The 57,671-nt window shown below is 38.3% G+C and carries 45 protein-coding genes (1 of these 45 running past the window's edge); 19 read left to right on the forward strand and 26 right to left on the reverse strand.

Annotated elements, in window-relative coordinates; translation table 11 throughout:
• Nucleotides 1-153: 153 nt before the first annotated feature.
• The 3 genes from ACOXY8_RS12315 to ACOXY8_RS12325 all read right to left on the reverse strand — a co-directional run bounded on the left by ACOXY8_RS12315 (nt 154) and on the right by ACOXY8_RS12325 (nt 3,875).
• Complete coding sequence (locus ACOXY8_RS12315; protein ID WP_458331900.1) at nt 154-894, reverse strand: copper homeostasis protein CutC; 741 nt, start codon at nt 892-894, stop codon at nt 154-156.
• A 141-nt stretch (nt 895-1,035) separates the two neighbouring features.
• Nucleotides 1,036-3,249 carry a Tex family protein gene (locus ACOXY8_RS12320; protein ID WP_458331901.1) on the reverse strand — a complete coding sequence of 738 codons (2,214 nt, stop codon included), beginning with the start codon at nt 3,247-3,249 and terminating at the stop codon, nt 1,036-1,038.
• A 95-nt stretch (nt 3,250-3,344) separates the two neighbouring features.
• Entirely contained in the window at nt 3,345-3,875 is a 531-nt protein-coding gene (locus tag ACOXY8_RS12325) for a hypothetical protein (RefSeq protein ID WP_458331902.1), read from the reverse strand.
• A 69-nt stretch (nt 3,876-3,944) separates the two neighbouring features.
• On the opposite strand from ACOXY8_RS12325, the gene ACOXY8_RS12330 reads away from it, so the two are divergent.
• Nucleotides 3,945-4,523 (forward strand): TlpA family protein disulfide reductase, encoded by a 579-nt coding sequence (locus tag ACOXY8_RS12330; RefSeq protein ID WP_458331903.1) that lies wholly within the window; start codon nt 3,945-3,947, stop codon nt 4,521-4,523.
• On the opposite strand, the gene ACOXY8_RS12335 is transcribed toward ACOXY8_RS12330, so the two are convergent.
• Genes ACOXY8_RS12335 through ACOXY8_RS12345 form a run of 3 tightly spaced genes read right to left on the reverse strand, consistent with a single transcriptional unit; the run spans nt 4,507 to nt 7,215 of the window.
• Nucleotides 4,507-5,637 carry a glycerate kinase gene (locus ACOXY8_RS12335; RefSeq protein WP_458331904.1) on the reverse strand — a complete coding sequence of 377 codons (1,131 nt, stop codon included), beginning with the start codon at nt 5,635-5,637 and terminating at the stop codon, nt 4,507-4,509. The two genes, ACOXY8_RS12330 and ACOXY8_RS12335, sit on opposite strands and share 17 nt — an antisense overlap.
• Before the next feature lie 7 nt (nt 5,638-5,644).
• Nucleotides 5,645-6,703, reverse strand: coding sequence for an agmatinase family protein (locus ACOXY8_RS12340; RefSeq protein ID WP_458331905.1), 1,059 nt, complete (start codon nt 6,701-6,703; stop codon nt 5,645-5,647).
• Nucleotides 6,704-6,717: 14 nt separating this feature from the next.
• Nucleotides 6,718-7,215, reverse strand: a complete 498-nt coding sequence (locus ACOXY8_RS12345; RefSeq protein ID WP_458331906.1) for a SixA phosphatase family protein — start codon at nt 7,213-7,215, stop codon at nt 6,718-6,720.
• A 131-nt stretch (nt 7,216-7,346) separates the two neighbouring features.
• Between ACOXY8_RS12345 and topA the strand changes: the two genes are divergently transcribed.
• The 7 genes from topA to ACOXY8_RS12380 all read left to right on the forward strand — a co-directional run bounded on the left by topA (nt 7,347) and on the right by ACOXY8_RS12380 (nt 15,667).
• Nucleotides 7,347-9,668: a type I DNA topoisomerase gene (gene topA, locus ACOXY8_RS12350; RefSeq protein ID WP_458331907.1), complete on the forward strand. Its 2,322-nt coding sequence runs from the start codon at nt 7,347-7,349 to the stop codon at nt 9,666-9,668.
• Nucleotides 9,669-9,770: 102 nt separating this feature from the next.
• Nucleotides 9,771-10,511 carry a toxin-antitoxin system YwqK family antitoxin gene (locus tag ACOXY8_RS12355; RefSeq protein WP_458331908.1) on the forward strand — a complete coding sequence of 247 codons (741 nt, stop codon included), beginning with the start codon at nt 9,771-9,773 and terminating at the stop codon, nt 10,509-10,511.
• A gap of 80 nt (nt 10,512-10,591) precedes the next feature.
• Nucleotides 10,592-11,533, forward strand: coding sequence for a phosphoribosylaminoimidazolesuccinocarboxamide synthase (locus ACOXY8_RS12360; protein ID WP_458331909.1), 942 nt, complete (start codon nt 10,592-10,594; stop codon nt 11,531-11,533).
• 9 nt (nt 11,534-11,542) lie between these two features.
• Nucleotides 11,543-11,923 (forward strand): STAS domain-containing protein, encoded by a 381-nt coding sequence (locus tag ACOXY8_RS12365; protein WP_458331910.1) that lies wholly within the window; start codon nt 11,543-11,545, stop codon nt 11,921-11,923.
• Nucleotides 11,924-11,927: 4 nt separating this feature from the next.
• Nucleotides 11,928-12,845, forward strand: coding sequence for a ribonuclease Z (locus ACOXY8_RS12370; RefSeq protein WP_458331911.1), 918 nt, complete (start codon nt 11,928-11,930; stop codon nt 12,843-12,845).
• 12 nt (nt 12,846-12,857) lie between these two features.
• On the forward strand, nt 12,858-13,646 hold the full coding sequence (locus ACOXY8_RS12375) for a queuosine precursor transporter (RefSeq protein ID WP_458331912.1): 789 nt from the start codon (nt 12,858-12,860) through the stop codon (nt 13,644-13,646).
• 119 nt (nt 13,647-13,765) lie between these two features.
• A complete protein-coding gene (locus ACOXY8_RS12380; protein ID WP_458331913.1) occupies nt 13,766-15,667 on the forward strand; it encodes a CocE/NonD family hydrolase in 1,902 nt (633 codons plus the stop codon).
• A gap of 76 nt (nt 15,668-15,743) precedes the next feature.
• Here ACOXY8_RS12380 and ACOXY8_RS12385 read toward each other — a convergent pair whose 3' ends face one another.
• The 3 genes from ACOXY8_RS12385 to ACOXY8_RS12395 all read right to left on the reverse strand — a co-directional run bounded on the left by ACOXY8_RS12385 (nt 15,744) and on the right by ACOXY8_RS12395 (nt 18,788).
• On the reverse strand, nt 15,744-16,055 hold the full coding sequence (locus ACOXY8_RS12385; protein WP_458331914.1) for a hypothetical protein: 312 nt from the start codon (nt 16,053-16,055) through the stop codon (nt 15,744-15,746).
• Between the two features lie 129 nt (nt 16,056-16,184).
• Nucleotides 16,185-16,493 (reverse strand): hypothetical protein, encoded by a 309-nt coding sequence (locus ACOXY8_RS12390; protein WP_458331915.1) that lies wholly within the window; start codon nt 16,491-16,493, stop codon nt 16,185-16,187.
• 180 nt (nt 16,494-16,673) lie between these two features.
• The gene (locus ACOXY8_RS12395; protein WP_458331916.1) at nt 16,674-18,788 is read right to left on the reverse strand and encodes an alpha-ketoacid dehydrogenase subunit alpha/beta; all 2,115 of its coding nucleotides are present in this window, start codon (nt 18,786-18,788) and stop codon (nt 16,674-16,676) included.
• Nucleotides 18,789-18,932: 144 nt separating this feature from the next.
• Here ACOXY8_RS12395 and hemF point away from each other — a divergent pair, with 144 nt between their 5' ends.
• The 3 genes from hemF (at nt 18,933) to ACOXY8_RS12410 (ending at nt 22,050) form a co-directional block, all read left to right on the forward strand.
• On the forward strand, nt 18,933-19,832 hold the full coding sequence (hemF, locus tag ACOXY8_RS12400) for an oxygen-dependent coproporphyrinogen oxidase (RefSeq protein WP_458331917.1): 900 nt from the start codon (nt 18,933-18,935) through the stop codon (nt 19,830-19,832).
• On the forward strand, nt 19,820-20,401 hold the full coding sequence (locus tag ACOXY8_RS12405) for a phosphatase PAP2 family protein (protein ID WP_458331918.1): 582 nt from the start codon (nt 19,820-19,822) through the stop codon (nt 20,399-20,401). Before hemF ends, ACOXY8_RS12405 begins: the two co-directional genes overlap by 13 nt.
• A 152-nt stretch (nt 20,402-20,553) precedes the next feature.
• Nucleotides 20,554-22,050, forward strand: a complete 1,497-nt coding sequence (locus ACOXY8_RS12410) for a M28 family peptidase (RefSeq protein WP_458331919.1) — start codon at nt 20,554-20,556, stop codon at nt 22,048-22,050.
• A gap of 324 nt (nt 22,051-22,374) precedes the next feature.
• Here ACOXY8_RS12410 and ACOXY8_RS12415 read toward each other — a convergent pair whose 3' ends face one another.
• The 3 genes from ACOXY8_RS12415 to ACOXY8_RS12425 all read right to left on the reverse strand — a co-directional run bounded on the left by ACOXY8_RS12415 (nt 22,375) and on the right by ACOXY8_RS12425 (nt 26,104).
• Nucleotides 22,375-23,673: an ABC1 kinase family protein gene (locus ACOXY8_RS12415; RefSeq protein WP_458331920.1), complete on the reverse strand. Its 1,299-nt coding sequence runs from the start codon at nt 23,671-23,673 to the stop codon at nt 22,375-22,377.
• Nucleotides 23,674-23,706: 33 nt separating this feature from the next.
• Nucleotides 23,707-24,378, reverse strand: coding sequence for a TetR family transcriptional regulator C-terminal domain-containing protein (locus tag ACOXY8_RS12420; protein WP_458331921.1), 672 nt, complete (start codon nt 24,376-24,378; stop codon nt 23,707-23,709).
• A gap of 175 nt (nt 24,379-24,553) precedes the next feature.
• Nucleotides 24,554-26,104, reverse strand: coding sequence for a peptide MFS transporter (locus tag ACOXY8_RS12425; RefSeq protein WP_458331922.1), 1,551 nt, complete (start codon nt 26,102-26,104; stop codon nt 24,554-24,556).
• A gap of 177 nt (nt 26,105-26,281) precedes the next feature.
• On the opposite strand from ACOXY8_RS12425, the gene pckA reads away from it, so the two are divergent.
• Complete coding sequence (gene pckA, locus ACOXY8_RS12430; RefSeq protein ID WP_458331923.1) at nt 26,282-27,883, forward strand: phosphoenolpyruvate carboxykinase (ATP); 1,602 nt, start codon at nt 26,282-26,284, stop codon at nt 27,881-27,883.
• A 52-nt stretch (nt 27,884-27,935) separates the two neighbouring features.
• A complete protein-coding gene (locus ACOXY8_RS12435; protein ID WP_458331924.1) occupies nt 27,936-28,631 on the forward strand; it encodes a peptidoglycan DD-metalloendopeptidase family protein in 696 nt (231 codons plus the stop codon).
• 7 nt (nt 28,632-28,638) lie between these two features.
• Here the strand turns inward: ACOXY8_RS12435 and ACOXY8_RS12440 are convergent, their stop codons facing one another.
• On the reverse strand, nt 28,639-31,167 hold the full coding sequence (locus tag ACOXY8_RS12440) for a LysM peptidoglycan-binding domain-containing protein (protein WP_458331925.1): 2,529 nt from the start codon (nt 31,165-31,167) through the stop codon (nt 28,639-28,641).
• A gap of 298 nt (nt 31,168-31,465) precedes the next feature.
• Here ACOXY8_RS12440 and ACOXY8_RS12445 point away from each other — a divergent pair, with 298 nt between their 5' ends.
• Both ACOXY8_RS12445 and ACOXY8_RS12450 read left to right on the forward strand, forming a co-directional pair.
• The gene (locus tag ACOXY8_RS12445; protein ID WP_458331926.1) at nt 31,466-33,007 is read left to right on the forward strand and encodes a SulP family inorganic anion transporter; all 1,542 of its coding nucleotides are present in this window, start codon (nt 31,466-31,468) and stop codon (nt 33,005-33,007) included.
• Between the two features lie 77 nt (nt 33,008-33,084).
• On the forward strand, nt 33,085-34,266 hold the full coding sequence (locus ACOXY8_RS12450; RefSeq protein ID WP_458331927.1) for a hypothetical protein: 1,182 nt from the start codon (nt 33,085-33,087) through the stop codon (nt 34,264-34,266).
• Between the two features lie 654 nt (nt 34,267-34,920).
• Here the strand turns inward: ACOXY8_RS12450 and ACOXY8_RS12455 are convergent.
• The 4 genes from ACOXY8_RS12455 to ACOXY8_RS12470 all read right to left on the reverse strand — a co-directional run bounded on the left by ACOXY8_RS12455 (nt 34,921) and on the right by ACOXY8_RS12470 (nt 38,703).
• Nucleotides 34,921-36,213, reverse strand: coding sequence for a NupC/NupG family nucleoside CNT transporter (locus tag ACOXY8_RS12455; RefSeq protein WP_458331928.1), 1,293 nt, complete (start codon nt 36,211-36,213; stop codon nt 34,921-34,923).
• 156 nt (nt 36,214-36,369) lie between these two features.
• Nucleotides 36,370-36,972 carry a bifunctional nuclease domain-containing protein gene (locus ACOXY8_RS12460; protein ID WP_458331929.1) on the reverse strand — a complete coding sequence of 201 codons (603 nt, stop codon included), beginning with the start codon at nt 36,970-36,972 and terminating at the stop codon, nt 36,370-36,372.
• Between the two features lies 1 nt (nt 36,973).
• Nucleotides 36,974-37,942 carry an electron transfer flavoprotein subunit alpha/FixB family protein gene (locus tag ACOXY8_RS12465; RefSeq protein WP_458331930.1) on the reverse strand — a complete coding sequence of 323 codons (969 nt, stop codon included), beginning with the start codon at nt 37,940-37,942 and terminating at the stop codon, nt 36,974-36,976.
• A gap of 23 nt (nt 37,943-37,965) precedes the next feature.
• Nucleotides 37,966-38,703, reverse strand: a complete 738-nt coding sequence (locus ACOXY8_RS12470) for an electron transfer flavoprotein subunit beta/FixA family protein (protein WP_458331931.1) — start codon at nt 38,701-38,703, stop codon at nt 37,966-37,968.
• Between the two features lie 108 nt (nt 38,704-38,811).
• Here ACOXY8_RS12470 and ACOXY8_RS12475 point away from each other — a divergent pair, with 108 nt between their 5' ends.
• Nucleotides 38,812-39,120: a tetratricopeptide repeat protein gene (locus ACOXY8_RS12475; RefSeq protein ID WP_458331932.1), complete on the forward strand. Its 309-nt coding sequence runs from the start codon at nt 38,812-38,814 to the stop codon at nt 39,118-39,120.
• A gap of 179 nt (nt 39,121-39,299) precedes the next feature.
• Here ACOXY8_RS12475 and ACOXY8_RS12480 read toward each other — a convergent pair whose 3' ends face one another.
• The 3 genes from ACOXY8_RS12480 to ACOXY8_RS12490 form a co-directional block, all read right to left on the reverse strand.
• A complete protein-coding gene (locus ACOXY8_RS12480; protein ID WP_458331933.1) occupies nt 39,300-39,575 on the reverse strand; it encodes a hypothetical protein in 276 nt (91 codons plus the stop codon).
• Between the two features lie 5 nt (nt 39,576-39,580).
• Nucleotides 39,581-41,731, reverse strand: coding sequence for a hypothetical protein (locus ACOXY8_RS12485; RefSeq protein WP_458331934.1), 2,151 nt, complete (start codon nt 41,729-41,731; stop codon nt 39,581-39,583).
• A 78-nt stretch (nt 41,732-41,809) separates the two neighbouring features.
• Nucleotides 41,810-42,031, reverse strand: coding sequence for a DUF433 domain-containing protein (locus tag ACOXY8_RS12490; protein WP_458331935.1), 222 nt, complete (start codon nt 42,029-42,031; stop codon nt 41,810-41,812).
• 186 nt (nt 42,032-42,217) lie between these two features.
• Between ACOXY8_RS12490 and ACOXY8_RS12495 the strand changes: the two genes are divergently transcribed.
• On the forward strand, nt 42,218-43,987 hold the full coding sequence (locus ACOXY8_RS12495; RefSeq protein ID WP_458331936.1) for an SLC13 family permease: 1,770 nt from the start codon (nt 42,218-42,220) through the stop codon (nt 43,985-43,987).
• A 62-nt stretch (nt 43,988-44,049) separates the two neighbouring features.
• Here ACOXY8_RS12495 and ACOXY8_RS12500 read toward each other — a convergent pair whose 3' ends face one another.
• The 5 genes from ACOXY8_RS12500 to ACOXY8_RS12520 form a co-directional block, all read right to left on the reverse strand.
• Nucleotides 44,050-47,166, reverse strand: coding sequence for a S41 family peptidase (locus ACOXY8_RS12500; RefSeq protein WP_458331937.1), 3,117 nt, complete (start codon nt 47,164-47,166; stop codon nt 44,050-44,052).
• Between the two features lie 65 nt (nt 47,167-47,231).
• Nucleotides 47,232-47,429 carry a hypothetical protein gene (locus tag ACOXY8_RS12505; RefSeq protein ID WP_458331938.1) on the reverse strand — a complete coding sequence of 66 codons (198 nt, stop codon included), beginning with the start codon at nt 47,427-47,429 and terminating at the stop codon, nt 47,232-47,234.
• Between the two features lie 128 nt (nt 47,430-47,557).
• On the reverse strand, nt 47,558-48,715 hold the full coding sequence (alr, locus tag ACOXY8_RS12510; protein WP_458331939.1) for an alanine racemase: 1,158 nt from the start codon (nt 48,713-48,715) through the stop codon (nt 47,558-47,560).
• Complete coding sequence (locus ACOXY8_RS12515; protein WP_458331940.1) at nt 48,709-50,703, reverse strand: hypothetical protein; 1,995 nt, start codon at nt 50,701-50,703, stop codon at nt 48,709-48,711. Before ACOXY8_RS12515 ends, alr begins: the two co-directional genes overlap by 7 nt.
• A 112-nt stretch (nt 50,704-50,815) precedes the next feature.
• On the reverse strand, nt 50,816-52,036 hold the full coding sequence (locus tag ACOXY8_RS12520) for an ATP-grasp domain-containing protein (protein ID WP_458331941.1): 1,221 nt from the start codon (nt 52,034-52,036) through the stop codon (nt 50,816-50,818).
• A gap of 338 nt (nt 52,037-52,374) precedes the next feature.
• Here ACOXY8_RS12520 and ACOXY8_RS12525 point away from each other — a divergent pair, with 338 nt between their 5' ends.
• Nucleotides 52,375-53,124 carry a hypothetical protein gene (locus ACOXY8_RS12525; protein WP_458331942.1) on the forward strand — a complete coding sequence of 250 codons (750 nt, stop codon included), beginning with the start codon at nt 52,375-52,377 and terminating at the stop codon, nt 53,122-53,124.
• 32 nt (nt 53,125-53,156) lie between these two features.
• Here the strand turns inward: ACOXY8_RS12525 and ACOXY8_RS12530 are convergent, their stop codons facing one another.
• The gene (locus tag ACOXY8_RS12530) at nt 53,157-55,970 is read right to left on the reverse strand and encodes a prolyl oligopeptidase family serine peptidase (RefSeq protein ID WP_458331943.1); all 2,814 of its coding nucleotides are present in this window, start codon (nt 55,968-55,970) and stop codon (nt 53,157-53,159) included.
• 164 nt (nt 55,971-56,134) lie between these two features.
• On the opposite strand from ACOXY8_RS12530, the gene ACOXY8_RS12535 reads away from it, so the two are divergent.
• Nucleotides 56,135-57,671 carry the 5' portion of a zinc-dependent metalloprotease gene (locus tag ACOXY8_RS12535; RefSeq protein WP_458331944.1) on the forward strand. 947 nt of this gene lie beyond the right edge of the window, so 1,537 of the gene's 2,484 nt are visible here — the first part of the coding sequence; it begins with the start codon at nt 56,135-56,137; its stop codon lies off the right edge, out of view.

A 57,671-nucleotide genomic window follows, 5' to 3' on the forward strand; every position in this document is an offset into this window, starting at 1 on the left:
TTTCCTCTTCAGGGCAGCGCCGGATATTACGGAATATTAAGATAAAAGTCACCAACTATTTTTCAGTACATTACCTTAAAAAAATTAGTCTAGAAACGAAAAGCCTGATAGATTTAATTTTATCAGGCTTTTTGCTTTATTTTAGATAGCTAATTAATCCTCCGTTGGGAGCAAATCAACAATATCTCTAATCACTTTCACATCCGTTTCTTCAATCACATAATCCGTGTGTCCAGGAATATCAGTAAGTCGTAGATATGGCTTCTTGAATTCCATTGGGCTTTCGATCTTTCTTCTGCCAGAAAGGTGAATTTCTTGCGCTCCTGTCTGTAGAATACGAGATAAATTCTTGTCATTGATTCCACCACCTGGCATTATGATTATTCTATCAGCAGCTTCTCTAATGAGATTAGTTACATGATCGATTCCATCCATTACTTGCGGACGGTTACCGGAAGTAAGTATGCGAGTGCAGCCTGTGGATATTACGTCTTCCAAAGCTTTCATCGTGTCTTTAGTCAAATCAAAAGCTCTATGAAATGACACTTGCATAGGACTAGCTAACTCGACCAATTGTTGCGTTCGTTCTATATCAACCGTTCCATCTGGTTTCAGAATGCCCAACACCACTCCATCACATCCTGATTCTTTGCAGAACAAAATATCTTGCGCCATTTGCTCAAACTCAATATCTGAATAGCAAAAATCCCCCTCGCGAGGCCTAATCATTACAAATACATCAATTGTTAATATGGCTTTGGACATGAGAATTGAAGATGGACTTGGGGTAAGCCCTCCTAAAATTAAACTAGAACAAAGCTCTACTCTCTTAGCTCCTCCTTCTTGAGCATTTAACGCTGACTGTAAACTATTGGCACAAACTTCAACTATCATTTTTATGATTTTCCTCTATGTATTTACTAAACTGAATATACAAATTTGTAATAAAAAGATATAATTACAATAACGGTGAATTAATAAATGAATTATAAAAATCTTGCCAGACAACAAAATCCTCTGAATTAGCTATAAGTTCTATGAAAATCTTCTTTTCAAACTCTCTAAGTCAATCCTTTTATCCTCCCGCTTTTCTTCTCGCTTTTTGGGTACTTGGCTTTTTCCATAAGGATCGGATTTCATTGAAAGTGCGATTCGCTTTCTTTTCAAGTCTACTTCCATTACAGTCACTTTCACTTTCTGATTTACTTTTACAATCTCCATCGGGTCTTTCACAAATCTATCTGAAAGCTGACTGATATGAACCAAGCCATCCTGATGTACCCCAACATCCACAAACACTCCGAAATTGGTGATATTGGTGATAATGCCTGGCAATACCATCCCAATTCGTAAGTCCTCAGGGCTATTAATTGCATCATCAAATTGGAAAGCTTCGAAATTTTGTCTCGGATCGCGACCTGGTTTTTCCAGCTCGGCTATTATATCTTTTAGGGTAGGCAAACCAACATCCTCTGTAATGTAGTTTTCAAGCTTGATTCGTTTTCTAAGGTTTCCATCAGTGATCAAATCTTTCACAGAAACGCCTAAATCAGCCGCCATTCTTTCTACCAATTCGTAACGTTCCGGATGGACTGCACTAGCATCTAATGGATTTTTAGCTCCTGTAATTCTTAAGAATCCCGCCGATTGCTCAAATGCTTTATCACCTAATCGAGGCACTTTTTTCAGTGCTTTTCTATCTTTAAACGGGCCGTTTTCTTCTCTGTAGCTAATGATATTTTTTGCCAATTGTGGGCCTAAACCTGAAACATAAGAGAGCAATGGCCCGGAAGCAGTATTCAAATCGACACCCACTGCATTCACACAACTAACCACAGTATCATCCAAGCTCAGCTTCAATTGATTTTGATCCACATCATGTTGGTATTGACCCACACCAATAGATTTCGGATCAATTTTCACCAATTCGGCCAAGGGATCCATCAGTCTGCGGCCAATTGATACCGCACCTCTTACAGTAAGATCATAATCTGGAAATTCCTCCCGCGCCACATCCGAAGCCGAATAGATAGAAGCTCCACTTTCGTTAACCTGCACGATGGCCACTTTTGATGGCAAGCCCAGTGCTTTAAAGTAACGCTCCGTTTCTCTTCCTGCTGTTCCATTTCCAATGGCTACAGCTTCAAATTCATATTTTTCATACAATGCCTTAATAATCCTGTCGGCATTACGCGTATCGTTTTGGGGTGGATTAGGGTAAATGGTCGTATTCTCAATCAGCTTTCCTTGCTTATTCAAATACACTACTTTGCAGCCCGTTCTGAATCCTGGATCTACCGCCAATATTTTCTTTTCGCCAAGCGGGGATGACAGTAAGAGTTCTCGTAGGTTGTTGGCAAAAACGCGAATAGCTTCTTCATCTGCAAGGATTTTAGATTGCATCCTCGCTTCAGTTTCCAAGCTTGGCTTGAGCAATCTTTTATAAGAATCGCGAGCAGCTTTTTCTACCTCTTCCGAAGCTGGACAGCTACCATTTACAAATAGATTATTGAGCGCAAATAAAGCTGTTCCTTCTTCTGGAGAAATATCTACTGATAAGATCATTTCCTTTTCACCGCGACGCAATGCCAGTAGTCTGTGAGATGGAATGTTTTTGAAACTTTCCTGCCAGTCGAAGTAATCTTTATACTTGTGGCCCTCCTCCTCTTTTCCTGAAATCAGTTTGGAAGAAATAATGGCTTCATCCATAAATAGCTTGCGAAGAGCTGCGCGAGCATCAGCATTTTCATTGATCCACTCTGCCATAATATCTCTTGCACCTTGTAAGGCTTGCTCTATGGTTTCTACGCCTTTTTCCACATCGATGAAAGCAGCAGCTTCAGCTTGTGGATCAACTTCTGGCGATTGATCAAAAATGAGTTCTGCAAGAGGCTCCAAACCTGCTTCACGAGCAATGGTGGCTTTGGTTCTACGGCGTGGCTTATATGGCAAATATATATCTTCCAATTCCGACATGGTTTCTGCCAAATCGATTCGAGACTTAAGTTCATCAGTCATTTTACCCTGATCCTCAATGCTCTTAAGGATTGCCTCCCGCCTTTTGTCAAGCTCACGAAGTTGAGTAATTCTATCTCTGACATTCATGATCTGGACTTCATCCAAATCTCCAGTTCTTTCTTTTCTATACCTGGAAATAAAAGGGACTGTTGCGTCCTCATCTAACAAATCTACGGTTGCTTTTACTTGGTTAGGTCTTATGCCAAGCTCAAAAGCTATTTTATCAATCATGTTCAAATTTTTAAAAATAGGACGCGAAATTACTTATTCAAGTAGAATATGAAATGAAAAAAACTTAATGAATTGAAATTAGCTTCATTTCCTGATTAATCTCTACGGATAATATAGGCGGGAGGTAATGTAAATCCATCATTCTCGGCACTCCAATAAATATTCATCACATACCACCTGTTGTTCATATTCAGTAATTGAATACTGTTGATTCCTCTATTTGTTTGCGGACCTTCTTTAAACTCTCTCGTTTCGTAAGTGCTCCACACATGTGCAATTGCTCCAAATTGCTCCACCACTCTATTGAGCTCTACTTCATAGAAACCAATGTTCAAGCGATTGGCTACAAAGCTATCTCTATACATTTGCGGCGTCCAATAATCGTAGCCTTTACCTTCATTTCTGGCGGCTCCTGTTGGTATTAATTTGGCATCGTCGGTGAATAAATTCAAAAATCTATCCCAATCTCTAGCTTCGCCGGGGGCACCTGAAATAACCTCATAAAGCGCAATAAGGATACTATTGATATCCTTGGTGTCTTCAGAGTAATTAGAGTTAGCAACTTGTGCTTGAGTAGAAGCAGAAAAAATTAAAAAAAATACAAGGGTCAAGAATGATTTGAGCATGTTTATTGTATTCAAGTTTGATCGTTGAATTTACGAAATCTACTCTCCTATTACTAATTCTCGCAAAATATGAAACGTGTCCACCCTGCCATTGAAATAGGTATTATGGTTGCCATAATGATAGGAATATATGCAGCTGGTTGGCATACAGAAGTGATTGGAAGAATTCAGCAAGTTTTCCTCAAAACGGGACTATTTGCTCCAACAGAACTTTCCAAGAGCGCATACAAAACCATTGAAAGCGACTTTGAATTGGTAGATTTGAAAGGAAACAAGTTGAGTCTGGATGAATTGAAAGGCAAAATCGTATTCATCAATTTTTGGGCTAGCTGGTGTCCTCCATGTGTGGCAGAAATGCCCGATATCAATCAACTTTACAACGACTACCAAGGAAAAGATATCGCCTTTTTGCTAGTAAATTTAGATTCTGATAAGGATAAAATGACCAATTTTCTGAATCGCAAGGATTTTGATTTTGCCACTTATATTCCCTTAAGCTTGGTTCCTGATCAGCTGAAAAGTCAAAGTATCCCAGCCACATTTGTGTTAGATAGAAATGGCCAGATTGTACTGGAGCATTTTGGAATGGCCTCTTATAATAATGATGACTTTAGATTTTGGCTCGATGAGCTTATTGAGGAGATTTGACGCTTCGAGCTATTTCATAAGCCGCTTTTTCTAAATCCTCAGAAGTATGCTCTATAGCTGAAGCTAAATTCTGTCGATGTTTGCTTATTTCGATGAACTGTACATTTCTGTAATCAGACTCACTTATTCCAGCATCCAGCTTTCCTACTAATACATAAACTTGCTTATTGATATTTTGAGCGATCTTAATCACTCTTCCTGTGATTTTTCCTTGGCTACTTTGCCGATCAAATTTTCCTTCACCAGTTATTAAGATATCAGCAATCTCAAGTTGTTTTTCAAAACCCACATGTTGCAAAAAGAAATCTGAGCCACTGAACAGCTTTGCCTTGAGACAGACTTGCAAACCGAAGGCAATTCCTCCCGCTGCTCCCAGCTTTGGCTTTGATTCTAAATCCACAAGATCAGAATGACCTTGAATGGCAATAGCCCAATTTTTCAATCGAGTTTCAAAGTATTCTACTTCATGTGGTTTCACTCCTTTTTGATGACCAAATATTGCAACACATCCATTTCTACCTAAAAGCGGATTTTCAACATCACACAAAAGACTAAATTCAATTTCGCTTAATCCTGAATTGGGTGCTGAAATGGAAACAATCTTATCCATTTCTAAAACTGGATTTTTTAGCGGTCTATTTTCTAGACTAAAAAAGCTAAACCCTAAAGCTTGAAGAATACCTATTCCGCCGTCGATACTTGCAGAGCCGCCTAATCCAGTCCAAATATGCTTTGAACCAAGTTCAATGGCTTTCAAAATCAACAAACCTGTGCCATAAGAGCTGGCAGTTTTCGGGTTTAGTTCATCGATAGAAAGATGCTGAATTCCGCTCGCTTCTGCTATATCAATAATTGCAAGAGATTTTTCTCGCTGAAATCCGAAGCCTGCAGAAATGGACTTTCCAACGGCATTCAAGGTTTCAATTTGAATCCATTCAGCACCCATTTGCTTTGAAAGAAGGCAGGAGGTTCCATCGCCGCCATCTGCCAAAGGAATTGACTTAATACTAAAAGAGGAATCCGCTTTTTGGATTCCTCTTTCTATAGCATTGGCACCTTCAGTTGCAGACAAACTTCCTTTAAAGGCATTTGGCGCAATTAGAAAAGCCTTCATGATTTTATCAGCTCCAGCCCAAAATCTGATTGGAAACTGCCGTAAGTGCCGACATTCTATATAATGCTCTAGCTCCTACATTTCCGTTCCATTCATTATCGCCGGGTGAAACTTCGTTGAGGTCGAATCCTATAATAGTACGGCCAGATTTCACTACTTGCTGAAATAGGTAAAGTACTTGCTCAAGCTCAAAGCCACCAGGCACTGGTGTCCCAGTATTTGGACAAAGTTTAGGGTCAAGGCCATCGATATCAAAAGTGATATAAACTTTCTGTGGCAATTCCTTTACAATATCATCACAGATAGATTTCCAGCTCTTTCCATCAAATTGACTTTCTTTTATATCCTTATCGAAAAATACTTTCAATCTATTTCCTGCATTTTCGATATAGTTTACTTCCTCTTCGCAATAATCTCTGATACCTACTTGCACCAATTTCGAAATTTGTGGCAATTTCAAAGCATTGTAAGAAATGGAAGCGTGAGAGTATTCAAAACCTTCGTAAGCTTGGCGCAGATCGGCATGCGCATCAATTTGTAATACACCGAAATCGCTATGCTTGCTTGCTAGAGCTTGCATCAATCCAAGTGGTGTACTGTGGTCTCCACCCAAAACAGCAACTACTTTTCCTTGTTCAATATAATTTAAAGCTTCAGCTTTTACCCAAGCTACCATTTCTGCACAGGCTTTATCTACAATAGAAGTAACAGATGCAAATCGTTCTACCTGATCTTCTGGAGATCCCTCCTCAAGCCACTCAATATAATTTTTTGCAATAAGCCTATGATCGTTACTCTTTTTATGAAGATTTACATCAATTGGTGCTAGGTGCAAACCCATTCGCCAAGCATCTCTAATGTCGGCTTGATATAAATCTACTTGTGCTGAAGCTTCTAAAATTGCTTGCGGGCCATCTGCGGTTCCGTTTGAATAGGATACGGTAACTTCCCAAGGAACTGGTAAAATAACTATTTTCGCATCTGCTAAGCTTCCTGGCAAACCAAATAACTTTCCTTTTTCTGCAACACCATTTGGATCAAAATCTGAATTCGAATCAATTGTCATATTTTAATTAAATTTTAAATTAGTAAACTTTCGGGTTCCTTATAATATAATAAATTACATGAGTTTTGAGAAATATCTTTCCAGTTTCCTTCAAAGCTAAGTCTGCTTATCCCTCCAGGGTGCATTGAGCCGACTTGCTCGCCAGTGAGATATTCTACCAAATAGCTAATACCCGGATTATGCGCCACCATTAATATATGGTCTAATTTATCATCAAAATTATTAATGGCATCAAGCAATACTCGTATGGATGCATTGTACAAATCATCATTGATGCTGACAAGGTCTTCATTGTAATGCATACAGTCCGCAAGAAGCATTGCGGTGTGTTTAGCTCTCTGTGCATTGGAGGAAATGATTATTTTGGGAGCATTGCCAGTGCTTTTTAAATATTTTCCTAGAATTACCGCATGACGTATTCCTCCCGCCGTCAGCTCCCTATCGATATCCTTCTGACTACCATAGTTTTCCATTGCAGTTGCATGCCTTACAAGATCGAGCGTTCTAACCATTTTGGCTTATTTATGTTGCTTGTTTGACACTAAATTAAGCATTTAATACGGATGAAAATTGTCCCTTTAGTTTTTTGTAACTTTTTTTGTGGATATTTGAACGCAGCCATTTGTAATTAAAAATAAGTATAATGCCGAAAAATCTTGTAATAGTCGAGTCTCCAGCCAAAGCCAAAACAATAGAAGGATATCTAGGGAAGGATTTTAAAGTAACATCAAGCTATGGACATGTCCGGGATTTGCCTAAAGGTGATAAGGCAATAGATATTGAAAATAACTACGAACCTACTTACGAAATCACTGCTGATAAAAAGAAAGTAATTGATGAGTTGAAGAAGTTGGTGAAGGCAGCAGAAATAATCTACCTAGCGAGTGATGATGACCGCGAGGGAGAAGCTATTGCTTGGCACTTGAAAGAATCTTTGAATCTAAATGATGCTCAAACAAGACGAATTGTATTTAGGGAAATTACCAAAAATGCAATCACCAATGCACTGGAATCTCCAAGAGGGATAGATATTGATTTGGTAAATGCACAGCAAGCCAGACGTGTTTTGGATCGCCTCGTTGGTTTTGAATTATCTCCAATCCTTTGGAAAAAAATAAAAACCGGGCTTTCTGCAGGGAGAGTACAGTCTGTAGCCGTTCGCTTAGTAGTTGATCGTGAGCGTGAAATTGACAAGTTCAATTCCGTGTCATCTTTCAAAGTGCGTGGAATATTCACTTTAGAAAATGGCAAAACACTTGTAGCAGATCGGCCTGAAAAATTCGCTACAGAAAATGAGGCTTTGGCCTTTTTAGAAAGTTGCAAGGATGCAAGCTTTAGCATTGGCAATTTGGAAACAAAGCCTGCCAAAAGAAGTCCGGCACCTCCATTTACCACTTCTACTTTGCAACAGGAAGCTTCGCGCAAATTGGGCTTTTCTGTAAGCCAAACGATGACTTTGGCGCAAAGACTTTATGAATCAGGTAAGATTTCATACATGCGTACCGATTCATTCAATTTATCGGAAGATGCGATTAAAATGGCGACCGAGCAGATAAAGTCTGAATTTGGTGATAAGTATGTATTTGTCAGAAAATATAAAACCAAATCAGAAGGAGCGCAAGAAGCTCACGAAGCCATCCGTCCAACCAACTTCTCGGAAACTGAAGCGGGAGGAGAGAGAAATGAGCAACGCTTATATGAGTTGATTTGGAAAAGAGCAATTGCCAGCCAAATGGCAGATGCGCAGTTGGAAAAAACTACCGCAACCATCAAGATTTCTAATAGTAATGAAAAGCTTGTCGCTCAAGGTGAGGTAATCAAATTTGATGGCTTTTTAAAAGTATATATTGAGTCAACAGACGATGAGGACGAGGATGAAGAAAAAAGCGGAATGCTTCCTCCTTTGGAAGTTGGACAAGAGCTTGATTTGAATGAGCTAAATGCAAGAGAAACTTTTACCCGACCTGCAGCGCGATACACAGAAGCAAGCTTGGTGAAAAAACTAGAAGAAATGGGTATTGGTAGACCATCTACTTATGCTCCTACTATTTCGACGGTCCAGAAACGTGGGTATGTAATAAAGGAAAATAGAGATGGTAGGGATCGTGATTACTCTCTTTTGACCTTGAAAAAAGGAACCATTAAAACAGAAAAACTTACAGAAACTACTGGTGCAGAAAAGCAGAAACTTTTCCCTACCAATATTGCGACAGTAGTAAATGATTTCTTGGTAGATCATTTTCCAACAGTGATCGATTTCAATTTCACTGCAACGGTTGAGAAGGAATTTGATGAAATCGCTCATGGCAAAAAGGAATGGAAATCCATGATCGATTCTTTTTATAAGACTTTCCATCAGCGGGTGGAAGAAACTGAGCAAGTAAAAAGATCGGATATTTCTTCGAGTAGAACATTGGGTACCGACCCTAAATCTGGCAAAGAAGTAATTGCTCGATTGGGTAAGTTTGGTCCATTGGTGCAAATTGGTGATAGCGAAGGCGAAGAAAAACCTCAGTTTGCCAGCATGCGCAAAGGCCAATACATTGACACTATCACATTGGAAGATGCCATGGAGTTATTCAAATTGCCGCGTGAAGTGGGTGAATTTGAAGGCAAACCTGTGGTAGCTGCCATTGGTAGATTTGGCCCTTATGTACGTCATAACTCAGCCTTCTACAGCCTTGGCAAGGAAGATGATCCGCTAAGTGTTGACATCGATAGAGCCATAGAAATTATTGAAGCTAAAAGATTAGCTGATGCACAAAAATTGATCAAAAGCTTTGATGAAAATGAGGATGTACAAATCCTTAATGGCAGATGGGGACCTTATATTAAAGTTGGAAAGCAGAATGTGAAAATACCGAAAGGCACAGAACCAACCGAACTCACATTAGCAGATTGCTTGAAACTTGCTGAAGAACAGCCTGAAAAGAAAAAAGGTGGGTTTAGAGGGAAGAAGAAGTAGTTCTATTTAGAAAATTCTTAATAATTGAAAAATGCTCCATTAATTGAATGATGGAGCATTTTTATTTATTATTCGGATAAGTTTTTGCGTTATCCTAAATATATGAAAAGTCGATTCCTTTTAGCCCTACTTACTTTTTGCTTTGCTTCCACTTTTTCAGTGACCATGGCACAGGAGAAGGTACCAGTTATCATTTACTACGATGATGAGAAAGGCACAATAAAGGAGATATATTCGGTAATTGAATATCCAGAGCAAGACACAACATTACGTGATGGCTCTTTTCGTCGATTTCACCCCAATAGCAATTTATCACTTGAAGTGATGTACTTCAATGGACTCAAAAATGGCTTAATGAAGGAATATTATGATGATGGAGAAAGCTTGATGCGCGTGAGTTATTTCAAAAGCGATACGGCTCAAGGACCTTTTAAGGTTTACCATCAGAATGGGAATATTTTACAAGAAGGCACTTTTGAAAACGGAATATTAGCTGGTGAAGTGAAAAGTTATTTCCAAAACGGAAACTTAAAAGCAGTTGGAAATTTCGAAAATGGATTGCCTGAAGGAATCGCCTTGGAATTGGATGTAAAAGGCGACACCATTTATCAATACAGATATAAAGCAGGAATGCTAGAAGGTGAAAGCAAAAAATTTAAAGAAGGACAAATCAGTGAGATTAGCCATTACAATAAAGGAGTAATGAATGGTGAATATATTTCATATCATCCCAATGGTGAAATTTACATCAAAGGGAATTATCGAAATGGAAGTCCAAATGGGTTATGGCTGTTCTATAATGAAGAAGGTACACTCATAAAAGAAGAACAAAGAGGTAGATAAAATACCAGATTTAAAGAAAAATATTCCTCCCGCTTTCTTATATACTTTCACACCCAAATTTCCTTCTGTAACTTGCCATCATGTATTCAGGTATCAAATCCACTAATTTCAATTTTCCCGGCCAAACGGGCTTTTACCGAGGAAAAGTAAGAGATGTATATTTCTTCGAAAACCAATTAGTAATGATTGCAAGCGATCGCATTTCAGCATTTGATGTGGTGCTTGATCGAGCTATTCCATACAAAGGCCAAGTGCTTAACCAGATTGCTGCGAAATTTCTAGCTGCTACAAAAGATATCGTGCCTAATTGGGTGCTGGCAGTGCCTGATGAGAATGTAACAGTGGGTCTAAATTGCGAAACCTTTCCTGTGGAAATGGTAATCAGAGGCTATTTGGCTGGCCATGCTTGGAGAGAATATAGTTCGGGCAAAAGACAAATTTGCGGAGTGGCTTTGCCTGAAGGATTGAAAGAAAATGACAAGCTGCCTGAACCCATCATCACTCCTACTACCAAAGCGCATGAAGGCCACGACGAAGATATTTCGCGGGAGGAAATTCTTAAACAAGGATTGGTTACGGAAGAGAATTATCTCCAATTAGAAAAATACACTCAGGCATTGTTTCAAAGAGGAACAGAAATAGCTGCAAAACAAGGCCTTATCTTAGTTGACACAAAGTACGAGTTTGGCCATGTAGATGGAAAAATTTACCTAATAGATGAAATTCATACGCCGGATTCCAGCCGCTACTTTTATGCAGATGGCTATGCCGAAAGACAAGCTAAAGGCGAAAAGCAAAAGCAGCTTTCTAAAGAATTTGTAAGGCAATGGCTAATAGAGAATGGCTTTCAAGGAAAAGAAGGACAAACTCAACCTGTGATGAGCGATGAAATTGTGAATATGATTACAGATAGGTATATTGAGCTATTCGAAAAAGTAACTGGAGAGAAATTTAACAAAGCAGATCCAAATTCCGTTTTGAAGAGAATTGAAACAAACATTAACAACTATCTAAAGCAATAAATACACATTATGAAATTTTCTATAAACAAGCAGGACAATTACACAATCTTCAGTATTAATGAAGAAAAATTAGATACAACGATATCGCCAAATGTAAAAAGTGAACTTATTACTCAAAATGCAGAAGGCGTATCTAATATGATTTTGGATTTGTCTCAAGTAAAATACATTGATAGTTCCGGACTAAGTGCCTTATTAAGAGGCAATATGATTTATAATGACAATGGAGGTATTTTTATCCTTGCTGCTCCTTCTGAGCATGTAGTGAAATTACTCAAAATCTCCTTGCTTGATAAAGTATTGAATATACTACCAACGATCGAAGAAGCTATTGATGCTGTATTTTTGCACGTAATCGAAAGCGATTTAGAAGAAGGCGAAGACGAGTAGAAATTTGGAATTTCAGCTGCAAATACTCGGTTCCAACTCAGCCGCACCAGCGCATAATAGAAACCAAACTTCTCAGCTTTTAAGAATAGGTAATGAATGGATGCTGATTGATTGTGGGGAAGGCACTCAAATTCAGCTGAGAAATTTCAAAATTCCCTTTCAGAAAATTTCTCGAATTTTCATCAGTCATTTACACGGAGACCACTATCTTGGATTAGTCGGTCTCCTTTTTACTTTCCACCTGCTGCAACGCAAATCTCCTCTCACTATTTATGGCCCACCAGGCCTGAGGGAAATCATAAGCTTACAACTGAAATACTCAAATAGCTCGCTTCAATATGATTTAGATTTCATAGAATGGAAACCTGAAATTAAGGAACTACTATTTGAAAATGAACACTTTACAGTAAATTCATTTCCGTTAAAACATCGGATCCCTTGTTCTGGATTTGTGTTTTTAGAAAAGCCTAAGCCAAAATCGATTATCAAAGAAAATCTACCTGATTGGATTAGGATTCACCAATTCCAATTATTGAAAAATGGAGAAGATATTAGCCATCCGGAAACTGGAGAAATATTCACTAACTGGCTCTTTACCAAATCCGCAAAGAAATCCAGAAAATACGTATTTTGCTCAGACACCATTTATGATGAGTCAATAATTTCTACGGTAGCAGGAGCAGATTTGCTATATCATGAAGCAACCTTTATGGATGATATGACAGAAAGAGCTTCTCAAACATTCCATAGCACAGCCAAACAAGCAGCTAGCATTGCATTGAAAGCTAATGTGAAAATGCTATTATTGGGACACTTTTCTATTAGATACAAAGACTTGGAACCTCTGCAGACAGAAGCGCGGGAGGTTTTTGCAGAATCCTATTTGGCGATTGAAGGTGAAAAATTTTCTATTCCGGAATAAATTTTCGTGCACTTGAAAACTGAAAAAGTAAAAAAGAGAAACCTCTTTATCGTCCTTAGTGGAATTTTCATCACCAATGCTCTCCTAGCAGAAATGGTGGGCGTGAAAATCTTTTCTGCAGAAGGAACGCTCGGCATTCCTCCCGCCAATATCAAACTGCTTGGCGATTTTGTACTTGATTTTAACCTAACTGCTGGGGTAATGCTTTGGCCGGTCGTGTTTATTACCACTGATATAATCAATGAATACTTTGGTAAGTCGGGCGTAAAGAAAATCAGTTTCCTTACTGCTGGTCTTATTCTCTATTCTTTCTTTATGATCTACATCGTGACCTTGCTCACTCCTGCTGATTTCTGGCTCGATGTAAACCCTGCTGATGATCAAGGCAATCCATTTAATATAAGCTTTGCTTTCAATCTTATTTTCCGCCAAGGAATGGGCATAATTTTAGGCTCCTTGATTGCCTTCCTCATTGGGCAATTAGTAGATGTTTATGTATTCCAAAAGTTGAGAAGGTTTACAGGCTCTAAGAAAATATGGCTGCGAGCCACTGGCTCTACCTTAGTATCGCAGCTGATCGACAGCTTTGTGGTATTGTGGATTGCATTCGTAGTATTTGGTAATTGGTCTTATGAACAGCTTGCTTCAGTTGGGATAATCAATTATTTGTACAAGTTTGCTGTAGCTATTTTGCTCACTCCTATTCTTTACATCGCCCATTACTTTATCGACGGCTATTTGGGAAAAGACCTAGCAAAAGAAATGACTGATGAAGCTAGTGCGCAAGAAGGCCTATTGTAACTCATCGTTTCCAAAATTGATCTTTTCATTTGGCTGGTCAAACATAATCTCCTCCTATCCAATTTCTTATTGAAATATGCAGCAGAAATATTACCTTATTTCTTAAACCTAAAAATACTATGAAAAACAAACTAGTCTTTGCTTTGCAGACGGTGCTATTATTTCTAATAGTTGTTGGCTGTAGTCCAAAAGATGGGCAAGAGCAAAATACCCAAGCAAACTATGTAAAAGAAAATTACACTAAAACCGAAGTGTATATAGAAATGCGCGATGGCGTAAAACTTTTCACAAGTATATATGCGCCAAAAGATCAATCGAAAGAGTATCCGATTTTGATGCAACGCACGCCATATAGCGTGGCTCCTTATGGTGCTGATGCTTTCAAAACAGCTCTTGGCCCGTCTTCTACTTTAATGAAAGATGGGTACATATTCGTGTACCAAGACGTACGCGGGAGGTGGAATAGTGAAGGGAGCTATGATAATATGCGTCCAACATTAACAGCTGAAGAACGCAATACTGACCAAGATATAGACGAAAGTACTGATACCTACGATACGATTGAATGGTTAATTGCAAACCTTGATAACAACAATGGGAAAGTTGGCCAATGGGGAATTTCATATCCAGGATTCTATTCTGCTGCAAGTTTGCCTTACGCCCATGAAGCATTAAAAGCTGTTTCACCACAAGCACCCATTGGCGATTTCTATTTTGATGATTTTCATCACAATGGAGCTTATTTCTTGAGCTATTTCGTGGCGACATCCGTTTTTGGTTATCAGAAAGATAAGCCAACCACTGAGGCTTGGTACAAAATGATTGATGCCGGAACCGAGGATGCTTATCAATTCTTTATGGATTTGGGTCCCCTAAAAAATGCTTCCAAATATTATGGCGAAGATAATTTCTTCTGGCAACAAATTGTCGAACACCCAGATTACGATGAATTTTGGCAGCGAAGAGGGATTGTACAGCACATGAAAGACATTAAGCCATCTGTGATGGTTGTAGGCGGGTGGTTCGATGCAGAAGACTTATACGGCCCGTTAAATATCTACAAAGAAATTGAGAAGAATAACCCGAATACTTACAATACAATAGTGATGGGTCCATGGAGTCATGGAGATTGGTCACGTGAAAGAGGAACGCAAAATGTATTTAATATCCACTTTGGTGATAGTATTTCCACTTGGTATCAGGATAATGTAGAAGCTGAATTTTTTGATCACTTCCTAAAAGGTGCTGGGGATGGACAAACAGGATTGCCAGAAGCCTATATGTTTGATACTGGTAAGAAAGAATGGACTCGCTTTGAAAACTGGCCTCCTGCTAATGCAGAACGAGTAAATATGTATCCACATGCCGATGGATCGCTAAGTATGGATGCTCCAAGCGCAAGAGGAGCTTTTGCAGAGTTTGTATCTGATCCTGCCAAACCAGTTCCACATTCTGAAGATATCAAATTGACCTTTACTCCAAGGAAATACATGAGTGATGATCAGCGCTTTGCTGCACGCCGCCCAGATGTATTGGTGTATGAAACTGATGTGTTAGAGAATGACATTACTTTGGCTGGAGAAATCATGGCAAAATTGAAAGTGAGTATCACTGGTACAGATGCTGACTGGATTGTGAAATTGGTAGATGTATATCCAGGAGATACAGAAACTCCAGAATGGGTGACAGCCAATCAGAAACTAAGCAATTACCACCAAATGGTTCGTAGTGAAAGTATGCGCGGGAGGTATAGAGAAGGCTTTGACAATCCTAAGCCTTTTGTGCCAAATCAAGTCACCGATGTGGACTTTCGATTACAGGACGTTTACCATACTTTCAAAAAAGGACATAAAATCCAAATTCAGATTCAAAGCACATGGTTTCCTTTGATAGACAGAAACCCGCAGAAGTATGTAGAAAATATCTTTAAAGCAGATGAAAGTGACTTTATCAAATCCACTCATAGAGTGTTTAGTGCTGCCGAAAATGCAACTGTCATCGAGGTGCAAATACTGAGATAAATTACTAAATCTGAAGTAAAAAAAAAGAGCATTGAAAGTGATTTCAATGCTCTTTTTTCATATTGTATCTATCTGATTATAAAATAATTATCAAAAGCAAAATTATAATGATTGCACCTGTTGAAATGAAAATCCCACCATTTTTACTAGCTGCATTTGCTTCTTCTTTAAGCTCTTTAATTTCGGCTCTCAATTCTTTCTTTTCTTCTCTGGACATTTCTGATTTATCAATAGCCTTAAGCTCATTTACCCTATCTACAATTCGCTGAACTTCCGGGCTATACTTAGCTTCTTTTTCAGGATCGTTTTTGTCAGTATCATTTGCCAAAACTGGTGATACACAAAATAAGGCTACAAGGCCAAGCATTACTAAAAATTTTGCTTTCATAATGTTATTGATTTAGTTATAAAGTAAAGTAAAACCAACACACTGATAAAAACAAGAAAACAGTTTAGAAAGCTTAAAAACAGAAAAGGGTTCTTGCGAACCCTTTTTGAATTAATCCATCAAAACTAATTACAAAATCAGTATCAATAAAAGAATGATAATAATGACTGCTCCTACTGATAAGTAAACGCCATTTCCATTTGCTGCGTTAGCTTCATCCTTTAGCTCACGCACTTCATTTCTCAAATCTTTTCTTTCCGCTTTTGTTAAAGTAGATCGATCGATTTCCTTTAGCTCATTCACTCGATCTACAATTCTTTGTACTTCGGGTGAATACTTTGGTTTAGGATCAGTATCATTATTAATGTTCGCTGCCAGAATAGGGCTGGTCAACAAAATAACGATAAGTCCAAAGCTTAATAAAAATTTGGCTTTCATTGGTAAAAAATGGTTAAATGAAAAAATAGGTTGAAGAAAAAAAGGTGATCTAACAGAAAAAAGGAGTCCGATTATTAAGTTATAAATCACCTTGCCTATTTAAACGTATCAAACTAAAAACAAGCCCATTATAAAACCATTATATTCATTTTAAACCAAAGTATTTTTAGAAACAGCCTTCTAGTAGTTTAAGAGTTGTTTTATCACCACTGCCGTTTTATCAGCATTTGGCAACATTGCCTTTTCCAACTCCACATTCAACGCAATAGCCGGTAAATTCAATGCACCTAATGTTAAAACGGGTGCGTCTAAGTGCTCAAATAAATTTGCTGAAATTCGGCCAGCTAATGATTCTGCAAATGAATTCATCAATGGCTCTTCAGTTAATACCATTGCTTTGTTATGCTTTTGAACCGAATCACTTATAGTGTCCCAATCCAATGGATTTAGCGTTCTCAAATCAATAATCTCTACAGCCCCATCAAATTGTTCAGAAGCGGCTCTTGCCCAATATACACCCATTCCATAGGTGATGACTACACAGCTTTCACCTTTGGCAATTTTATCTTCACTCGCTTCTTGCGCAATAAGAGCTTTTCCTAAAGGAATAATATAATCTCCATCCGGCTCGAAAGTTTTGGCTTCCTCGGTACCTGGTACTTTAGACCAATACAAGCCTTTATGTTCAAGCATCACTACTGGGTTTGGATCATAAAAGGCTGCTTTTAAAAGTCCCTTCATATCAGCCGCATTGGACGGATACACAACTTTAATTCCTCTGATAGTAAGTAAGGTAGATTCTATACTTCCAGAATGATATGGGCCACCACCGCCATAAGCGCCTATGGGCACTCTAATAAGCGACTGGATTGGGAATTGACCTTGGGATAAATAACAGCTTTTTGAAAGTTCTTCTACCAACTGATTCATACCCGGCCAGATATAATCTGCAAATTGAATTTCTACAATTGCTTTGGCACCGACAGCAGACATTCCTGCGGTACTACCAACAATATATGCTTCTTGTATTGGTGTATTGAATATTCTATGCTCGCCATATTTCTGAGATAAAGTTGCCGCCTCTCTAAACACTCCACCAAGTCTCCCGCCTACATCTTGTCCATAAAATAGCGCTTCAGGGTTATCTCTCAATATATCATCTACAGCATGCAAAGCTGCATCAACCATCACCACTTTTTCACTGCCTTCAGGTTTTCTTTCACCTTTCTCTTCCGTAATTGGAGTTGGAGCAAATTCATGATCTGAAACGGTGGCAATATCTGGATCTGGAGAAGCCAATGCCTTTTCGTATTCTGACTGAACAAATTCAGTTACTTCTTTTTGAATCTTCTTAAGTTCGGCTGGTTTTACTCCAGCTGCCTTTAAATATGCTTCTAATTTTGGTAGTGGATCATCTTGCGAGTGAAGCGATAAATCTCCATCTCCGCGATACCATTCCTTACGCACACCACTCGTATGATGACCAAGAAGTGGACATTTCGCATGTACTAAAATCGGTGCTCTGTTAGATCTAGCGTACTCAAAAGCCTTTGTCATTCCTTCATAGGATTGCACAAAGTCTGAACCATCCACCCGCATTTTCTCTAAGCCTTTGAAGCCCTCCGCAAATTCAAATGCATCCATGGCACGCATTTCTGCACCCGTAGCCGAAATACCCCATTCATTATCTTGAATCAAATAAACGATCGGCAATTTATGTAATACAGCCATTTGGAATGCTTCCGAAACTTCTCCTTCTGTAACCGAGCCATCACCTAAAGAGCAAAGTACCACAGGTTTTACATCGGCATTTATCAAACCTACTTTCTCCAAATATGAAACCCCATGCGCCATTCCTGTAGCCGGAATAGCCTGCATACCCGTAGCACTACTTTGGTGAGGAATAGTTGGAAATCCCTCCCGCTTCAAACTCGGATGTGAATAATAAGTACGGCCTCCAGAAAAAGGATCATGAGCTTTGGCCATCAACTGTCCCATGAGCTCAAAAGGCTGCATACCTATACCTAACAAAATAGATTCATCACGATAATAAGGAGCAGCAAAATCAGTTTCCTTCAATTGAAAAGCTGCCGCTAATTGAATAGCTTCATGCCCTCTAGAAGTACTGTGAACGTACTTACTGCATATTTTTTTATTCTCCTCGTAGGTTTCTGCCATTCTTTTGGCAGTACACATAAGGCGATAAGCTTTTTTTAAAATGTTAGTATCGATAGCCAAATTATTCTTGGTGTTGGTTGATATATCTTTGGGTAATGATTTACTCTTTGTTGTCATTATTTGTGTTTTTACTAATTGCTAATTTAGAAAATTGGCAGGAGAAAGCCTTACAAATATAATAGAAAGCTAACGAACGTTCGCTAAGCGGCAAAAAAGACATTGTAAGGAAATTAATTAGTTTTGTGAAAATTGATTTTTGATATGAATACAAGGCATTCGGAGGTTCCGCGGAGATTTAAGGAAATTCAAAATTCTATTTGTTTGGCTTTAGAAAAAGCAGATGGAAAAGGAAAATTTGTGGAAGACTCATGGGAAAGACCGGGTGGTGGCGGAGGTCGCACTCGGGTAATAGCGGGAGGAAATATAATCGAAAAAGGCGGAGTGAATTTCTCTGAAGTTTATGGTAATACGCCTGAATATATCAAGCAAAACATGCAAGTGGATGAACCGGAATTTTACGCAACTGGCGTATCTATAGTATTGCATCCACATAATCCTTGGGTTCCTATTATTCACATGAATATTCGCATGTTCGAAATGAGTGGAGGTACGCTTTGGTTTGGTGGAGGAATAGATTTGACACCGCATCTTGTAATCGATGATGATGCTAAATACTTCCATCAGCAATTAAAGGAGATTTGCGATAAGCATAATGCCAACTACTACCATGAGTATAAAAAAGAAGCAGATGACTATTTCTACATTCCTCACCGCAAGGAAACTAGAGGAATTGGAGGGATATTTTTCGATTATCTGAAACCAAATGCTAAAAACAGCTTCGAAAGTTATTGGGCATTTGTGCAAGACGTTGGAGAAGCCTTTGCAGACATTTATACCCATTTGATGCTGAAAAACAAGGACTTGCCATACTCAGAAGATGAAAAACAATGGCAATACTTGCGCAGAGGTCGCTATACGGAATTCAACTTGGTATGGGACAAAGGAACCAAATTTGGCTTGCAGACAGATGGCAGAATCGAATCTATTTTGATGAGTCTGCCGCCACAAGCTGCTTGGGAATACAACCATAAGCCCGTGGAAGGAAGTGCCCAACATTACACACTCTCGAAACTTGTAAAAGGAATTAATTGGATCGATTAATAGAAAAACTTGCCGAGCTGGATCAGCAATTATTCTTGTTTCTGAATGGGATCAACTCCCCTATTTGGGATACAATATTCCACACTATCAGTGGTAAATCGATTTGGGTGCCATTGTATTTATTTTTGGCTTATAAGCTTTGGCAATTGTATGGAACACGTGTTTTTATATATGTAGCACTCCTTCTTGGCTTGATGATTACGCTAAGCGATTTTGTGGCTTCGGGAATATTCAAACCATTTTTTGAGCGATTGCGTCCATGCTACGAACCATCTCTTGAAGGACTTGTGCATAATCCATTTGGTTGTGGCGGGAGGTATGGCTTTGTTTCGTCTCATGCTTCCAATTCATTTGCGGTGGCGGGTTTTCTTTGGCTTGCCTTCCGAAAGCTCAATGCAAAATATGGATATCTATTTATCTGGGCACTAGTCGTGGCATATAGTCGAGTCTATTTAGGAGTACATTACCCAGCAGATATTTTGGTTGGTGGTATTATTGGCCTATTGTCAGCGCTATTCGTGTATTGGTTATTGACTTTAATAATGCAGAAATTGGTGAAGAAAAAGTGAATTAAAGAAATGGGCAATCCCAACCTCCCGCCATTTTAAAATCGCTAAACGCCGAAATATTCCGCTAAATCTCTTTTAGCCTTTATTCCTGCGGTATTTTTTATTTTCGCCGCAATTAATCTTTATCTTTGAATACCACTTATAAAAAGACAATGAAGAAAATTACCTATTTAGTGATTGCTGTGATGACTTTCGGCAGCCTTGGCTTGATGGCTCAAGATCACAAATCTAAAATTGATGCAACTATTGAAGAAAGGGAAGCAGTTTCTCATATTAGATTTTTAGCATCTGATGAACTAATGGGCCGTGATCCAATCCGTCCAGAAATCGATGCTGCGGCGCGATATATTGCTGAACAATATTGGAAATACGGTGCCAAAGAGATTCCAGGAGCTAATGGATATTACCAACATATACCTTTCAGATTATCAGGCCCACCTAGTACAGGTTCTGTAAAATTAGGTGAAACTACGCTAGAGCAAGGTGCAGATATGCTTGTACTCGATGGCAAGAATATCACTGGTTCGTATGATATGGTGGTAGCTGGCTATGGTTTAGAGGAAGACTTTGCAAAAGTAGATGTCACTGGAAAAATTGTGGTAGTAAGAGTAGGTGCTCCAGATAAATTGGCTCCTGCTGAGCTTTTCGAAGAAGGAAGAGCAAAACTTGCCAGAGCTCAGGCTAATGGTGCTATTGGACTTATAGAAATGTATAATGTACCAACTGTACCATGGAATTTGCTTACGAGAATGCTCAATAGAACTCAACTTACAATAGATGCAACACCTGTTTCTGGAGATGCTCTACCATATATGTGGGTGAAAGATTTGGAAGGTGAATTGATTGCAGCTATTGACAAAGGCGAAGTGAAAAAAGCCGAAGTAAATGTGCAAGGAAAAGTAAATAAAGCAATTGTTGGCAAAAACGTAGTTGCTTGGATTGAAGGAACTGATCCTGAATTGAAAAACGAATATTTGATGCTTTCTGCTCATTACGATCACGTAGGTGTCGGTAGACCTGATGCTTCTGGTGACTCAATTTACAATGGCACTCGCGATAATGCTGTAGGTACAGTTGCAGTAATTAATGCTGCCAAATACTTTGCAAAGAATCCTCCAAAACGCTCGATCCTACTCTGCGCTTGGACAGCAGAAGAAAAAGGCCTTTTAGGTAGTGGATATTTTGCAAACAATCCATTAGTCCCTCTTAATCAGATTATTTACAATTTGAATATCGATAATGCAGGATATAATGATACTTCGATTTTTACTATTATAGGTTTAGGAAGAACAACAGCTGATAATTTAATAGAAGAGGCAGTTGCTCAATTTGGCAAAAAAGCTGTTTCAGATCCTGCCCCAGAACAAGGACTGTACGATCGTTCGGATAATGTAAACTTTGCTCGTAAAGGTATTCCGGCTCCTACATTTAGCTTAGGTTTTACTGAATTTGGTGCTGAGCTGAACAAATACTATCACCAACCTGCGGACCAAGTAGACGAGAACTTTGACTTAGATTACGCAATGATCTATTGGAAGTCATACATACTATCTGCTCAGAAAATTGCCGATCGCGCCGAAAGACCAAAATGGCAAGCTGGAGATAAGTATGAAGCAGTGAGTAAGGAACTTTACGGAACCGAAAATTAAGAAATATCAAGATCAATCAATCTTCCAAAAGCCTGATTTGCTCCTAGCATTTCAGGCTTTTTTATGTTGACAAAGGAGCTTAACAATGCCTTGAGGGATTCAATCTATAGCCTGCCAGATTTATCTGAATGCAATTCATGCGACTTGCATTCAATATAGGCTGGAAAGACGGCAATAACTCATGTTTTACTGAGTAATAGTGTAGCTTTAGCCCAGTCACCAAAATTCCGAAAATAAAAAGGCTTTAGCCGAATGGTTCAGCTAAAGCCTAAGGAATTCAATCATTTCAAACCCAGAAGAATTTAGGGCTAATTCATATTCTTATTAAACCTCAGCCAATACCCAATCAGGCTTATTGGTTTTGACTTTGGCTTTCAAATCATGTAAAATATTATACAAGCCGAAGTAAGTTCTGTTGATATATAATCCATGTCTAGAACCTCGCGCTTGTTTAGACTTACGGAATTCCTTTGCATTGGAAATACTTTCTCCCAGATCGAAAATCTGCTGGAAGTAATCATCATCCCCAAAGTCGAATTCATCGTGATGGAATGGAGCTCCTAATAGGCGAATCATTTCTTTGAAAACACCTGTAAAGAAGGTTTTTTCACTATCAGAATCACTCTCGGACAAGAATTGGAGTTCATAGAAAATTCTATTGAGCTCGTCCTCATCTACCAACATATCCTTCTTGATCAAAGCAAAATAGTTCGTATAGAAATCTTCAGGAATTACCTTGATACAGCCAAAATCAATTACGCCTAATTTTCCATTTGGCTGGATAATAAAGTTGCCTGGATGCGGATCAGCATGTACTTTCTTGAGTTGGTGAATCTGATAATCATAAAAATCCCAAAGCGCCTGCCCTACTCTATTTCTTTCTTCCTCGCTAGGATTGCTAGCCATGAATTCCTTCAAGTGCATACCATCCAACCAGTCCATTGTAATGATTCTAGGGCTTGAAAGGTCTTTGTAATAGGTCGGAAAAACCAAGTCTTCAATATGCGCACATGCTTGGGAAATTTCCTCTGATCTGTTGATTTCCAACACATAATCAGTTTCTTCCAAAAGCTTTTCTTCCACTTCTTCCATGTAGTGATCAAGCTCTTTTTCGCTTATATTCAGCAATCGAATTGCAAATGGGCGAACAATTTTCAAATCAGAACTCACACTATCCGCTACACCTGGATATTGTATTTTCACAGCATAGGTTTTGTCACCAATTGTTGCTTGATGTACTTGACCAATTGAAGCAGCATTTTTTGCATTTTGAGTGAAAGTCTCAAAAATCTCTAATGGACCTTGATTGAAAAACTGTTTGAAGGTTTTCACTACCAAAGGATATGACAATGGCGGCGCACTATATTGAGCCATTGTGAAGCGTTCGTTATAGGCTTTTGGAAGTAGGTTTTTATCCATACTCATCATCTGAGCAACTTTAAGCGCGCTGCCCTTTAGCTCACTCAATGCATCATATATATCAGTGGCATTGTCATTATGCAAGCCCTCCTTCGTCATCGATGGGTCGAGCAATTTTTTGGAATAATGCTTCACATAATTACCACCTACTTTTACACCCGTTTTCAAAAAGCGCGTGGCTCTTTGTACCTTGGTGGTAGGCATTTTATTTAATTCTTTCATCCTCTATCCTCCCGCTTATCTATGCTGAAATAAAAACTTACCAAAATCAATAATTGAATCTAAAGGTCCTTGACCAAAGAGATCAAAAGCTAAATTCACTGATTTTTCAATAGCTGCATCTGTAGCTTCAAAAGCCTTACTATCATCTTTTACCCAAAAGTTTATCAAAAACAATACTTGAAGCCAAGCTGCTTCATCATACTTTTCTGAGATATAAGGTCTTGTAACAATCTCACCAGACTCTTTACCTTCATTCAAAATATCATTGACAAAATTCTTGAAGGCTGGCTTAAAGGATTCCATGTAGGCCATTTTTTGTCCAGGTCTTGGAGACTTCGGCCATACGAGTAAAATGTAGCTTCTATTTACTTTGAGCACTTCAATTAATGTAAAGTACAAAGCCAACATTTTTTCGCGACTGTTGTAGGTTCCATATGTAGGATCATTTATGACGGTATGTAGAGTGGTTTCCAAAAAACCCTTCCAAACATCCTTTTCTAATGCGGTAAATGAAGAATAATGAGTGTAAAATTCCTCCTCTTTGATTTTATTAATTTTAGCAAAACTATAAACTGAAGCAGGCTCTTTGCCATGTTCGAGTAAATAATCGATATAGGATTTACGAATCTTTTCGGCCATATCTACGGTCAATTTTTTCGTGGTTCTTTTTGCTTTGGCTTCTTCCATGCCTACCTAACAACAAAAGCATAGAATGGGTTAATATTTTATTAAAATATTTTTCAATTAATTGTACCCTCAGAAATGGCGGGAGGGATGGGATTGACTTTACTTTTTGGGAATAAAAAAAAGCACCCTAAGGCGCTCTTTTTATTGATTTGATTAAGGTTGGTTGTTGGTATTTTTAATGAACGCCATGCATCCATTTTCTCATAAGTGGAGTAAGTAGAAGGGCCAATGCGGCAAATCCGAATGCAACATAAGCAATAGATTGGAAAGTATCGGTATAAATAATAAGAGAATCCATACCAAGTTGAGCCTCTCCTCCTACATTTTCTATCGCCATGAATTTACCTATAAAGCCTCCTAGGCTAAATGCAAAAGCAGAAGAAAGGAACCAAACACCCATCATAAAACTCACCACTTTCTTAGTGGAAAGCTGAGTGATTTTGGACAATCCTACAGGCGAAATACAAAGCTCACCAGTTGATATAAATAGATAACCTAATACAAGAAAAATCTCAGGTACTTTTCCATCTGCATTAGCAAAATTCAAACTATATGCGAAAATGAAAAAACCTAAGCCCAATTGTGCAATACCAAGAGCAAACTTCACAGGTGAATAAGGATTTCGCTTTGTTTTAGCCAAATAGACCCATAATGATGAGAAAAGCAGTGAAAACAATACAATAAAGCCCGGGTTGATAAAATTGGTTTGGGCTGCATTTAATACCTGTAAATCAACATTACGGTCGGCGAATAAGGTAATAGCACTTCCAGAAAGCTCGAAGAACGACCAGAAAACAGTCATGAAAAAGGTTAACATTACAGCAACTCCTAATTTCTCTCTTGCCTCTTTATCTATTTTCACCATCGTTCTGATGATACGGAACGCGATAATTGGTAATAGCACATAATAGAAAAGTATGTTGACAATACTACCATCCAAGTGAACTCCGAATAAATCGCCACGATAGATCATAACAGCGATAAATGGTACAGCGATAATCGACAATACTGGCACCCAAGTTTTCACTTTTAAGCCATAAGACTTCTTCTCTAAAGCAGCTGGATCAGGCGCAAACCCTTTATCTCCAAAGGCATTTTTCTTCATACCATTCCAGAAGGCTATAAGGCCTAATAACATACCAAAGCCTGCCAGTCCGAAGCCATAATGCCAGCCATACGTTTCGCCCAAATAACCACATGCTAGTGGAGCAGCAGCAGCACCGATATTGATGCCCATATAAAATATGGTGAAACCTGCATCGCGACGAGGATCTTTCTCTTTATATATGGCACCTACAAATGTGGAAATATTCGGTTTGAAGAAACCATTACCTACAATAAGTAAAGCCAAGGCTCCATAAAAGAAAACAGGATGTTCAAATGCTAAAACAAAATGCCCTAAAGCCATCAAAATACCGCCAAGCATTATTGAGCGGCGATATCCTAAAAGTCTATCAGCCAAAATACCGCCTAATACGGGTGTAGCATAAACCAAAGTACCATAAGCGGCATATATTCCAATAGCTATTTCATCTCGATTTGCTACAGCTTTGAAGAGCTCATTTACCATATATAAGGTAAGTAGAGCGCGCATACCATAAAAGCTAAAACGCTCCCATAGCTCAGCAAAGAACAAATAAAATAAACCTTTTGGATGACCAAAAAGAGTATCTGGCTCTACCGGTTCGGGAGCCCCGTGTTTGTCAATAGCACTAATATCTGTCATATCGGTTGGGTTGTAACCATTAAAACTATGGCTATCCTCGCATTTTTACAAATAATAATTAGCCTAACAGAACATTCCCTCAAATCAGAAGCTTTAATTGAAAATTATCTAAGGCTAGACCACTTTATTTTTTAAATTTGTCCTTTCAATTTTGACCCTATTAAATCCCATAAAGTAATGCAAGAATTTGGACTAAAATCAACAGTTTGCGGACTGGAAGTTCCGGGTATTAAAAATGCTGATACTGTGCATTGGAACCTGAGCCCCGCTGAGCTAGTTGAAGAATCGCTAAAAAACGGCGAAGGAGTGCTTACAGACAATGGCGCTCTTATGGCAGATACTGGTAAATTCACCGGTAGATCACCTAAGGATAAGTTTGTTGTTAAAGATGCAAATACCGAAAACTCTGTTTGGTGGGGAGATATCAACTTTCCGATTAGTCCAGAAAAATTTGAGCAGTTAGAGAATAAAATGCTAAAGCATCTGGAAGGAAAGAAATTGTACATCAGAGACGCATACGCAGGAGCTGACCCAGATTACCAGTTAAAATTACGAGTAGTTAATACCCAAGCTTGGCATAACTTATTTTGCTATAACATGTTCCTTCGTCCTACAAGGGAGGAATTGTCTACTTTCCAGCCGAATTTCACTATAATAAATATCCCTGATTTTCAAGCTGATCCAGAAGTTGACGGTACTCGTCAAGCGAACTTTACGATCATCAATTTCACTACGCGCACTATTCTAATTGGTGGTTCCGGCTATGCTGGTGAAATGAAAAAAGGCATTTTCACTGTATTGAACTACACTCTCCCGCATGAGCACAAGGTATTATCTATGCACTGCTCAGCAAATGTTGGCAAAAAAGGTGATACTGCCATTTTCTTTGGCTTATCCGGTACCGGTAAAACTACCCTTTCTGCCGATCCTGAACGTGGCCTTATTGGTGATGACGAACATGGCTGGACTGACAAAACTGTTTTCAACTTTGAAGGCGGATGTTATGCTAAGGTTGTTGACCTTACTCATGAAAAAGAACCTCAGATTTGGGATGCTATCAAGTTTGGAGCAATTGTAGAAAATACCCGTTTCTATGAAGGCACTCGACAAGTAGATTATCTGAACACCACAGTAACCGAAAATACAAGAACAGCTTACCCAATTCATCATATCAGCAATGCCATCGAACCTTCGGTAGCGAATGTTCCTAAGAACATATTCTTCCTTACTGCTGATGCATTTGGTGTATTACCTCCAATCTCCAAATTGAATGAAGGTCAGGCTATGTACCATTTCATTTCTGGATACACTGCTAAGGTTGCTGGCACTGAGGTTGGTATCAACGAGCCGGTTTCTACATTCTCAGCTTGTTTTGGTGCAGCTTTCCTCCCGCTTCATCCTACCAAATATGCTACTATGCTAGGGCAGAAAATGAAGGAAAACAAAGTGAACGTTTGGTTGATCAATACAGGCTGGAGTGGCGGCCCTTACGGTGTAGGCTCTAGAATGAAATTGAAATACACTCGAGCTATGATCACCGCTGCTTTGAATGGTGAATTGGATGATGTGGAATTTGTGAATCACCAAATCTTTGGTGTCGCCATGCCGACCACCTGTCCTAACGTGCCCGATGAATTGCTAAGCCCACGCAATACTTGGGAGGATAAAGCTGCATACGATGCAAAAGCAAAAGATCTTGCTGGCCAGTTTGTAAATAATTTTAAAAAATATGCTGATTTTGCCTCTGAGGAAATACTCGCAGGTGCTCCAAAAGCTTAATTTTTAGAAACATAAATTAGAAAGGGCCTTCAGTGGGCCCTTTTTTTATACTATGCATACCAACGCCCAATTTTTACAAGACAATTTCGAAACTAATTCATCATCCATATTTCCCATAATGGGATTTGAGCTGAATAAAGAGAATACAGTAGCTCTTGATTTTACGAGAAATAATAAAGCCTTATTCGAAATTGACCTTCGAAATACTGACCAATTCAATGAATTCGTTTTTGAAAGAATGATTCCGCAAGGTAAGTTGGCTGGGGCGGGAGGATATTTTGAGCATAGAGAAGTATATGCTCGAAGTGAACATTTTGGTGGTGAAGAAGCTCGCTGTATTCATTTGGGAATTGATGTTTGGATAAAGGCTGGAAGTCCATTATTTGCGCCATTAGACGCTACCATTCACAGCTTTGCAGACAATGCAGGTTTTGGGAATTATGGTCCTACGTTAATTCTAAGACACAAGCTTGGACAGTTTACATTCTACAGCCTCTATGGACACCTGAGTAGAGCTGATATGAGTAATTGGAAAAAAGGTAAAAAATATAAAGCTGGAGAGCAAATAGGCACAGTTGGCCCTTATCCTGAAAATGGAGATTGGCCTCCACATTTACACTTCCAGCTTATGACAGATATGTTAGGTTGGAAAGGCGATTTCCCTGGTGTATGTGCTCCTTCGCAAGCAGAATTCTACAAACAGATTGTTCCTGATCCCAAATTGATTTTAGGCAATTATGAAGTTTAATTCTCTGCTAATTCTGTTGAGGCAATTTCAATTTTTGGCCTAAATAGATGGTGTTATTATTAAGGTTGTTTAACTGCTTAATAATTTCCACGGTAGTACCATAGCGCTGCGAAATATTCCAAAGCGTATCACTCTTGCCAACAGTGTGAAAGCCTTCTTCCGTGTTTGGAGCTGCCGCTATTGAGTTAGAAGGTGAATCACTTTCTATATTAGAATCATCCATTACCTTTATTCGAGTCCCCCATTTCAATACGGTATTTTCATCGATGCCATTGAGTGCATAGAGTTGAGGAACAGACATTTGATGTGTCCTTGCAATGGAGTAATATGTATCACCCTTTTTCACCAAATAGCTAGATTCTACCTTTTCTCTTGGTTTAGAATCAGTAGTATTTGACATAGTCGCTGTTTCAACCTCCCGCTTGTTTTCTTCTACATTGATTGGGGATGAAGTCATTGCTACAGGCATTGAAATTGGTGCTTGATGGATGCTATTATCACTGCATCTTCTATTTTCAGTAATTGTAAATTCTACCCTTCTATTTTGAATCCTTCCTTCTTCCGTGTCATTACTTGCGATTGGATCGCTATAACCAAATCCTTGGGCTTGAATTCTAAAGCCATCGATGCCTCGTTTCATCATTTCATTACGGACAGCATTGGCTCTATCCATCGAAAGCTTGTCATTAAATTCTTTGCCGCCAATGGTACAAGTATGCCCGGCTATCTCGATAGAAACGCCATTGTTGCTACGCAAGAAATTGTATAGCAAATCTAACTGAGTGGAAGACTCTTCCATATTCAATTGGGCAGATCCTAAATCAAAAAATACGGCTAAATCTCGCGCATTTTGAGTAATTATTTGGTCAAGGTATAAATCTACCAAAGCCATAGTAGAGTCTTTTGGAATATTAAGATCTAGCTTTGCAGAGAAATTTTCGTAGCAATCGATCTCAACCTGATAAGTATAAACTTTATCGGCATCTAGATAAATCTGATAATATCCTGAGGCATTAGTCTGAGTGCTACCTATGAGTTTGTTTTCTTCATCATAATAGCTAATGGTACTTACGATTGGGTTTTTGGTTTCCGCATCATGTACTTTACCCAAAATCTGAACTTCATGTGGAGGTGTGCGGAATAATGGCGTAGAAGATTTCATAATATCCAAATCACCATCGGCATTACCTCTTACGAAATAGATAGATTCGCCATCGCTTGTAAGGTTGAGATACGACTCGTCTTGCGCTGTGTTTACATTCGGACCAAGATTTACAGGTGTAGACCAATTAGTCCAAGTATCGTCCAATCTTTTGGTCATATAGATATCGGAACCACCAAAACCTGAATGCCCATCGGATGCGAAATACAAGGTTTTCATATCTGGAGCAAGGAATGGAGCGAATTCTTCGCCAGCTGTATTCAGCATTGGACCAAGATTTAATGGCTTGGAGAAATTACCATTATCAAGCAGAAAACTAGCCCACAGGTCTCGACCTCCTCTGCCTTCGTTTCTCATTTCACTTAAAATAAGTATCCGGCGATTTTCAGATAAATGAAAATCTACTTTTTCTGAGAAATTATAATCATCAGTAATTTTGAAGGCTTCTGGTTTTTCCCAAGTTGAATTATCCTCACCTATTTTCTTTTGAGAAACAGAAACTCCTGTTCGCATAGATCCAGTACGAGTGTACGTATTACCTAATACGGCAACATCATATTCACCATTCCTCCTTATAGATGTAATGAAATTAGAACCTGAATTATTGAGTGGCTCACCAATGTTTTTTGCTTCTGTCCATTCACCTGTAGTTGAGTTATATTCAGAAAACCAAATATCTAAGGGATCCTCTATTCCTCCCGCATTATTTGGGTGATTTTCTCGTGCAAAGTACAGCGTATTAAAATCGGGAGAGAAAACTGGTGCCGTTTCGCGGTATGGGCTATTAATTCCGCTACTTAGTAAGTCCGCAGTGAAAAAAGGATTTAAGTTTTCCGCAAGGTTTACTTCAATATCTACTTTCTCTTCAGATCCTGTGATCCCAATTGCATCAATACCATAGAAGGAATTGATATTTGTGCCATCCAACATAAGTCGAACAGCATAAACATCAAATGCTGTCCAATCCATCATAATATTGAGTACTCGGCCATTTTCAGCAATTAAGCTAGGCTCTTGAGAATATACAAGGTGAGGGACATCTTGAAAATCATAGATATATACTTCCTTGATAGCAGATGCATTGTAGGATTCAGCGATGATAATTTGACGGATCCGTTGTGGGTTTTTGAAACCCACTTTGATAGTTTCAGGACCATCTCCAGTAGAAGGCATCCATGCATTGGGATGATAACCTCCTGCTGGCATTACATTGGGTGCTTTGAGAATTTGCTGATTAGAAAAATAAGGCCCCGGAATATCTTTAATTGATTGACTTGAGAATTCCATAATCTTAGATGCCCACTGAACTTCTTGTGCTACAGTAGATAACGACATCAAAAGAATCAAAAAACTAAAAATAAATTTCTTTTCCATTTCAATTAGAGGCCTCTGAACAAAAGTATAAGTACTTCAATTCAAATAGGTTAAAGTTTCGTTATTAAATGTAGAATAAAAATTAATGAATTCACAAAAATATCAATTGGAAAAGGCTGATTTGGTCAAAAATTAAAACCCAGATTTTTCTCATAATAAAAAACAGGTACCTTTGCAGTCCAATTCTAGAAAACATGTGAACAAAATAAAATTCTACAATTACACTAATAAATTTTCATAAGCAGAATTTTATTTCACTTTTGTTCAGTTTTCACATTTTATCTTCCGATAAATCATAATGAAGAAGTACTTTAACCTTTTTGACCTATCTCAAAGGGTCGATTACAAAACGGAGGTATTATCCGGCCTCACAGTAGCCTTGGCATTGGTTCCAGAAGCGATTGCATTTGCAATGATTGCTGGATTATCACCACTTACTGGATTATATGCCGCATTTACTATGGGCTTGATTACCTCTATTTTTGGAGGCAGGCCAGGCATGATTTCTGGTGCCACAGGTGCTGTAGCGGTAGTAATTATTGCATTAGCGAAAAGTCATGGAGTTGAATATATTTTTGCAACAGTTGTATTAGCTGGCATTATACAAATGACCGCAGGCTTTTTAAGATTAGGTAAATTTATACGATTGGTTCCTCATTCAGTAATGTTCGGTTTTGTGAATGGTTTAGCAATTGTCATTTTCATATCGCAGCTTGATCAATTCAAGATTATTGATGAAAATGGGCTGAAAGAATGGATGCAAGGCAGCACGCTATTTTTTACCTTGGGCCTAGTTTTATTGACAATGTTAATTATTTGGGGTTTACCTAAGATCACAAAGTCAATACCTTCATCCCTTACGGCAATACTTGTAGTCTCAGCAATTGTCATTGGCTTTAGTTTAGACACAAAATCCGTAGGCGATATTGCTTCTATTCAAGGTGGCTTTCCACCATTTCATATTCCTCAAGTGCCATTCACACTGGAAACTTTGTATATCATTTTCCCTTATGCAGCCATTGTTGCTGGTGTGGGTTTAATTGAGAGTTTACTTACGCTAAATCTAATCGATGAAATAACTGAAACTCGCGGATGGGGCAATAAGGAAGCCGTGGCTCAAGGTGTAGCTAATTTTACCACAGGTTTTTTCTCAGGTATGGGTGGCTGTGCAATGATTGGCCAAAGTTTGATTAATATTTCAAATGGTGCAAGAGCAAGACTTTCTGGAATTGTTGCATCCGTTAGCTTATTACTTTTTATCATGTTCGGTTCATCTTTGATCGAACAAGTGCCCATGGTTGCATTAACTGGCCTTATGATAATGGTATCAATTGGAACATTCGAGTGGGCTAGTTTGAGAACCTTTACCACTATGCCAAAATCGGATGTTTTAGTAATGGTTCTTGTGGCATTGGTTACAGTGCTTTTGCACAACTTGGCTCTAGCAGTATTGATCGGTGTAATTATTTCCGCGTTAGTATTCGCTTGGGAAAATGCAAAGCGAATTAGAGCTAGAAAATTTGTAGATGAAGCTGGCGTAAAACATTATCAGATTTACGGGCCATTATTTTTCGGATCCGTCACTGCCTTTAATGAAAAATTTGACATACTAGGTGATCCGAACGAAATAGTAGTTGATTTCACAGAAAGCAGAGTTGTAGATATGTCAGGTATCGAAGCGCTAAATAAAATTACTGAGCGTTACCATAAGCAAGGTAAGAAATTACACTTGAAGCATTTAAGTGCAGATTGTCGTAAGCTTTTGAAAAATGCAGACAGTGTGATAGAGATTAATATTTTGGAAGATCCCTCTTACAAAGTATTGCTAGACAAAATCTAACCTTCCTAATCAGCTATTCAAAATTTCACACTTTGTAACAAATTGTGTTAAATTTCGCTTTATTTTTTTGAATTAGCATGACTACAAAAGGTAAACGAAGGATTCAGAACCTAATCCTAACTATTTTTTCAGTTTCATTTAGTTTGGTTATTGCAGAAATAGCCTTAAGGTTACTATATCAAGAAAATTCAAATGTCCTTATCAAAGAATGGCAAAGTGGCCCCTATTTGTATGACAATGAATATTGGAAGGTTTGGCACTATCCAAACACAACAATTACACATCAAAGAGATTGCTTTGAAGTAACATATCAGACCAATTCTCTTGGTCTTAGAGGTGATGAAATTGATGAAAATAAACCCAATATTGCCCTACTGGGCGATTCCTTTATCGAAGGATATGGAGTGAATAATCACGAGACAGCTGTTGAAATTTTGGATAGTTTAGTCGAAGATTATAATGTACTAAACTTCGGAACAAGCGGGGGGTTTGGTACGGTACACCAAGTAGCTCAATACGAAAATTTCGCTCGACACCTTAACCCAGATATTGTTGTGATTTTCTTTCTGAACTACAATGACTTATATGACAATGCACTAGCGATTTCTGAAGGATTATTAAATAAGGATACTGAATTTACCTATCCTATTGCAAAGGATTTCGAGATTGTGAGAGAAGGTATAAAATCTCAAACTTCTGGTGAATTTATTCCCAATACCATTCAAGGGCTATATGTAGTTGGCGCTATCGACAAAGGGATCAATTCACTTACAGCTCAATTACAAATTGCTGTGAATTCAAAGCTTTTTGATTTTAATAGACGCTTAGCAGAAACCTATTTGCCTACCGAAACAGAGGAGATTCAAATTGGATACGATATTTTAGAGAAAAGCTTGAGCCGACTAAAATACCTAACTGAGCAGGATAGCGCCAATTTAGTACTGGTTCAAATTGCCGATCCATATCAGATCGATGAAAATTGGCTTGAGCTAATGCAATATAAGTTTGAAGAGAAAATTGACCCGCTTCTGCCCAATAAAAAAGTGGCAGCTATATGTCAAGAGTTAGGGATAGATTATCTGAGCATGTATGAGGCAGCCATGGAAGAAATACAAGATGAAGATCTTGGCTTTCCATATTTTTCATATTCATGTAATAGACATTTCAGTCCTATTGGACAGCGGTTTATGGCCGAATGGTTTCACAGCCAAATCGATGATGTTGATTTTGATTTCCCAATTGATGCTAGCTTGGAGTAGATTGGAATTGAGTATATTGGTTAAAAATCACGAGCTAAAAGTTTAAGACACCGGAAGAAGTTAGGTTATGGATATTTTTCGTATGCTTATGGGAATATGTTTTATTCTTGTTTCAATTATTATTCTCATAATGATAATTCAAGATAAGCCATATACAAAAAAAAGACTTTCACATTGGGAATGTTAAAATGTTTTCAGCAGGGATTATATCATTATTGGCAGGATTATATTTTTTTATTACTTCATTTTGAGTTTAGTTGAGTTGACCCACCGCCACTCTCCTCTAGCGCAAGTTTTTAACTCGTGCATTGAACCAAGTAAAACCTCTATTCACTTCCATCAACTATTTTTTTAACCGCAATGAGCGCAGAGTTTTACGCAAAGTTCGCGGAGGTTAGGTTTCATCTCTGCGCACTCAGCGTCTTCCCTTGGAGAACTCTGCGTTTAAATTTTACCGCTGGCGCACGCGAGTCGACAGTTAGGTGAACGTGTCGCGTGTAACTCCATGGATATATAATTGAATTTCAATACTTTATTACATTTTTAGTGGGTCTTAAAGCTCAAAAAGTCTAAGCGGACGCTTGAACTAGTGGGTTATGGTCGAATGGTTTCACAGCCAAATCAATGATGTTGATTTTGATTTCCCTATTGATGCTAGCTTGGAGTAACGATTGCTCCGGCAATTGTAGCCGTGAGCATACAAGCCAACGTCGCAGCAAATAAAGCCCTCATTCCCAATCTAGATAAATTGCCTTGTTGGTTTGGAGCCATACCACCAATACCGCCTACTTGTATGGCAATAGAGCTGAAATTAGAAAAACCACAAAGCGCATAAGTTGCAATCACAATACTTTTTGGAGAGAGGGCTCCAGCTTCTTTCAACTCAGCCAAGCCTAAATAGGCTACAAATTCGTTGATCACTGTCTTTTGCCCAAGTAAACTACCCACGGCCAAAGTTTCACTCCACTCCACTCCCATCGTAAAGGCCAGTAATTTGAAAATCAACCCTAACAAGAATTGCAAAGAGAATCCCGTAAATGCGCCATCAGTCCATTCTACAACCAAACCATTAAGTCCAGTGTACGCACCAATAAAATCTTCAAGGAAGAAATTAACTGCTGCAATCACAGCAATAAAGGCCAACAACATCCCACCCACATTTAACGCTAATTTCAAACCTTCACTTGCTCCATTGGAGAGCGCGTCGATTAAGTTTACACCGAGCTTTTCAGTATTCACTTTTAGTTCTTTATCGATTTTTTCAGGCTCAGTTTCGGGTATTACGATTTTGGAGAAAACTATGGCTGCAGGCGCATTCATAATACTAGCGCTCAACAGATAAGATGCATATTTGGCTTGCTGCACAGGATCGTCGCCGCCGAGGAACGCAACGTAGCCTGCCAGCACTCCTCCCGCTATTGTGGCCATACCTCCAGTCATCAAGCACATCAATTCGGAGCGCGTCATATTTGGCACAAATGGCCGAACCAACAACGGTGCTTCTGTTTGTCCAAGGAAAATATTACCCGCAGCAGACAAACTTTCAGAGCCAGAAAGTCGCATAGTACGAGCCATGATCCAAGCAATACCATATACGATTTTCTGCAAAATGCCCAGATAATAAAGGCCAGCCGTAATCGTAGAAAAAAATATGATAGTAGGTAATACTTGAAAAGCGAAAATAAACCCAAATGAATTGCCTGCTAAATCACCAAATAAGAATTGTGCTCCATCTGAGGAGAAGCTTAGGAATTTTACAAAAATCCTAGATACTGAATCAAAAGCCGACGCAACTGCATCTACTTTTGTGATGAGTAAACCAAAAGTAATTTGAAGGGTAACACCAATTGCCACCAATCTCCAATCAATTTTCCGCTTATGGGAGCTAAACGCAAATGCTAATGCCAGTAAAACAAAAATCCCAAACAGGGCGCGTAGGTAATCCATTCAATAAGGGTTAGAGATCAAAGATATAATGAAAGGCCGAATGCAGAAATATAAATTTCCGCTATTTAGCAAATCATTCGAAAACGGGAGAAAAAAAAGAAAACCCTTTGCCTCAAAATAGAAACAAAGGGTTTAAATTATCAAAGCAAGCTTAAATCAATTCCGTCGATTAATCTCGTCACGAATTTTCGCTGCTTTTTCGTATTCCTCTTGCTCGAGTGCTTTATCGAGCATTTCATTTAACTTTTCAAGTGGAGTATCTTCCAACTTTTTGTGACTTCCTGCACCGGCACCCGGCCCTACCGTACTCGTAGATTTAGTGCCACGTTCAGGCTTTATTTCCTCATTGTCGTCCACTTCGATTCCGCCCTCAGAAAGGACGGTATCGACCACATAAAGAGGAACTTTGAATCTAACGCCAATCGCTATAGCATCAGAAGGCCTTGAGTCAATCTCTACTCTTTTGTCCTTATCGCTACAGATTATTTTGGCAAAGAAAATTCCCTCCCGCAAATCTGTAATCACGATTTCCTCCACAGTGTAGCCAAAAGCATGAGCAAAAGACTTAAATAAGTCATGCGTCATAGGTCTATTAGTCTTGAGATTTTCGTTCTCAATAGCAATAGCATGCGCTTCACTATGGCCAATGATTATTGGCAATCGTCTATTTCCACCAATTTCGCCCAATACCAAAGCAAAGGAACCCGTCTGTGGTTGGTTAGACGATAAGGATATTATTTCAAGTTCAATCTTATTCAATTTATTTGGCTGCGTTTATGGCTTCAGTCAATTTAGGCAATATTTCGAATGCATCTCCAACGATACCATAATCGGCAGCTTTGAAGAATGGCGCTTCTGGATCTTTGTTGATTACCACAATATATTTACTTGAGTTGACTCCTGCCAAATGTTGGATAGCACCAGAAATGCCTACCGCAACATATAAGCTAGGGCTAACTTTCACACCCGTTTGGCCAACGTGCTCGTGGTGAGGTCTCCAATCCATATCAGACACTGGCTTGCTGCAACCTGTAGCTGCACCCAATGAAGAAGCTAGATCTTCGATCAAGCCCCAGTTTTCAGGGCCTTTCATTCCACGACCTCCAGATACTACAATATCTGCTTCCGGCAACAGAATAGTACCCGTTTGCTTTTGGGTGTCTGTAATTTTAGCGTTGAAATCAGCATCATCTAAGCTAGGGGCAAAAGCCTCAACTTGTGCTGAGTCACCCGTTTCTTTCAACTCAACCGCATTTTTCTTTATAGCAAGAATTTTCTTATCACCGCTCAATTCTACATGCGCAAAAGCCTTACCCGTGTAGATACTTCTTTTCACTTTGAAGCCTGCGCTTGTATCTGGCAATTCGGCCACGTTAGAAGCCAAACTTGCATTTACTTTTATAGCTACTCTAGCAGCAACCGGATCGCCCAAAGATGATTTAGCTAAAACCAGAATATCACTTGATTCCTTCTCCATAGCCTGTGCAATCACGGAAGCATAAGCTTGGATGATCCCAGGATTCAATTTCTCGTCATTCACATGCAATACCTTATTAGCTCCAGCACTACCTGTTTTGGCTAATTCCGCATCACTTACTTTGCTGCCAAGTGCAAGTGCTGTTACGCTCGTACCCATTTTGGCAGCAAGCTCTGCTCCGTATGACACAGCCTCTAAAGAGGACTTCTTCACAACTCCTTCGTCACTTTCTATAAATACTAATATTGACATTTTTTCTCGATTTAGAATTTGAATTAAAGAACCTTAGCTTCAGACTTCAACAACTTCACAAGCTCACCCACATTGTCTTTGTCTATCATTTTCACAGCACCTTTTGCAGGTGGTAATTCATACTTTTCAGTAACAGATTTCACGCCATTATCTGCTGGTTCTACTACATTAAGTGGTTTAGTACGCGCACTCATAATTCCACGCATATTAGGAATTTTCCACTCGGCAATTGGTTCTTGGCAACCTGCAACAAATGGCAAACTTGCTGTTAACGTTTCCTTGCCTCCTTCAATTTCACGTAGTAAAGTGGCATTATTACCATCCAAATCGAGTTTCATTACTGGAGAGAAAGATGGCATTCCAAGCATTTCGCCAACCATTCCATGCACCATTCCTCCATTGAAATCGATAGACTCACGACCCATTAAGATCATATCATAATTGCCTTCTTTGGCAACATTAGCTATTTGCTTAGCAACAAAATATGAATCAGACGGAAATGCATTAATTCTGATCGCCTCGTCCGCACCGATGGCCAAAGCCTTACGCAAAGTTGGCTCTGTTTCGGCTTCACCTACATTCAGTACAGTGATACTCGCACCATTCGACTCTTTCAATTCAACCGCACGGGCAAGTGCATAATCATCGTATGGACCAATGATAAATTGCACGCCATTTTTGTCGAACTTTGTGTCATTCTCGGTAAATGCTATCCGGCTAGTCGTATCCGGCACATGTGTAATACAAACTAATATCTTCATTCGTAAATTTATCTTTGTTTGGATAATTAACTTTTAATTTGCCGTGAAGTTACCAAAACTTGAAAAATTAAAAAATAAGATTCTACGATGAAGGAACAGCGAATATCAATGTTGGAAAAATACATTCAGGACGACCCTCAAGACCCCTTTCCACTTTATGCCTTAGCATTGGAATATGTTGAGCGGGAGGTTGAAAAATCCGTAGAGCTATTTGATAAGACTTTACAAAAATTTCCTATGTATTTGCCCACATATTATCATGCCGCAGCCCTATTTGCAGACCTCGGCGAAATAGAAAAAGCCAAGTCCCTATACGAAAAAGGTATTCAATTAGCTCAAGATCAAAAGGAACAAAAAACCCTCAATGAATTACGTTCGGCTTTTCAAAATTTTAGATTTGAGAATGGAATGGATTAGAGAGGTGAATGATATTCTTGAAGATTAATGAGTATCGGTAATCTACGTGGAGAAAGGTAATGACCTGTCCATACTTGCGGCCTTTCATTAATTTTAGAATCTTTAAAACTAATTTAAAGAACTCACATCCCTCCAATAGATTATTGCGCCTTATATTATTTAACCTCATCATTACTATTCTACGACCTAAACCTATCATTTTTCCATCTTTTCGGATTTGTATTGATATATGCTTTGATTTTCTCATAAGATTCTGAATTACGGATAATGTGATCATAAAATGAACGCTGCCATGCGAAATCAAAAACACCAAGTAAATGAATTTCTTTAGAAGTGGTTGTTTTGTATACATCCATCAATTGAGAGAGGGATTTTATTTTAATTGGATTATGAATGAATCGATGGTGGCGAATTCCTTCTATTTCATTATGTAGGGACAGGTTGTATTCCCACATGACAATTAATCTTCAAGATTTGACTGATCAACTTTATAATTTTTGATTCCCATTCTAATAATATCTACAAATTTCTCCATTATTTTCTCCTCAGTTTTCAGTTTATCAAGTTGAATTTTTAAATCTTGATTTTCAGATTTACCTAATTCCTTTTCTAGTATTTTTTTCAACTGATTTATCCTTTCCTTTTCTGTAGAAGTTGGTTTTATTTTTGACCTTATTACGGTTTCATCTTTAATCGACATAAAAGGCTCATACAATTTAAAATAACCTCTACCAATTGCTCCTTGAAACTGATAAATTTTAGGATTAGCTTTTCCACCCTCTAGTATTTGGTTTTGTGAAATACCTGGATAATTATCAATATAGAAAATATTTTTTACGCCTAACTGATAAGCCTTTTTTGAACACAACTCACATGGAGAAGCAGTTGTAAACAAATTGCCACCATTTAAGGGCTGACCACCATATTTTGAAATTTGAAGCATCGCATTTTCTTCAGCGTGAAGAGATCTAGTGTGAACTTGATTATCCTTTGCTTCATAAGTGTTGTGGAATGTCTTAAAACAAAAAGAGCATGACCTTCCCTTAAGGCCATCAGAAATGTTAGATTTATTTTTTTCAAAATCTTCCCTTAACTTTTCATTAAATGATCTTTCATCCTTATACCTAATATCAGTATTGCCAAGTTCAAATTGGGTGAAGCCTTTTTCAACACCATTTACCAAATCACGGATATCTCTATTTGCACATGGAGTTTGGCCTAATGGCACATCGTTCCAACCGATTCCTTTAACTGAAAAATGAGCATCAGTCAATACAGCACCAACTTGCCTAGATATACAGCCTGAGTTTAACTTAGCATTAAAGGCAACTTGCATTATTCTTTCTATATATGACGGAGTGAATAACCCTGGTTGCTGTATTAGTGAAATCAACTTTAATACTTGAATTAGAAAAGGTTGATAAATATAATATTCATTGGTTCTATCTAATTGTTTTGATTCTAACCTTTGAATACCTTCTTTGTACCATAGGTGTACATCCTCCAAACTAGCGAAATTTTTAAGGACTAAATGATAATCGGCTTTCTGAACGCAATTTTCAACATCGTAACCATCGAAAATACCATCCTTAAATTCATCCACATTATATTCAATTTCATCTAAGGCTTTTAGCAATTTAAAATTTTCATTTTTGGAAGTAGTAATCTCTAAATTTTGGATTTTCTTATTTATTAGTTCTCTTCTTAAATGATCATTTCTGTTACAAGCAACCATATAAAACCCTGAATACTTCTCTCTAAAGTAAACTAGCTCATAAGAGTTTTTTAACCTATCTATTACAATATGGGCAGGTTTATCATTATTATCTTTCGTAGCACTACCTCTATGAATTTTTATAAGCTGATTAATAACTTCAGCTATGGTATAAATGTGCTCCAAGAATTCTACTGGCTTATCTTCTTTAATTACGTTGATATCTAAAGTGCCAAATCTTCTTAAGCAGTAAGAAGCAACATGTATTAATTTATGTCTTAAATATGGACTATAATTATCCAATGTAGCAAAAAACAAATCAGCCAAGTCATTGAATTCATTCTGAAAAAAGAAGTCAATATTATCAACTTTATCTGATTTTAGAATTCTTAAAAATCCCTCAAGAGTTTTACCTTTAAATACAACTCTCAATTTTGACAAACTTTCTATTAATACATTACTTAATTTATTTGACAAAAAATCAGTACTATCTACGTATAATCCAACATTACCACCAAACCTCGGAGTAATAAATGGCTTATAACTCCCTAATTCAATTATCCAACTACAAATATTAGCATTAAATTTATTAACATCAGAATCATAATTATGATGTAGTATAAATAAAAATATAATCTTCTTATAATCAACTACATCAAATTGAATCCAGTTTCCATTAAACTCAAAAAAATCAACAATTCTCCTTATTTTTTGCGATTCACTTTCACTAATTTTTGTATAAGTATTTCTAAAATTATTCAAAAATTCAACTTGATCTTTAGTTAATTTTTTCTGTGATAATAATTCTGCAACCTGATCAACTCCAGACTGCATTTTACCTGTCAGGCCAAGTATTATAAAATTCTGTCTGAGTTTGTAAAAATTATCTAAGCTCATTAACAATTAAATTATTTGAACGCATTTAGGTTTGGTTAAAATGCCAGTTTATATTCTTTCCGTAATAAGTCAACTTCATCAAGCAACTCTAATTCTATGCTCTCTATTTGCTGCATAAGCTAGGCAAGCATGAACATCTTGTTCTGTTAATTCTGGAATGTCTTCGATTATTTCATTTGTAGACATCCCCGAAGCTAACCAGCTCAAAACATTGAAAACAGAAATCCTTGTATTTCTAACACAAGGTTTTCCAAACCTAATTTTAGGGTCAATTTTTAATATTTCGCTATAGCTCATCATATTATTAACTTTTTCAAATATACAAAAAACCCATAGTAATTTTCTGAGGCAATACCTTATTAAGCAACTGAAAAGGGATTTCAATCCTTTCCTTTTTCTAAAATAATCAAGAACAGTAGAAATCGGTATTCTCCCCCTCCAGCCATTCCATCATTCATAATCTCAAAATCACTTATATTTAGCACAATGGATCAAATTGTTGTTTTTATAACTCTAGGGATTGCACTCGTACTATTTATCTGGGGCAAGTTTCGATACGATTTAGTTGCATTAGCAGCGCTATTTTTTCTGGTAGTATGGAATATTATTCCTGCAGAAGATGCCTTCACAGGTTTTGCTCATCCAGCAGTAATTACTGTTGCGGCTATTTTAATCGTGAGTAAAGCATTGGAGAATTCGGGCATAGTCAACGTGATTGTGCAATTAATGAATCGGGTTGGTAAAAATAAGTTTTTGCAAATCGGCCTACTCTCACTTATCGTGGCTGTAGCTTCTGCTTTTATGAATAACATTGGCGCATTGGCCATTTTGATGCCTGTGGCTATTCAGCTTGCCCGAAAGCATAAATACTCACCTTCAATTATTTTAATGCCCATTGCATTTGCTTCATTACTTGGTGGTATGAACACGCTGATTGGAACTCCACCAAATATTATAATATCCACTTTTCGAGGACAAAGCAATTCAGCTCCTTTTTCGATGTTTGATTTCAGTCCAGTTGGCATTGTTATTACCATTGCTGGATTGCTTTTTATCACTTTGATTGGTTGGAAATTGATACCTAAAAGAAAGGAGACAGAAGATGGAAGTAACTTATTTGAAATCAATAATTATATCACAGAAGTCAGAATTGTAGAGGAATCTAATCTCCTTGAAAAAAATCTAAATGAGATTGATGAAATTTCGGATGCTGATTTAGTATTGATTGGTTTAGTGCGGGAGGAAAGACGAGTTAACATTTCAAATTACTATGGTAAACTACGTGAAGGCGATATCCTTATTATAGAATCAGATACAGAAGGTTTGAAAACCTTTATCGAAGCTAGCAAATGCGAGTTGGTTGGGGATGAAAAATTATATCCAAAAGCTGAGGGTTCCGATGATTACGTGATTCTTGAAGCAATCATTCAAAATCACTCGACTTTAGTTGGAGAAACTGCCTCAAGTATGCGATTGCGGTCTCGTTACGAAATTAACCTACTCGCACTTGCTAGACAAAACCAAACTTTAAGAAAGCGCATTGATAAAGTAACTTTCCAATCTGGTGATGTATTGCTTATTCAAGGCCGTGAAGATGACATCTCTGCCAAACTTGAATTATTGGGCTGCTTGCCCTTAGCAGAAAGGAAATTGGATATCAGTAAACCAACAAGAACAATCTATGCCTTAGCTATTTTCATTGCTTCTATTTTAATGGTGGTTTTCAATATATTACCCGTTGAAATAGCATTTTCTATTGCTGCTATGGCGATGGTATTAATCAAAATTTTGCCAGTAAAAAACGTATACCAAAATATAGATTGGCCCATTATAATTTTGCTTGCAGCAATGATTCCTGTGGGTGAAGCTCTTGAAACCACTGGCGGAGCCGAGTTAATATCTTCACAAGTAATTATACTGAGTGATAGCTTTCCTACTTGGGCGATTTTAGCATTTATTATGACTGTAACAATGCTCCTTTCCAATGTCATCAATAATGCCGCTACTGCCGTAATGATGGCACCTATTGCTATCAAAATTGCAGAGGATTTGTCCTTTTCAACCGATCCATTTTTAATGGCTGTAGCCATTGGAGCATCTGCAGCATTTCTCACTCCAATAGGCCATCAGTCTAACACGCTCGTAATGTCGCCCGGCGGCTATAAGTTTGGTGACTATTGGCGAATGGGCTTACCTATCAGCATTTTAATTGTTGCTATTAGTATCCCAATGATTTTGATGGTTTGGCCTTTGTAATTCAGCAATAAAAAAAGGCTCACCGAAGCAAGCCTTTCAATTCTATCTATTAACAGATTATACTATTTAATTTCACTCATTATCAAATCAATAGCCTTATCCAATTGAGGTTGTCTGCCTTCTAGTCTATCCATAAAAGTTTCGGCTACGAATATATCCGGAGCCACTCCTGTTAGTTCCAAATCATTGCCATCTAAATCGTAACAGCCCCAAGCCGGCATTCTGTGAAATGAGCCATCGACCAAGCCAAAACCCGATGTAAAAATAATCCAGCGATAGGATTCAGTACCGACTACTTTACCCAAATTAAGGGCTTTAAATCCATTAGCAGTCATTTCTGCATCACTTAGGCTTTGTTCATTTTGTAATAGTATAATTGGCTTATCAGATGGCGTGAAATTAGGCTGACTTGTCCTCCCGCCTTCTCTATATTGCCACTCGCTGTAGGTCTTTTGACTTAAGGTTTGTAGCACCTGATCATGCACATTTCCGCCCGTGTTATTGCGCAGATCCAATATCAACCCATCTCTATATTGAGCTTCATTAGCCATTTCTTCTAGAAAACGAGTCAATTCACCACCACCCATATTCTTCATGTGTATGTAGGCAATCCGTTTTCCGCTTTTTGCATCCACATAGCTTTGGTTTTCGTCCATCCACTCGTCATAAAGAAGCGTACGCATAGCTCCAGAGCTCATTGGCTTCACCCAAAAGTCATAATTTTGACCATTGCGGCTCAAAGTCAACTTCATTTCTTCCATACGGCTGGGTGAATTAAAATAGGCATATCGCTCTTTGCTGTTGTCCACCACTACATCATTCACTGCGACTAATCTATCACCCGGCATTACCTCTTTTGGATTTTTAGTTGCTGGCGAATAGGCAATTACTCGCTCTACCACTAGTGGATTATCATTGCTAAATACTATGCCCGAATGCCAAGTAGTCTGTCTAGAGAAGGTTTGGTTCTCCTCTGCTCCAGACGAAGAAAAGCCCAAGTGACTGGCATTTAATTCACCCATCATATGGTTCATGATTATTCGCAAATGCTCGCGCGTATTCACATTAGGCAAATAGGCTTCGTAGCGACTTTTCATCTCCGTCCAATCTACCCCATGAAAATCACGATCGTAGAAATTTTCTTGAATATTAGCCCATGTTTCGTAAAACATTTGATTGAATTCATTACGAAGGTTTTTGCTAAAATTATGTGAGATTGCAATTTTTTCCACGTCGCCTGATTCATATTTCACAATATGAATATCGCCACTCATAAGTCCGTATAGCTTATCTCCTACTAAAGTCAAATTGCCAACAGAACCTCTCGTTCCTTTAAATTTCTCTGTTTTATCATCCTCGAATGGCTCTTGTACTGTTTTCCATAGTGTTGTTCCATTACCATCTTGATTCGATAAATAAAGGATATAATCTTTATCTCCTTTGCTTATTATCATTGGGCGAGACTGGTTGCCGCTACCGCTGGTCACTCTTTCCCAGCGTCTGTTCAAATCTACTGTATCAATACGAACCACAACTTCCACCTTGCTTTCCTCTTTTGGTTTTTCTTCAAATAGCTTGTTGAATTCTACTGCTTTGAAAGGCGTTTCTTCATTCGTAAGTGCTACACGGTAAATGCTTGGATTTGTATCTCCGGTTGGGTAGCTAGGTTTGGTTCTGTCTGTTGCGAAATATACATACTTACCATCTGGCGACCAGTATGGATCAGTTTCGGAAACGACCGTATGCGTAAGGTTAATGCTCTGCTTGGTCTCTACATTCACCAAAACCACTTCCTTTTCAAAATTGCGAGTGGCATTATAGGCAACCCACTTGCCATCAGGTGAGAAGTTCAATGCTCCGTTTTGGAATCCCCATAGCTCATCTTTAGCCAAGGCTTCTGTACTGAAATCCGCCAAATTCATCAACATTACTTCATCGCGACCACCGTAATAAATCATTTTGGATTTATCGGGCGACATGACTAATTGCCTCTCACTGCGTTCAGTTTCTGTTAATCTTTTTTGCTGGCCTGTACCATCTGCTTTGCTTGTGTAGATATTTTGCCAGCCTTTGTCAGTTTGATTATACACAAGAGTTTCATTGTCTTTCATCCATAGTACTTCCACCACTCGCTCACTTGGTTCTGTTGGAATCTGGCGCACGAATTTGCCCTTGATATCCGAAACGAAAAGCGCACCTCTACTGACAAAAGCTATTTTATTATTATCAGGCGATACATCGAAATTGGTAATATTTGTAGCTGTAGCAAAGCTTTTTTCTATTTCCAAAATTGAACTTTGCCCCATAGAGATTCTTACCGGATTGGATTGCTTGCTTGCGACATCATATGTGAAAAGCTGATAATCTTTCTCAAAAACTACTGTAGAGCCATCTGCACTTACTTGTGGGTTCCAAATAGACGTTTCGAACTGAGTAAGCGAAGTCTTCAATCCATTCTCGAAAGTGTAGAGATTGTATTCTTCATTGCTTTCGTCAGATGCAAAGAAGAGTTTGCCATCCTGTGTGATACTCGGCCACATATCTTTGCCTTCCCAGGTTGTCAATTGGCCATAAGTATCTGTTTCTAAATTGTAGGTTTTAATATCCGGATTGAAAGCACCTTTGTAGCGCTTACGTTGTACTTGATTATTACTTTCCCATGTATCTGTAAAATAGACTTCTTCGCCATTGGGATGAATCACCAAATCGTGTGGAATATTGAAGTAGTGATCGAAAAGGCGGGTGGGATTTCCACCGTCCTTGGAGATAGAATACACCGAAACCGAATTGTATCGACTAGAAGAGAAAAAGAGCTCTTCGCTATCCCAACTCCAAGAATATATCTGATCGGAGCCATCGTGCCAGGTTAATTGCTTAATCGGGCCACCACTAATTGGCATCACATACACGTTGGAATTCCCATCTTGTGATCCGCTAAAAGCTAGCCATTTACCGTCAGGGGATACACGAGGATGAGATTCATTGCCAGCCATTCCTGTTATGCGCATGGCCTGACCTCCCGCTTTTGCTACCGACCAAATATCACCTTCGTAGGTGAAGTAAATGGTGCGGCCATTGGGACTTAATGAAGGTGTCGTAGCAAAATAAACATCACTTTGTGCATTGGATGCAAAGCCTACCAACACGCAAATTATTGTCAACAAATAATTCTTAACCATAAGAGAATAGATTTAGAGGAATAATATGCAAGAAAGCAAAATTCTGAGAATCAAGTGCTAATTTACTATGCAGTAAGTTTTTGAAGCAAGCGCGCAGGAAATAAGATAATGGCTTTGAGCAATTCAAAAACACCATTTACAGCAATTCCCAAGAGCCTAAATGGCAATAGTATTAGCCAAATAATTGGATATAAAATTAATACTGCAATGGCCAAAGGGGCACAAAGCACAAATAATAACAGCCAAAGCAAGAATGTTGTCATCTTATATTTTTTTGCTGATTTTACTAAAATTAACAAAAACCTGATAAAGAATTCGAAAGAATGGACAAATAGGCTAGTTAGTGGCTTAGCATGAAGTTGAAATAATGCGGGAGGTAAACCCTAATTCATTATCGCACTACAGTTCGAGGAATTGCTGCTGGCAATCTGCTTAGCATTTCATTATTGAGCAATTGAGTGCTATTAGTAAAACTTGACACATGAATCACATTATTATTCTGTCTGCCAATTAGCACTACTTCATCTCCAAGCTTGGCTTCCGAGATATGTGAAATATCCACCATAAATAGATTCATATTGATTAGACCAACAATAGGTGCTTTTTTGCCATGAATCAGTACTTGCCCTCTATTTGATAATGCACGTGGATAGCCATTAGAATATCCCAAGGGCATAACAGCGATAGTCATTTTATGCGTAGCTTGAAAAGACGTACCGTAGCCTATGAACTCTCCTTGCTCTACATCACGAATATCCATGATGTCAGTTTTCCAAGTGAAAATCCGCTTGAGTGAGGAGTCTGCCTTTTTATTGGTTTCATGCAAATGCGCAAAATAAATATCTGGACTTGGCCAAAAACCATATTGTGCTACACCTATACGCACCATATCATAAACAGTATCTTTCATCGCCAAGGCGGCAGCAGAACAAGCTATATGCCTGATATTGGGCATAATTTTCTTATCCCGACATTGCTTCAAAAAAGCTTTATATCGCTTATGCTGCATATCAATTTTGAACTGATTTGATAAACTTTCTGCACCGCCAAAATGCGTACATAAGCCTTCAAAAATAATATGATCGCTATGCTTTTTTAGATAAGCAAGAACTTTTAGAAAATCCTTTTGCGGGAGGCCGGTTCTATTTGCTCCAGTTTCTACTTCCACATGGACTTTAGCTGGTTTTCCTACTTGTTTTGCTGCAGCGAGTGTTTTAGGCATTCGCTCATAGTTATACACGAAAAACTCAATATCATTCTCAATAGCCCAAGGGATATCTTCCTCATAGATAATACCCATTATCATGATTCGACTTGAAGGTGCGCACACACTCAACACCTCTTCAGCCTCAAAACTTGAGGCTACTGAAAAATGGCTGACTCCACATTTTTCAGCCATAGGCACAAAGCTCCGAATGCCATGACCATAGGCATTTGCTTTGACTACGGATGAAAGAATTACATTTTCACCAATCTTCTTTTTAATGAAGTTTATATTGTTCTTGTAGGCGGATTGTTTCAGTTCAATCCGCGAGGAATGCTTTACCATACTTTTTTCATTTCGAGCCAAGTATAAGATCGCCCCCAACTTTCCTTAGCCAATTTTTTAATTTTTTGAATTTCTATAAAAGGGACATTCTCCATCTTCTCTTTTGCTTCCAAATTATTGAAATGGAATGCATAAACTCTTGCAGCAAACTCATGCAAGGGAAGTGAAGATTCACCGTAAATCTCACCGTTTCCAAATACAGAAGGCTTTATGTTCTGTCCCCAATCTTGGCGACCTTCATTATTTGGGTTTAGAAAATATGCTCTATATACTCCTTTATGATCTTTATCCACCCGCAATAAGGAAACCGCGTGAAAACCTAACATATCTCCTTTGGAAGATGTTATAAATATCCCTACCGGATTTGGGTATATCAATCTGTGTCCTCCATTATAATTTGGATGACACATCGCATAGAATACGCTTATAAATCCATCGAAATCGACAATAGCATTGGATAAATAATCATATGCCGAAGCAAAACCAATTTGAATCCATTGGCCATATAATGCTGGATTTACCCATTTGTGTGGATCTTCTCCTCTACCTGAAGCTCTTATCATCATTTCATTGTAAATCTTATCGAGCATAGGCACTAATGTGACCGATACCGCATCCAAATTATGATCTAGCTTTTGCACCAATCCCAAACCAACTGCAGATGATTTGATTTCTTGACCTTCGAATCTGAATGTAAGATCATTGTAAGTCGCAGCTGTTTGCACCATATGAATAAGTTTAGCTGGCGCATGCTGACTCCACATACTAATACCTCGTGCACTTTGGCATGTGGGATTATTGCCCTGCCCTACTCCAAGTGGCTGTCCCAATACTCTGAACAAAGCACCCATCAAGTATTGCAATGCACTCACTTTTTCATGCGGTGTTTTGGTGGATTTCAAAATCCTATCTTCTACCATAGGATGCACTTTGGTAGTAAGCATATTTGCCAATCCTGATCGTACGGCTTCTCTAGAAAAAATGCCTGATTCTAGCATTTTAGCTAGTCCATACACACATTGTGCATTATATGGATGAATTGTTTTGAGGATCAAATTAGATATAAAATCATTGTATTCAATCCATCTTGCAGTACCAGCATCACTCAATCCAAGGCATATTGGAATTAAGTCATCATGGCTATTTTTGATCAAGTAAATCACCAAAATAGCATGGTATTGACTAACCAAACCAAAGCTGAGCATCGCTTGACTCATTTCTTTTGACTCCTCTCGCAATTGCTCAGGCGAAAGTTTGACAAGGAATTCCCGATATTCTACATAATCCTTATCTACTGTATTTAAGGTTGGTCTATAAATACATCTTTGGAATTTTAATAAGCGAGCATCAATTTCCTTTTTAGGATCAAGATCTATTTTCTCTTTTATCAGTGCAATAATTTTACGCTGCTTTTCAGTTACCACAGGGCGCTGCTCACAAATTAATGTGAGTTCTTCTACCAATTTTTCCTTTACACTATCAAGCTTAGTCTTTTCTGAAATGTATTTGAATAGGGTATGAACCTTTTTGAGTTCATGGTCACTCATTATAAGCCTAGTTTCTTCTAATGGCTCATTGAAAACAAACTCCAAATTGGCAACTATAACTTCTTGAATGAAATTCTCCGCATCCTTTGGACTGAATCCTTTCACTTTGAATTTCCCATTAGCAATTGCCAATAAACGCAACTCACTCAATATCTCAATGGTTGAATTTGGATGACCACTCTTTAGTGTTCCATTTACCAAACTGGCAACCAATTTGGATGGATCGGCCCAAGGTGAGCCTTCAAATATTCCGGCTTTCGCTAAGTCCTCAATGCCTTGATAAATAAAATTTAATCCTTCTGTAGTATCAATAAGTAGGTCAATCTGACCCATCATCTTGCGGGCCTTCTCTGGCTTCGTTAGTGCTGTTGCCTCACTAAATTCCTTAAACTGTTCTTCAAATTTTTGATATGTATTGTCTGAAAGCACTTGATTATGCATAAAAAAGCAAAAAATTTTCGATGTGTTTGTAGATTTTGTATTTGGGTAGAATGTAAAAATAAAACCTTTCGAGGTGAAAGGCTTTATTTATCTTCAATTTTACATATGTGGATCAATGATAAAAGTCTACATTTTCGTAATGCAATAGCAATTCCGTCATTCTATCTGGATCTTCACCTTTAAAATTGACGGTGCCAAAATGATTCCCAAAACCTTCTCTACTATTGATTTTTTGATTGGTATATGGTGGAATCAAATTATGATCTAAGAAATAAGATTCCTCCTTCAACTCTTCAGGAATTTCGAGCTTATTGATCACATCCTTGTGCGGATATATCATCAAATTGCCATAAAACTGCTTGGGTCGCGCATCTAATGGCGGGAGTATTTCTTTTAATTCTTCCTCAGACAAGTTCGGATCGTGGCAAAGCACAAAAGCACCAAGCGCATCGAAATCATAAGCCTTAGCTGCCAATTCCAATATATGTCCACCTGGAATTCTACAAGCTACTTCACCAAAACTCAATTCGTCATTTTCGGTAAGGAACCACTCTGGGTGAATCATACCGTACTCAATTCCAAATAAATCAACCAACTTCTGCATTTCTTTCATGATTTTATCACGCTTCGAGTGCAAGTGATTGCCTTCAGGAATAAAGTTAGAATAGCCCAGCTTCACATATTCCGTAATATTAAGGAAGCGGATTTTTCCTCCATGAATAAATGCTTCACACGAAAACTCTGTACCTGGCAAGTGACTCTCAGCTAAGCATGGAAAATCACTTTCTTGGCATTTCTCTTCAACATCTTGGAGCGATCTTAAAAGACGGTGACCAACAGTACCTGCCGAAGCAAATGGCTTAATGTGTACCCAGCTATCTTGCTCTCCTTCCACTTGAAGGTTAGCCTGATTAAGCCTTTTCATAAAACTCTTGACACCTTCCTTATTGTACACTTCTTCGAAAAGCCCTACACGCAAGCCTCCAATCAAAGCCTTTCTTTTCATCATAGCCTTGTTGCGAAATAAGAATGCACGATTCAATACACGAGGATCACCTCTGTAAATAGAATTAAGCGCACCTGCCCATTCCACAGTTTCTTCGAAAAGAGGTACGGCTACATCTGCGTTGAACGGCTTCAGTTTTTCATACAAGTCCAAAGAGTTGGAAGTATCACTCCACTCATCGAATTGATAGGCCACAAATGGTATATTATTTTCTTTTGCGTACTCCTCGAAGTCAGGAAAGGAAACTACTACATAAGGTTTGTTGAGTTTTTGCATACTCTCGATTACGGGCAAACTCCAACCCATCAATGCAAAGCATTTTGCCATATTTATATATTTATTTAGTTATCAAATATTTAATATGCCTTAATATATCATTTGAGAGGGCAATAGCAAGCTTTTGCTAAACTAATTCAAAATAAAGTTATATATTTAAAGTTAATCTTAGAATGGGTACATAAAGGAAAAATGTTGTGGCTATTAAAATGAAAACACAAATGCAGATGATGGAATAGAAACTAAAACTTTTCCTCTCACTATATTTCAAATATCAATTTCTGCCTTTAAAGTAAATTCTAGCAATCAGCGGGAGGATTTATGAGATATTTTTTGATTCCTTTTAGAAATTAGCTATCATTAATTCCAATAAGAAATTTAAATGTATCATGTGGAAATCAATACTTTGGACGATTGTGGTGGTTGGTTTGAATACCACAAATCTCCAAGCACAAACCCTTCAAGCATTAGATGCTCAAAATAATCTCAATACCCTTGGCGATATTAATAATGCAAATGGACTTGTTCGCACCTTTAATCAGGGTAACAGAGGTATTCAAGGCAGTCCATTTCTTAATGAGTTCTGGGCACCGGGCGTAATTATCCTTTTTAGTGGAGATACCATTCCAAATGCCGGACTCAATTACGACGCTTTTTATGATGAAGTAAAGTATCTGCATAGACTAGATGGTTCACCGCTATTTCTATCGCAAGGAGTAATTTCATCCTTTATCATGGTGCCTGAGGATGATAGAGGATTACAGTATTTCAGAAGAGAAAATGTAGTTCACGGAAAAAAAGAATACACAGGTTTTTTTCAAGTAATCGCCGAAAATGAAGACATACTAATCTTAAGAAAAACTAAAAGTGTGTTTTTCGCAAGACAATCAGAAGGAGCATATAAAACACGTACCAATGATGAGTACAGCAAAATTGACCAATACTTTCTGATTAAAAATGGAGAGACTTCCATCCTCCCGCAAAAACCAGGTAGGCTTGCCAAACAGCTTGGGATCAGGAAAAGGTTACTTTTTGACTATACATTCAAAAATCAATTAGACCTTAGCAAGGAAAGAGATTTCCGAAAAGTCATTGCTTATTACCTTGACTTACAAAATAAAAATGACCGCCAAAATTAGCGGTCATTTTTACTTTATTTCTGATTGACTAATTACTCTTCTGTCAATTCATATCTCATTGTTTTGCCTTTTTCGGTTGCTGGAATACCATATTTCATCCAATAAGGCATTGGTTCTCCTTTCAGATAATGATCGAAGAATTGTGATAATCTGATGGACAAATCTTTGCGGTTTTTACGCAAGCGCAAGTTGTGATCTTCGCCATTATAAACTAGCAACCAACTTGGCACATTATTTCTACGAAGTGCCATGTAAAATTCAATACCTTGATACCAAGGCACAGCGCCATCTTCGTCGTTTGCCATTATCAAAAGTGGCGTTTTAATTCTGTCTGCATAGAATAGAGGTGAGTTTTCTACATAATACCAAGGTTTTTCCCAAAGTGTACCACCGATACGGCTTTGTGTTTGCTCATATTGGAACATACGACTCATACCAGTACCCCAGCGGATACCACCATAAGCAGAAGTCATATTCACCACTGGCGCACCACTGCCTGCAGCTTTGAACATATTGGTTTGCGTAACCAAATAAGCTACTTGATAACCACCCCAAGACTGACCTTGGATTGCCATGTTGTCTTTATCTACAAAACCACGATCTACGATACTCAATACACCTGGAACAATACAGTCATAGGCACTTGGTCCTGGAAGACCCAAATCGTATTTGATATCTGGTACAAATACAATGTAGCCATTGCTGGCAAAATAAGTAAGGTTGATAGTAGAAGCACTTGGAGCTGGCGATCTATATGAATGCAAGCCATCAGAACTACGCTCATAGAAATAGGATATCAATGGATACTTCTTGTTAGGATCGAAATTCTCAGGCTTGATAAGTAAGCCTTGCAAGCGATCGCCTTGTAAGCTCGTATATTCTACCAACTCAATAGTACCCCAATTGTATTCACTTTGCTGAGGATTTGTAATACTCATTTTGCGAGGGTTCTGAAACTGCAAATTGGTTGCATACACTTCTCCGTATTCCGTGAATGTAGATCTGTTAAAAATCACCCTATCGGAATCCTTTGCTTTGCGCATACCATACATTGAGTAATCACCCATTACAATACTTGTAGGGTTAGCTTTGGTATTTGCATTCATACTTGAGTAGCCGGATTGCTTATTGGTATAATGGAAAGTACTCAAGTACCATTTGCCAGAAGTAGGAATACTTCTTTCTTCAAAATCCAATCTTGCATAACGGTATCTCAAATCATTGGCACGTCCATGGCCATTTGTGAGGTTTACTGGAGCAATTGCCATTGAAGGATCTAACTTCCAGATATCATGGCGATCATAAACCAAAATAGCTGTTTCATCTTCTAACCAACCTGCGCTACCATATCCTCCAGGTAATGATGGTGAATCATGGATTTCATCATAGAAATTGACATCCAAGTCTGCAGTAAGCGCTTTTTTAGCACCACTAGCTATTGTGTACGAATACCATGTACTATCAGTAGGCTCATACCAAGCTAGATATTTTCCATTAGGCGAAGCTTGCGGATATCCTTGTGCTGTAAAAATAAATTTACGATTTCCTGTATTCAAATCTACAGTATAAACGTCTCTTGGCAATTGGATATCCCATGAGTAATTATATCTGTATTTGCTATCATCGGTAGCAATTGCAATGTCAAATTTGCGATCTGGATCTAGGCTTACAGAATTAAAGTCTTCATCTTCCAATTGAACTACCTTATTAGAATTCAAATGATAAACTGCCAAATATGTTCTCCTCAATTCGCGATTCAATTGCACTTTCTGCATCGGCTGAATGGCTTCATCTGTCCATGACCAAACGTCAACTTTCACTCGGTCTTCATCTAGAATTGTAGTGTCTTGTTCGTAATCGAATTTTGGTGGACGTGGTGCCGTAGCAAAGAAAATTCTATTACCATTATCGGAGAAATTGATATTTCCATTGTCACTAACCACCCATCGCTCCGGCACACCCTGAGTCAGAGTGTCCACTAATTTGCGACTATCATTAGCGGCATTGTCCCAATAAAATAAGCTGTAATACTTCTCCTTTGCTTTAGTGCTATCGGCAGTTGCATGCCAACCTAGCTTCAAACCATCCTTATATGCTGTAATTCCTTTGTATTCAGTAAGGCCAGTATCAATGGCAGCTAATGCTTTTGACTGTGTGTCAAAATACCAAACACCTGCATTTTTTACAGAATCATCTTCTACTTTGGTGAAATACACTCTATTTCCTGGCTCAGTAAAAATGTATTCAGCAGTACGCTCAACTATTTGCTCTTCTCCAGTAGCCAAGTTTCTCAATACTAATTCACTACCTTTTGCTTTTGGCGCCGGCTTTTTAGGTTTTTCATCACCTGATGTTTCTTCAGCTGCTTCCGCCTTATTTGCACCTGGCTCAGTTTGGTACACAAGCCATCCCGATCCATCCTTTGGAAGCTTATAACCTTTAACCATAGGCTTTTTCACAAGCTCACCATTTTGCAAGTTTAAGATTCCCAAAGAGTCCTTTGGCATATCCGCAGCTTTAGTCTTTTTAAGCTTTAATTCTTTTACAAGGTCTTCTTGAGGCTTAATTACAAAAATCACAAAACGATTATCATTTGTGAAGTTTGGATTTACAGCACGATCTATCTTGTAACTTGCTGTACCATTTAATTGCTTTACTTCAAGCACATTATCTCCCTCTTGAGGATTAATTGTGAAATGCAACCAATTGCCATCATTGGAAAGACTTGTAGAGCCAAGGCTTTTCCATTCGTCATAAACATCATGCGTCAATGGTTTTTTTCCTTGCGCCATTATCAATGACGGAAAAATCACCAAGCACATAAATAGTGATAAAATTTTATTCATGCGTTAAGTTATGGGTTGAATTGGGTTTATAATTAAATTTAAAGATGGAAAGTTAATTAAATTAAACCCTTCATAAAAACCATTTTTGATTGGTAATTAGTAAATTTCAATTTTGATTATCATTTCACATTTATCATCATATCGATCAACCATAACCCATTACAATGAAGAATTATATTCAAAGCATATTTTCAAGGCAATTTCTGTCCTTGATTCTAATATGCAGCTTGGCCTTACCTACTCTTGGTCAGCAAACCAAAATCTCAGAAAAAACGAAATCAATGACTGCCTACGATGGCTTTCTGCCATTTTATTGGGAAGAAAGTACAGGTAAATTGTTTCTCAAAATCAATAAATTCGATGAGGAAATTTTGTACTACACATCCCTTCCCGCTGGTCTGGGTTCCAATGATATTGGTTTGGATCGTGGCCAATTGGGCAAGAAAGCTATCGTAAAATTCGAAAGAGTGGGTCCGAAGGTTTTCATGGTACAACCCAACTATGACTACAGAGCTACAACTGATAATCCAGCGGAAAAAGCAGCAGTGGAGCAAGCATTTGCTACTTCTACTTTGGCTTCTTTCGATATAGTGGCCGAAGAAGACGGAGATGTGCTTGTTGACTTATCTGGCTTGTTGATAAGCGATGCTCATGGAGTTGCTAGTACTTTGAGAAGAAGCAATCAAGGCAGTTACAGTTTAGATAAAAGTAGAAGTGCCATTTACCTCCCGCGCACAAAAAACTTCCCTAAGAATACAGAATTTGAAGTGACCACAACCTTTACAGGAGAAGCGGGAGGTGGATTAGTTCGTTCCGTTACACCAAGTGCCGAAGCTATCACTTTACGCATGCACCATTCTTTTGTAGAATTGCCCGACAATAATTTTCAACCTCGTAAGTTCGATCCACGTGCAGGCTATTTCTCCACCAGCTATGTAGATCTAGGAGTGCCAATAGATGAATCAATTGTACAGCGTGTAATCAACCGCCATCGACTTATCAAGAAAAATCCAAATGCAGAAATGAGCGAAGCTGTAGAGCCAATAATCTATTACTTAGATCCTGGCACACCTGAGCCAGTTCGTTCTGCATTGCTAGATGGTGGTCGTTGGTGGAATCAAGCTTTTGAAGCAGCCGGTTTTATTGATGCATTCCAAGTAGAAATGCTACCAGAAGGTGCTGACCCAATGGATATTCGTTACAATATGATCCAATGGGTGCATCGCTCAACGCGTGGTTGGTCCTATGGCGCATCCATCACCGACCCACGAACTGGAGAAATATTGAAAGGCCATGTAACCCTTGGCTCTCTTAGAGTAAGGCAGGATTACATGATTGCAGAAGGACTTCTTGCTCCTTATGAAGAAGGCAGAGAAGCTAATCCAGAAATGGAGCAAATGGCTATACAAAGATTAAGACAGCTTTCCGCTCACGAAATTGGTCATACTATTGGCTTGGCACACAATTACATTTCAAGTGCACAAGGCGATGCTTCTGTTATGGATTATCCGCATCCAAAAGTGATGATAATGGGCACTGGCAAACTAAGCTTGGCAAATGCTTATGATCAAAAAATTGGCGCATGGGATAAAGTAGCTATCAATTATGGCTATCGCCAATTCCCAAGCAATGTAGATCAAGATGCAGAACTTGAAAAAATATTGATGGATGCAAATGACAATGGGATCTCTTTTCTTTCTG

The sequence above is a fragment of the Peijinzhouia sedimentorum genome (assembly GCF_049340005.1).
In the GTDB taxonomy this organism is placed as follows: domain Bacteria; phylum Bacteroidota; class Bacteroidia; order Cytophagales; family Cyclobacteriaceae; genus CAXBDP01.

Bases quoted from the DNA above. Each gene is read 5' to 3' on its own strand.
- ACOXY8_RS12530 (WP_458331943.1), bottom strand. From the start codon at position 55,970: ATGAATAAAATTTTATCACTATTTATGTGCTTGGTGATTTTTCCGTCA.
- ACOXY8_RS12505 (WP_458331938.1), bottom strand. From the start codon at position 47,429: ATGACAACATTCTTGCTTTGGCTGTTATTATTTGTGCTTTGTGCCCCT.
- ACOXY8_RS12330 (WP_458331903.1), top strand. From the start codon at position 3,945: ATGAAACGTGTCCACCCTGCCATTGAAATAGGTATTATGGTTGCCATA.
- pckA (WP_458331923.1), top strand. From the start codon at position 26,282: ATGCAAGAATTTGGACTAAAATCAACAGTTTGCGGACTGGAAGTTCCG.
- ACOXY8_RS12325 (WP_458331902.1), bottom strand. From the start codon at position 3,875: ATGCTCAAATCATTCTTGACCCTTGTATTTTTTTTAATTTTTTCTGCT.
- ACOXY8_RS12440 (WP_458331925.1), bottom strand. From the start codon at position 31,167: ATGGAAAAGAAATTTATTTTTAGTTTTTTGATTCTTTTGATGTCGTTA.
- ACOXY8_RS12525 (WP_458331942.1), top strand. From the start codon at position 52,375: ATGTGGAAATCAATACTTTGGACGATTGTGGTGGTTGGTTTGAATACC.
- ACOXY8_RS12455 (WP_458331928.1), bottom strand. From the start codon at position 36,213: ATGGATTACCTACGCGCCCTGTTTGGGATTTTTGTTTTACTGGCATTA.
- topA (WP_458331907.1), top strand. From the start codon at position 7,347: ATGCCGAAAAATCTTGTAATAGTCGAGTCTCCAGCCAAAGCCAAAACA.
- ACOXY8_RS12495 (WP_458331936.1), top strand. From the start codon at position 42,218: ATGGATCAAATTGTTGTTTTTATAACTCTAGGGATTGCACTCGTACTA.
- ACOXY8_RS12315 (WP_458331900.1), bottom strand. From the start codon at position 894: ATGATAGTTGAAGTTTGTGCCAATAGTTTACAGTCAGCGTTAAATGCT.
- ACOXY8_RS12515 (WP_458331940.1), bottom strand. From the start codon at position 50,703: ATGCATAATCAAGTGCTTTCAGACAATACATATCAAAAATTTGAAGAA.
- ACOXY8_RS12445 (WP_458331926.1), top strand. From the start codon at position 31,466: ATGAAGAAGTACTTTAACCTTTTTGACCTATCTCAAAGGGTCGATTAC.
- ACOXY8_RS12360 (WP_458331909.1), top strand. From the start codon at position 10,592: ATGTATTCAGGTATCAAATCCACTAATTTCAATTTTCCCGGCCAAACG.
- hemF (WP_458331917.1), top strand. From the start codon at position 18,933: ATGAATACAAGGCATTCGGAGGTTCCGCGGAGATTTAAGGAAATTCAA.
- ACOXY8_RS12435 (WP_458331924.1), top strand. From the start codon at position 27,936: ATGCATACCAACGCCCAATTTTTACAAGACAATTTCGAAACTAATTCA.
- ACOXY8_RS12335 (WP_458331904.1), bottom strand. From the start codon at position 5,637: ATGAAGGCTTTTCTAATTGCGCCAAATGCCTTTAAAGGAAGTTTGTCT.
- ACOXY8_RS12520 (WP_458331941.1), bottom strand. From the start codon at position 52,036: ATGGCAAAATGCTTTGCATTGATGGGTTGGAGTTTGCCCGTAATCGAG.
- ACOXY8_RS12395 (WP_458331916.1), bottom strand. From the start codon at position 18,788: ATGACAACAAAGAGTAAATCATTACCCAAAGATATATCAACCAACACC.
- ACOXY8_RS12450 (WP_458331927.1), top strand. From the start codon at position 33,085: ATGACTACAAAAGGTAAACGAAGGATTCAGAACCTAATCCTAACTATT.
- ACOXY8_RS12385 (WP_458331914.1), bottom strand. From the start codon at position 16,055: ATGAAAGCAAAATTTTTAGTAATGCTTGGCCTTGTAGCCTTATTTTGT.
- ACOXY8_RS12470 (WP_458331931.1), bottom strand. From the start codon at position 38,703: ATGAAGATATTAGTTTGTATTACACATGTGCCGGATACGACTAGCCGG.
- alr (WP_458331939.1), bottom strand. From the start codon at position 48,715: ATGGTAAAGCATTCCTCGCGGATTGAACTGAAACAATCCGCCTACAAG.
- ACOXY8_RS12355 (WP_458331908.1), top strand. From the start codon at position 9,771: ATGAAAAGTCGATTCCTTTTAGCCCTACTTACTTTTTGCTTTGCTTCC.
- ACOXY8_RS12365 (WP_458331910.1), top strand. From the start codon at position 11,543: ATGAAATTTTCTATAAACAAGCAGGACAATTACACAATCTTCAGTATT.
- ACOXY8_RS12410 (WP_458331919.1), top strand. From the start codon at position 20,554: ATGAAGAAAATTACCTATTTAGTGATTGCTGTGATGACTTTCGGCAGC.
- ACOXY8_RS12485 (WP_458331934.1), bottom strand. From the start codon at position 41,731: ATGAGCTTAGATAATTTTTACAAACTCAGACAGAATTTTATAATACTT.
- ACOXY8_RS12500 (WP_458331937.1), bottom strand. From the start codon at position 47,166: ATGGTTAAGAATTATTTGTTGACAATAATTTGCGTGTTGGTAGGCTTT.
- ACOXY8_RS12345 (WP_458331906.1), bottom strand. From the start codon at position 7,215: ATGGTTAGAACGCTCGATCTTGTAAGGCATGCAACTGCAATGGAAAAC.
- ACOXY8_RS12490 (WP_458331935.1), bottom strand. From the start codon at position 42,031: ATGATGAGCTATAGCGAAATATTAAAAATTGACCCTAAAATTAGGTTT.
- ACOXY8_RS12380 (WP_458331913.1), top strand. From the start codon at position 13,766: ATGAAAAACAAACTAGTCTTTGCTTTGCAGACGGTGCTATTATTTCTA.
- ACOXY8_RS12390 (WP_458331915.1), bottom strand. From the start codon at position 16,493: ATGAAAGCCAAATTTTTATTAAGCTTTGGACTTATCGTTATTTTGTTG.
- ACOXY8_RS12320 (WP_458331901.1), bottom strand. From the start codon at position 3,249: ATGATTGATAAAATAGCTTTTGAGCTTGGCATAAGACCTAACCAAGTA.
- ACOXY8_RS12415 (WP_458331920.1), bottom strand. From the start codon at position 23,673: ATGCCTACCACCAAGGTACAAAGAGCCACGCGCTTTTTGAAAACGGGT.
- ACOXY8_RS12475 (WP_458331932.1), top strand. From the start codon at position 38,812: ATGTTGGAAAAATACATTCAGGACGACCCTCAAGACCCCTTTCCACTT.
- ACOXY8_RS12425 (WP_458331922.1), bottom strand. From the start codon at position 26,104: ATGACAGATATTAGTGCTATTGACAAACACGGGGCTCCCGAACCGGTA.
- ACOXY8_RS12480 (WP_458331933.1), bottom strand. From the start codon at position 39,575: ATGTGGGAATACAACCTGTCCCTACATAATGAAATAGAAGGAATTCGC.
- ACOXY8_RS12465 (WP_458331930.1), bottom strand. From the start codon at position 37,942: ATGTCAATATTAGTATTTATAGAAAGTGACGAAGGAGTTGTGAAGAAG.
- ACOXY8_RS12420 (WP_458331921.1), bottom strand. From the start codon at position 24,378: ATGGAAGAAGCCAAAGCAAAAAGAACCACGAAAAAATTGACCGTAGAT.
- ACOXY8_RS12340 (WP_458331905.1), bottom strand. From the start codon at position 6,703: ATGACAATTGATTCGAATTCAGATTTTGATCCAAATGGTGTTGCAGAA.